The organism is Streptomyces mangrovisoli (genome assembly GCF_000974985.2).
Taxonomy (GTDB): Bacteria; Actinomycetota; Actinomycetes; order Streptomycetales; family Streptomycetaceae; genus Streptomyces; species Streptomyces mangrovisoli.
This window is the reverse complement of record NZ_LAVA02000033.1, coordinates 1-56,478: the sequence shown is the minus strand read 5'-3', so window position 1 is coordinate 56,478 and position 56,478 is coordinate 1. Positions and strand designations below refer to the sequence as shown.

At 71.8% G+C, this 56,478-nt stretch carries 52 protein-coding genes and 1 riboswitch (1 of these 53 only partly in view); of the genes, 23 read left to right on the top strand and 29 right to left on the bottom strand.

From position 1 onward, the window contains the following. The 3 genes from def to WN71_RS15095 all read left to right on the top strand — a co-directional run. Positions 1-5 carry the 3' end of a peptide deformylase gene (gene def, locus WN71_RS15105; protein WP_046586665.1) on the top strand. It extends 646 nt beyond the left edge of the window, so the window shows 5 of its 651 coding nt (coding positions 647-651); the start codon falls outside the window, past its left edge; the stop codon is at positions 3-5. Positions 6-326: 321 nt separating this feature from the next. Beyond that, complete coding sequence (gene cyc1, locus WN71_RS15100) at positions 327-1,412, top strand: epi-isozizaene synthase (RefSeq protein ID WP_206300082.1); 1,086 nt, start codon at positions 327-329, stop codon at positions 1,410-1,412. Next, positions 1,409-2,806, top strand: coding sequence for a bifunctional albaflavenone monooxygenase/terpene synthase (locus WN71_RS15095; RefSeq protein WP_046586661.1), 1,398 nt, complete (start codon positions 1,409-1,411; stop codon positions 2,804-2,806). Before cyc1 ends, WN71_RS15095 begins: the two co-directional genes overlap by 4 nt. A gap of 73 nt (positions 2,807-2,879) precedes the next feature. On the opposite strand, the gene WN71_RS15090 is transcribed toward WN71_RS15095, so the two are convergent. Then, the gene (locus tag WN71_RS15090) at positions 2,880-3,845 is read right to left on the bottom strand and encodes a GlxA family transcriptional regulator (RefSeq protein ID WP_046586659.1); all 966 of its coding nucleotides are present in this window, start codon (positions 3,843-3,845) and stop codon (positions 2,880-2,882) included. A gap of 92 nt (positions 3,846-3,937) precedes the next feature. On the opposite strand from WN71_RS15090, the gene WN71_RS39815 reads away from it, so the two are divergent. Beyond that, positions 3,938-4,153, top strand: a complete 216-nt coding sequence (locus WN71_RS39815) for a hypothetical protein (protein WP_079177874.1) — start codon at positions 3,938-3,940, stop codon at positions 4,151-4,153. Here the strand turns inward: WN71_RS39815 and WN71_RS15085 are convergent. From WN71_RS15085 to WN71_RS15060, 6 genes are all read right to left on the bottom strand, one after another. Beyond that, positions 4,066-5,022 (bottom strand): ribonucleotide-diphosphate reductase subunit beta, encoded by a 957-nt coding sequence (locus WN71_RS15085; protein WP_240529666.1) that lies wholly within the window; start codon positions 5,020-5,022, stop codon positions 4,066-4,068. The genes WN71_RS39815 and WN71_RS15085 overlap by 88 nt on opposite strands. Positions 5,023-5,078: 56 nt before the next feature. Further along, positions 5,079-7,478, bottom strand: coding sequence for a ribonucleoside-diphosphate reductase subunit alpha (locus WN71_RS15080; protein ID WP_046586653.1), 2,400 nt, complete (start codon positions 7,476-7,478; stop codon positions 5,079-5,081). Between the two features lie 123 nt (positions 7,479-7,601). Continuing rightward, positions 7,602-7,761: riboswitch (cobalamin riboswitch) on the bottom strand. Positions 7,762-7,783: 22 nt separating this feature from the next. Continuing rightward, a complete protein-coding gene (locus WN71_RS15075) occupies positions 7,784-8,290 on the bottom strand; it encodes a GNAT family N-acetyltransferase (RefSeq protein ID WP_046586652.1) in 507 nt (168 codons plus the stop codon). Between the two features lie 134 nt (positions 8,291-8,424). Continuing rightward, positions 8,425-10,035, bottom strand: a complete 1,611-nt coding sequence (gene mctP, locus WN71_RS15070) for a monocarboxylate uptake permease MctP (protein WP_046586651.1) — start codon at positions 10,033-10,035, stop codon at positions 8,425-8,427. Continuing rightward, positions 10,032-10,301: a DUF3311 domain-containing protein gene (locus tag WN71_RS15065; protein ID WP_079177873.1), complete on the bottom strand. Its 270-nt coding sequence runs from the start codon at positions 10,299-10,301 to the stop codon at positions 10,032-10,034. The genes mctP and WN71_RS15065 overlap by 4 nt, the downstream gene beginning before the upstream one ends. A gap of 113 nt (positions 10,302-10,414) precedes the next feature. After that, positions 10,415-11,179, bottom strand: a complete 765-nt coding sequence (locus tag WN71_RS15060; RefSeq protein ID WP_046586649.1) for a GntR family transcriptional regulator — start codon at positions 11,177-11,179, stop codon at positions 10,415-10,417. Between the two features lie 365 nt (positions 11,180-11,544). Between WN71_RS15060 and WN71_RS15055 the strand changes: the two genes are divergently transcribed. The 4 genes from WN71_RS15055 (at position 11,545) to WN71_RS15040 (ending at position 16,318) form a co-directional block, all read left to right on the top strand. Continuing rightward, positions 11,545-12,825: an extracellular solute-binding protein gene (locus WN71_RS15055; RefSeq protein ID WP_046586647.1), complete on the top strand. Its 1,281-nt coding sequence runs from the start codon at positions 11,545-11,547 to the stop codon at positions 12,823-12,825. A 142-nt stretch (positions 12,826-12,967) separates the two neighbouring features. Then, a complete protein-coding gene (locus WN71_RS15050) occupies positions 12,968-13,954 on the top strand; it encodes a carbohydrate ABC transporter permease (RefSeq protein ID WP_046586644.1) in 987 nt (328 codons plus the stop codon). Further along, the gene (locus tag WN71_RS15045; protein WP_046586642.1) at positions 13,951-14,793 is read left to right on the top strand and encodes a carbohydrate ABC transporter permease; all 843 of its coding nucleotides are present in this window, start codon (positions 13,951-13,953) and stop codon (positions 14,791-14,793) included. Before WN71_RS15050 ends, WN71_RS15045 begins: the two co-directional genes overlap by 4 nt. 10 nt (positions 14,794-14,803) lie before the next feature. Next, positions 14,804-16,318 (top strand): glycoside hydrolase family 3 protein, encoded by a 1,515-nt coding sequence (locus WN71_RS15040; protein ID WP_046586637.1) that lies wholly within the window; start codon positions 14,804-14,806, stop codon positions 16,316-16,318. Positions 16,319-16,425: 107 nt separating this feature from the next. Here WN71_RS15040 and nagB read toward each other — a convergent pair whose 3' ends face one another. Further along, positions 16,426-17,211 (bottom strand): glucosamine-6-phosphate deaminase, encoded by a 786-nt coding sequence (gene nagB / locus WN71_RS15035; RefSeq protein WP_046586634.1) that lies wholly within the window; start codon positions 17,209-17,211, stop codon positions 16,426-16,428. Between the two features lie 683 nt (positions 17,212-17,894). Here nagB and WN71_RS15030 point away from each other — a divergent pair. Beyond that, positions 17,895-19,361: a sensor histidine kinase gene (locus tag WN71_RS15030; RefSeq protein ID WP_046586632.1), complete on the top strand. Its 1,467-nt coding sequence runs from the start codon at positions 17,895-17,897 to the stop codon at positions 19,359-19,361. Between the two features lie 200 nt (positions 19,362-19,561). Here WN71_RS15030 and WN71_RS15025 read toward each other — a convergent pair whose 3' ends face one another. Further along, positions 19,562-19,819: a WhiB family transcriptional regulator gene (locus tag WN71_RS15025; RefSeq protein WP_016639615.1), complete on the bottom strand. Its 258-nt coding sequence runs from the start codon at positions 19,817-19,819 to the stop codon at positions 19,562-19,564. A 321-nt stretch (positions 19,820-20,140) separates the two neighbouring features. Next, positions 20,141-21,109 carry a diacylglycerol/lipid kinase family protein gene (locus WN71_RS15020; protein WP_046586628.1) on the bottom strand — a complete coding sequence of 323 codons (969 nt, stop codon included), beginning with the start codon at positions 21,107-21,109 and terminating at the stop codon, positions 20,141-20,143. Between the two features lie 149 nt (positions 21,110-21,258). On the opposite strand from WN71_RS15020, the gene WN71_RS15015 reads away from it, so the two are divergent. Then, complete coding sequence (locus WN71_RS15015; protein ID WP_046586626.1) at positions 21,259-21,759, top strand: hypothetical protein; 501 nt, start codon at positions 21,259-21,261, stop codon at positions 21,757-21,759. A 99-nt stretch (positions 21,760-21,858) separates the two neighbouring features. Here WN71_RS15015 and WN71_RS15010 read toward each other — a convergent pair whose 3' ends face one another. From WN71_RS15010 to WN71_RS15000, 3 genes are all read right to left on the bottom strand, one after another. Further along, entirely contained in the window at positions 21,859-22,992 is a 1,134-nt protein-coding gene (locus WN71_RS15010) for an RNA polymerase sigma factor SigF (protein ID WP_079177871.1), read from the bottom strand. Then, positions 22,989-23,402, bottom strand: a complete 414-nt coding sequence (locus WN71_RS15005; RefSeq protein ID WP_004925829.1) for an ATP-binding protein — start codon at positions 23,400-23,402, stop codon at positions 22,989-22,991. The genes WN71_RS15010 and WN71_RS15005 overlap by 4 nt, the downstream gene beginning before the upstream one ends. 284 nt (positions 23,403-23,686) lie before the next feature. Continuing rightward, positions 23,687-23,950 carry a UBP-type zinc finger domain-containing protein gene (locus WN71_RS15000; RefSeq protein WP_046586622.1) on the bottom strand — a complete coding sequence of 88 codons (264 nt, stop codon included), beginning with the start codon at positions 23,948-23,950 and terminating at the stop codon, positions 23,687-23,689. Between the two features lie 61 nt (positions 23,951-24,011). Here WN71_RS15000 and WN71_RS14995 point away from each other — a divergent pair, with 61 nt between their 5' ends. Continuing rightward, positions 24,012-25,607, top strand: a complete 1,596-nt coding sequence (locus WN71_RS14995; RefSeq protein WP_046586693.1) for a Na+/H+ antiporter — start codon at positions 24,012-24,014, stop codon at positions 25,605-25,607. 34 nt (positions 25,608-25,641) lie between these two features. Here WN71_RS14995 and WN71_RS14990 read toward each other — a convergent pair whose 3' ends face one another. Together WN71_RS14990 and WN71_RS14985 are read right to left on the bottom strand one after the other, a co-directional pair. Then, a complete protein-coding gene (locus tag WN71_RS14990; RefSeq protein ID WP_046586620.1) occupies positions 25,642-26,535 on the bottom strand; it encodes a 1-aminocyclopropane-1-carboxylate deaminase/D-cysteine desulfhydrase in 894 nt (297 codons plus the stop codon). A gap of 121 nt (positions 26,536-26,656) precedes the next feature. Beyond that, a complete protein-coding gene (locus WN71_RS14985) occupies positions 26,657-27,247 on the bottom strand; it encodes an N-acetylmuramoyl-L-alanine amidase (protein ID WP_046586619.1) in 591 nt (196 codons plus the stop codon). 338 nt (positions 27,248-27,585) lie between these two features. Between WN71_RS14985 and WN71_RS14980 the strand changes: the two genes are divergently transcribed. The 4 genes from WN71_RS14980 (at position 27,586) to WN71_RS14965 (ending at position 32,152) form a co-directional block, all read left to right on the top strand. Beyond that, entirely contained in the window at positions 27,586-28,992 is a 1,407-nt protein-coding gene (locus WN71_RS14980) for a family 2B encapsulin nanocompartment shell protein (RefSeq protein WP_046586617.1), read from the top strand. After that, complete coding sequence (locus tag WN71_RS14975) at positions 28,989-30,191, top strand: family 2 encapsulin nanocompartment cargo protein polyprenyl transferase (protein WP_046586615.1); 1,203 nt, start codon at positions 28,989-28,991, stop codon at positions 30,189-30,191. Before WN71_RS14980 ends, WN71_RS14975 begins: the two co-directional genes overlap by 4 nt. 298 nt (positions 30,192-30,489) lie before the next feature. Beyond that, entirely contained in the window at positions 30,490-30,903 is a 414-nt protein-coding gene (locus WN71_RS14970) for a YciI family protein (RefSeq protein WP_046586613.1), read from the top strand. Between the two features lie 16 nt (positions 30,904-30,919). Beyond that, positions 30,920-32,152, top strand: a complete 1,233-nt coding sequence (locus WN71_RS14965) for an RNA polymerase sigma factor (protein WP_046586610.1) — start codon at positions 30,920-30,922, stop codon at positions 32,150-32,152. A gap of 78 nt (positions 32,153-32,230) precedes the next feature. On the opposite strand, the gene WN71_RS14960 is transcribed toward WN71_RS14965, so the two are convergent. The 3 genes from WN71_RS14960 to sodN all read right to left on the bottom strand — a co-directional run bounded on the left by WN71_RS14960 (position 32,231) and on the right by sodN (position 33,647). Continuing rightward, entirely contained in the window at positions 32,231-32,647 is a 417-nt protein-coding gene (locus WN71_RS14960; RefSeq protein ID WP_046586608.1) for a VOC family protein, read from the bottom strand. Between the two features lie 52 nt (positions 32,648-32,699). Beyond that, a complete protein-coding gene (locus WN71_RS14955; protein ID WP_046586691.1) occupies positions 32,700-33,122 on the bottom strand; it encodes a helix-turn-helix transcriptional regulator in 423 nt (140 codons plus the stop codon). A gap of 129 nt (positions 33,123-33,251) precedes the next feature. Continuing rightward, on the bottom strand, positions 33,252-33,647 hold the full coding sequence (sodN, locus tag WN71_RS14950; protein WP_019075224.1) for a superoxide dismutase, Ni: 396 nt from the start codon (positions 33,645-33,647) through the stop codon (positions 33,252-33,254). A 144-nt stretch (positions 33,648-33,791) separates the two neighbouring features. On the opposite strand from sodN, the gene sodX reads away from it, so the two are divergent. Next, entirely contained in the window at positions 33,792-34,226 is a 435-nt protein-coding gene (gene sodX / locus WN71_RS39810; protein ID WP_079177870.1) for a nickel-type superoxide dismutase maturation protease, read from the top strand. On the opposite strand, the gene WN71_RS14945 is transcribed toward sodX, so the two are convergent. After that, entirely contained in the window at positions 34,109-34,759 is a 651-nt protein-coding gene (locus WN71_RS14945; protein WP_046586597.1) for a CGNR zinc finger domain-containing protein, read from the bottom strand. The genes sodX and WN71_RS14945 overlap by 118 nt on opposite strands. Positions 34,760-34,859: 100 nt before the next feature. Between WN71_RS14945 and WN71_RS14940 the strand changes: the two genes are divergently transcribed. After that, positions 34,860-35,630 (top strand): class I SAM-dependent methyltransferase, encoded by a 771-nt coding sequence (locus tag WN71_RS14940; protein ID WP_046586595.1) that lies wholly within the window; start codon positions 34,860-34,862, stop codon positions 35,628-35,630. A gap of 62 nt (positions 35,631-35,692) precedes the next feature. Here WN71_RS14940 and WN71_RS14935 read toward each other — a convergent pair whose 3' ends face one another. From WN71_RS14935 to WN71_RS14925, 3 genes are read right to left on the bottom strand one after another with little or no spacing between them, the layout of a single operon-like run. After that, positions 35,693-36,445, bottom strand: a complete 753-nt coding sequence (locus WN71_RS14935) for an amino acid ABC transporter ATP-binding protein (RefSeq protein ID WP_046586689.1) — start codon at positions 36,443-36,445, stop codon at positions 35,693-35,695. Between the two features lie 50 nt (positions 36,446-36,495). Then, positions 36,496-37,431 carry an amino acid ABC transporter permease gene (locus tag WN71_RS14930; RefSeq protein WP_046586594.1) on the bottom strand — a complete coding sequence of 312 codons (936 nt, stop codon included), beginning with the start codon at positions 37,429-37,431 and terminating at the stop codon, positions 36,496-36,498. Positions 37,432-37,467: 36 nt separating this feature from the next. Next, a complete protein-coding gene (locus WN71_RS14925; RefSeq protein ID WP_046586592.1) occupies positions 37,468-38,421 on the bottom strand; it encodes an ABC transporter substrate-binding protein in 954 nt (317 codons plus the stop codon). Positions 38,422-38,965: 544 nt separating this feature from the next. On the opposite strand from WN71_RS14925, the gene WN71_RS14920 reads away from it, so the two are divergent. From WN71_RS14920 to WN71_RS14905, 4 genes are all read left to right on the top strand, one after another. Continuing rightward, complete coding sequence (locus WN71_RS14920; RefSeq protein WP_046586590.1) at positions 38,966-40,189, top strand: NAD(P)-dependent malic enzyme; 1,224 nt, start codon at positions 38,966-38,968, stop codon at positions 40,187-40,189. Between the two features lie 141 nt (positions 40,190-40,330). Further along, positions 40,331-41,299, top strand: a complete 969-nt coding sequence (locus WN71_RS14915; RefSeq protein ID WP_046586589.1) for a zinc-binding dehydrogenase — start codon at positions 40,331-40,333, stop codon at positions 41,297-41,299. 110 nt (positions 41,300-41,409) lie between these two features. Further along, entirely contained in the window at positions 41,410-41,619 is a 210-nt protein-coding gene (locus tag WN71_RS14910) for an HTH domain-containing protein (RefSeq protein ID WP_046586587.1), read from the top strand. Beyond that, positions 41,619-42,209: a Clp protease N-terminal domain-containing protein gene (locus tag WN71_RS14905; protein WP_046586585.1), complete on the top strand. Its 591-nt coding sequence runs from the start codon at positions 41,619-41,621 to the stop codon at positions 42,207-42,209. The genes WN71_RS14910 and WN71_RS14905 overlap by 1 nt, the downstream gene beginning before the upstream one ends. Before the next feature lie 130 nt (positions 42,210-42,339). Here WN71_RS14905 and WN71_RS14900 read toward each other — a convergent pair whose 3' ends face one another. Next, positions 42,340-43,389: a PadR family transcriptional regulator gene (locus tag WN71_RS14900; RefSeq protein ID WP_046586583.1), complete on the bottom strand. Its 1,050-nt coding sequence runs from the start codon at positions 43,387-43,389 to the stop codon at positions 42,340-42,342. A gap of 1 nt (position 43,390) precedes the next feature. Beyond that, positions 43,391-44,569 carry a DUF4097 family beta strand repeat-containing protein gene (locus WN71_RS14895; protein WP_046586581.1) on the bottom strand — a complete coding sequence of 393 codons (1,179 nt, stop codon included), beginning with the start codon at positions 44,567-44,569 and terminating at the stop codon, positions 43,391-43,393. Positions 44,570-44,869: 300 nt separating this feature from the next. Here WN71_RS14895 and WN71_RS14890 point away from each other — a divergent pair, with 300 nt between their 5' ends. Then, complete coding sequence (locus WN71_RS14890) at positions 44,870-45,766, top strand: hypothetical protein (RefSeq protein ID WP_046586688.1); 897 nt, start codon at positions 44,870-44,872, stop codon at positions 45,764-45,766. Between the two features lie 170 nt (positions 45,767-45,936). Here WN71_RS14890 and WN71_RS14885 read toward each other — a convergent pair whose 3' ends face one another. From WN71_RS14885 to WN71_RS14865, 5 genes are all read right to left on the bottom strand, one after another. Continuing rightward, positions 45,937-46,116: a DUF6104 family protein gene (locus WN71_RS14885; protein WP_010476542.1), complete on the bottom strand. Its 180-nt coding sequence runs from the start codon at positions 46,114-46,116 to the stop codon at positions 45,937-45,939. A gap of 208 nt (positions 46,117-46,324) precedes the next feature. Next, entirely contained in the window at positions 46,325-50,128 is a 3,804-nt protein-coding gene (locus WN71_RS14880) for a multifunctional oxoglutarate decarboxylase/oxoglutarate dehydrogenase thiamine pyrophosphate-binding subunit/dihydrolipoyllysine-residue succinyltransferase subunit (RefSeq protein ID WP_071369844.1), read from the bottom strand. A 276-nt stretch (positions 50,129-50,404) separates the two neighbouring features. Beyond that, positions 50,405-51,514, bottom strand: coding sequence for a sensor histidine kinase (locus WN71_RS14875; RefSeq protein ID WP_046590570.1), 1,110 nt, complete (start codon positions 51,512-51,514; stop codon positions 50,405-50,407). After that, the gene (locus WN71_RS14870) at positions 51,511-52,251 is read right to left on the bottom strand and encodes a response regulator transcription factor (protein ID WP_046590569.1); all 741 of its coding nucleotides are present in this window, start codon (positions 52,249-52,251) and stop codon (positions 51,511-51,513) included. Before WN71_RS14870 ends, WN71_RS14875 begins: the two co-directional genes overlap by 4 nt. Positions 52,252-52,363: 112 nt before the next feature. Continuing rightward, positions 52,364-53,191: a spermidine synthase family protein gene (locus tag WN71_RS14865; protein WP_240529664.1), complete on the bottom strand. Its 828-nt coding sequence runs from the start codon at positions 53,189-53,191 to the stop codon at positions 52,364-52,366. 224 nt (positions 53,192-53,415) lie between these two features. On the opposite strand from WN71_RS14865, the gene WN71_RS14860 reads away from it, so the two are divergent. Continuing rightward, on the top strand, positions 53,416-56,478 hold a 3,063-nt coding region (locus WN71_RS14860; RefSeq protein ID WP_071369843.1), incomplete at its 3' end, for an ATP-binding protein.

Below are 56,478 nucleotides of genomic sequence, written 5' to 3'. Positions count from 1 at the left end.
ACTGACCCCGCCCGAGCCCGCCCCGCGCGGCGCCTCGCGCATCGACGGCGTCCGATCAGGCCTTCGGCCGGTCGGGCGCCGTTCGCGTGTGCCGCCCGCCTCTCAGCCCTCCCTTCCTTCGGGCATTTGATCCAGTGTTCTGGTGTGCTGATCCAAATTCGGTCAGGCAAGAGGAGATTCTCGGCACCATGCGATAGTTCATCAGGCAAATGGATTCCCAGAACGGTCAGTTGTGGTGCTGAATGGAGGGAGCGGGGATACGCAACGGCGCACGCCCGGCACGGCGGAGGGGTGTGCGCGCCCTGGCGGCTGAGAGGGGTTCGTCCGTGCCAGCTTTCCCGTACAGCACCGTGCCCGCCCGAGCGGTGACGGCCGTTCCACCGGCTCTCGCGTTACCGGTGATCGAGACGGCGTTTCCCCGGCGACTGCATCCGTATTGGCCCCGGCTCCAGGACAGGACCCGCCTGTGGCTGCTCGAAAAGCGGCTCATGCCGGCGGACAAGGTTGCCGAATATGCCGATGGACTGTGCTACACCGATCTGATGGCGGGCTACTACATCGGAGCCCCCGACGAGGTGCTCCAGGCCATAGCCGACTACAGCGCGTGGTTCTTCGTCTGGGACGACCGCCACGACCGTGACATCGTCCATGACCGGCCCGCAGCCTGGCGGCGGCTGCGCTTCCGGCTGCACACGGCGCTCGACGCGCCCCAGCAGCATCTACGGCACCAGGACCCGCTGGTCGCCGGCCTCGCGGACAGCGTGCTGCGGCTGTTCTCGTTCCTCCCGGACACCTGGAACGAGCGCTTCACCCGGCACTTCCACACGGTGATCGAGGCCTACGACCAGGAGTTCACCAATCGCACCGAGGGAATCGTCCCCGGTGTCGATGAATATCTGCGGCTGCGCCGGCTCACCTTCGCGCACTGGATATGGACGGATCTGCTGGAGCCGAGCGCGGGACTCGAACTTCCGGCGGCCGTGCGGAACAACGTGAAATACCGGCGGGCCGCCCTGCTGAGCCAGGAATTCGCCGCCTGGTACAACGACCTCTGTTCGCTTCCCAAGGAATTGGCGGGCGACGAGGTGCACAATCTCGGAATCAGTCTCGTCGTCCATCACGGGCTCACTCTGGAACAGGCGATCAGCGAATTACGTACACGCGTCCTGGAATGCATCGAGCAGTTTGTCGAAGCGGAACGGGCCGCCCTGCGGTTCGCCGACGGACTGGCCGACGGAACGGTGCGCGGAAAAGAGCTGAGCGCCGCCGTGCGGGCCTGTGTCACGAATATGCGCAACTGGTTCAGCTCGGTCTACTGGTTCCACCACGAGTCCGGCCGGTACCGCGTCGACAGCTGGGAGGACCGGTCCACGCCCCCGTACGTCAGCAACGAAGCGGCAGGTGAGAAATGACCGTCGAGACCACCCACGGGACCACGCACGGGACGACCCCGGGGACCCCGCCCCGCACCGCGGCGGAGCTGCGTGAGCCGCCCCTCGCCGGCGGCGGAGTGCCGTTCCTCGGCCACGGCCCGAAGCTGATCCGCGACCCGCTCGCCTTCATGGCACAACTGCGCGACCACGGCGAGGTCGTACGGCTGAAACTGGGTCCCAAGACGGTGTACGCCGTCACCACCCCCGAACTCACCGGGGCGCTGGCCCTCAGCGGCGACTACAAGATCGACGGGCCGCTGTGGGAGTCCCTGGAGGGGCTGCTCGGCAAGGAGGGCGTCGCCACCGCCAACGGGCCCCGCCACCGGCGTCAGCGGCGCACCATCCAGCCCGCCTTCCGGCTGGACGCCATCCCCGCCTACGGGCCCGTGATGGAGGAGGAGACGCACGGGCTGACCGAGCGCTGGCGGTCGATGGAGACGGTCGACTGCACCGCCGAGTCCTTCCGGGTCGCGGTGCGCATCGCGGCCCGCTGCCTGCTGCGCGGCGACTGCATGGACGAGCGCGCCGAACGGCTGAGTGCCGCCCTCGCGACCGTCTTCCGGGGCATGTACCGGCGCATGGTGGTGCCGCTGGGGCCGCTGTACCGGCTGCCGCTGCCCGCCAACCGGTCCTTCGGCCGGGCGCTGGCCGATCTGCATCTCCTGGTCGACGAGATCGTGGCCGAACGGCGTGCTTCCGGCCGAAAGCCGGACGATTTGCTGACCGCATTGCTGGCGGCCGAGGACGAAAAGGGTGACCCCATCGGGGAACAGGAGATCCACGACCAGGTCGTCGCGATAGTCACCCCCGGAAGCGAAACCGTCGCGTCCACGATCATGTGGCTCCTCCAGGTCCTCGCCGAACACCCGGAACACGCGGACCGGGTGCGCGCCGAGGTCGAATCCGTCACCGGCGGGCGCCCGGTGGCATTCGAGGACGTGCGCCGGCTGCGGCACACCAACAATGTCGTCGTGGAGGCGATGCGGTTGCGGCCGGCCGTTTGGATATTGACGCGGCGGGCGGTGCGCGACACGGAACTCGGTGGCTATCGCATTCCGGCCGGGGCCGACATCGTCTACAGCCCCTACGCCATCCAACGCGACGCCCGTTCCTATGCGGACAACCTCACGTTCGACCCGGACCGCTGGCTGCCGGAACGCGTGAAGTCGGTCCCGAAACACGCCATGAGCCCCTTCAGCACGGGCAACCGGAAGTGCCCCAGCGACCACTTCTCCATGGCGCAGCTGACCCTGATCACCGCCGCGGTGGCGAGCGCGTTCCGCCTGGAGCAGGTCGCCGGGTCGAACGACGCGACGCGGGTGGGCATCACGCTCCGCCCGCACCGGCTGCTGGTACGGCCGGTGCCGAGGTGACGCCCGGGGCCTGGGCGGCAGCCGGGCCGGCCGGGGTGCCGCCCCCGGCCGCACCGGTGACAGCGGCGCGCGCTCAGGCCGCCCGCGGTCCCCGGAACGTGCGCCGGTAGGCGTTCGGCGTGGTGCCCAGCGTCGCGGCGAACTGGTGCCGCAGCGCGGCCGCCGTGCCGAACCCCGACCGCCAGGCGATCGCGTCCACCGTCTCGTCCGTGCCCTCCAGCAACTGCTGTGCCAGCAGCACGCGTTGGCGCAGGATCCAGCGGTAGGGCGTGGTGCCGGTCTCCTGCTGGAAGCGGCGCGCGAAGGTGCGCGGCGACATGTGGGCGCGGGCCGCCAGCTGCTCGACGGTCACCTCCTGGTCGAGGTGCGCTTCCATCCAGGTCAGCACCTCGCCGACGGTGTCGCAGGAGCCGCGCGGCAGCGGCCGCTCGATGTACTGGGCCTGGCCGCCGTCGCGGTGCGGCGGCACCACCATGCGCCGGGCGATCCGCGCCGCGACCTCCGGGCCCTGCTCCTTGCGGACGATGTGCAGACAGGCGTCGATCCCGGCGGCGGTGCCCGCGGAGGTGATCACCGGGTCCTCGTCGACGTAGAGCACGTCCGGTTCGACGACCGCGCGCGGATACTTCCGGGCCAGCAGCTCGGCGTGGCGCCAGTGCACCGCGCAGCGGCGCCCGTCCAGCAGCCCCGCGGCGCCCAGCACGAAGACGCCGGAGCAGACGCTGAGCACCCGGGTGCCGCGGTCCACGGCCCGGCGCAGCGCGTCGAGCAGCTCCGGCGGATGCTCGCGCAGGACGTTGGCGTCGGAGGCCGGCACGGCGATCAGGTCGGCCTCCTCCAGCCGCTCCAGGCCGTAGGAGGTCGAGACGGTGAAGCCCTGGACATGGGTGCCGAGGGTGGGGCCCTCGGCCGACGCGACGGCGAAGTCGTAGGCGGGCAGGCCCTCGTCGGTGCGGTCGATGCCGAACACCTCGCACACCACGCCGAGTTCGAAGGGATGCACGCCGTCGAGCAGCACGGCCACCACGTTCTTCAGCATGGGTCCAGTGTGCCTCGGTACTGGCAGCAATTCGAGGGTCTACGGCAGTCCTGCCACTGTCAGGAGTGTCCGCCGAGGACGACAGTTACAGCATGAACGCATTCACCGGATACGCCGCCGTCCTGGTCGTCCTCGCCGTCGTCGCCGGTCCGGCGCTCGCGTGGTTGCTGCGCGAGCGCCGGATCGACCGCAGGCTGCGGCAGGCGCTGCCCGAGACGGCTCAGAAGTCCTCGTCCAGGTCGACCGTGCCCTCGACCGCCACCTGGTACGCCGACGGGCGCCGCTCGAAGAAGTTGGTCAGCTCCTGAACGCCCTGGAGCTCCATGAAGGAGAACGGGTTCTCCGAGCCGTACACCGGGGCGAAGCCGAGGCGGGCCAGCCGCTGGTCGGCGACGCACTCCAGGTACTGCCGCATGGAGTCGGTGTTCATGCCGGGCAGGCCGTCACCGCACAGGTCGCGCGCGAACTGGAGCTCGGCCTCGACGGCCTCCTCGAGCATGTCGGTGACCTGCCGGCCCAGCTCGTCGTCGAAGAGGTCGGGCTCCTCCTTGCGGACGGTGTCCACCACCTCGAAGGCGAAGCTCATGTGCATGGTCTCGTCGCGGAACACCCAGTTGGTGCCGGTGGCGAGGCCGTGCAGCAGGCCCCGGCTGCGGAACCAGTAGACGTACGCGAAGGCGCCGTAGAAGAACAGGCCCTCGATGCACGCGGCGAAGCAGATGAGGTTGAGCAGGAAGCGCCGGCGGTCCGCCTTGGTCTCCAGGCGGTCCAGCTTCTCCACCGAGTCCATCCAGCGGAAGCAGAACGCGGCCTTCTCGCGGATCGAGGGGATGCTCTCCACCGCCGCGAACGCGGCCGTGCGGTCCTCCGGGTCGGGCAGATAGGTGTCCAGCAGGGTCAGATAGAACTGGACGTGCACGGCCTCCTCGAACAGCTGGCGCGACAGGTACAGCCGCGCCTCGGGGGAGTTGATGTGCTTGTACAGCGTCAGCACCAGGTTGTTCGCGACGATCGAGTCGCCGGTCGCGAAGAACGCCACCAGCCGGCCGATCAGATGCTGCTCGCCGGCGCTGAGCTTCGCGAGGTCGGCGACGTCGGAGTGGAGGTCGACCTCCTCGACCGTCCACGTGTTCTTGATCGCGTCCCGGTAGCGCTCGTAGAAGTCCGGGTAGCGCATGGGGCGCAGGGTCAGCTCGAAGCCCGGGTCGAGCAGGTTGGTGTTACGGGGGGTGCTCACTGGCAGGCCTCGCAGGACTCGGGGTTCTCAAGGGAGCAGGCGACCGCGTCGGGGTCGGCGGCCTGCTGGACGGGGACGGTCCGCCGGACGGGGGCGGTCTGCTGCGCCTGCGCGGCGCGGGCGATGCGGGTCGCCGGGCGGGAGCGCAGGTAGTACGTCGTCTTCAGGCCCTGCTTCCAGGCGTACGCGTACATCGAGGAGAGCTTGCCGATGGTCGGCGTCTCCAGGAACAGGTTCAGCGACTGCGCCTGGTCCAGGTACGGGGTGCGGGCGGCGGCCATGTCGATCAGACCGCGCTGCGGGATCTCCCACGCGGTCCGGTACAGCCGGCGCACGTCCTCGGGGATCCACGCGAAGTCCTGCACCGAGCCGCTGGAGTCGCGCAGCGCCTCACGGGTGCGCGCGTCCCACACGCCGAGCCGCTTCAGGTCGTCCACCAGGTAGGAGTTGACCTGGAGGAACTCGCCCGACAGCGTCTCGCGCTTGAACAGGTTGGAGACCTGCGGCTCGATGCACTCGTACGCGCCGACGATGGAGGCGATGGTCGCGGTGGGCGCGATGGCCAGCAGCAGCGAGTTGCGCATCCCGGTCCGCGCGATCCGCTCCCGCAGTGCCGCCCAGCGCTCCGGCCAGGTGAACTCGACGCCGTAGTGGTCGGGGTGGAGCACACCGCGCGCGGTGCGGGTGTTCTCCCAGGCGGGAAGCGGGCCGTTCCGCTCGGCGAGGTCGGCGGAGGCCTCGTACGCGGCGAGCATGATCCGCTCGGCGATCCGCGTCGACAGGGCGCGCGCCTCGGGCGAGTCGAACGGCAGCCGCAACTTGAAGAACACGTCCTGGAGGCCCATGGCACCGAGGCCGACCGGGCGCCAGCGGGCGTTGGAGCGGCCCGCCTGCTCGGTCGGGTAGAAGTTGATGTCGACGACCCGGTCCAGGAAGGTGACCGCGGTGCGCACGGTCGCGTCGAGCCGCTCCCAGTCGATGTCGCCGGAGGCCGTGTCGACGAAGGCGCCCAGGTTGACCGAGCCGAGGTTGCAGACCGCCGTCTCCCCGTCGTCGGTGACCTCCAGGATCTCCGTGCACAGGTTGGAGGAGTGCACGACATGGCCGGGCAGCGCCGTCTGGTTGGCGGTGCGGTTGGCGGCGTCCTTGAAGGTCATCCAGCCGTTGCCGGTCTGCGCGAGGGTGCGCATCATCCGGCCGTACAGCTCGCGCGCGGGCATCGACTTCTTCGCCAGGCCCGCCGCCTCGGCCCTGCGGTAGGCGGCGTCGAACTCCTCGCCCCACAGGTCGACCAGCTCGGGCACGTCGGACGGCGAGAACAGCGACCACGGCCCGTCGGTGTCGACGCGGCGCATGAACTCGTCGGGGATCCAGTGCGCGAGGTTCAGGTTGTGCGTGCGGCGGGCGTCCTCGCCGGTGTTGTCGCGCAGTTCGAGGAACTCCTCGATGTCCGCGTGCCAGGTCTCCAGGTAGACCGCGGCGGCGCCCTTGCGCCGGCCGCCCTGGTTCACCGCGGCGACCGAGGCGTCCAGCGTCTTCAGGAACGGGACGATGCCGTTGGAGTGCCCGTTGGTGCCGCGGATCAGCGAACCCCGGGCGCGGATGCGGGAGTACGACAGACCGATGCCGCCGGCGTGCTTGGAGAGGCGGGCGACCTGGTGGTAGCGGTCGTAGATGGAGTCCAGCTCGTCCTGCGGGGAGTCGAGCAGGTAGCAGGACGACATCTGGGGGTGGCGCGTACCGGAGTTGAAGAGCGTGGGGGAGGACGGCAGGTAGTCGAGGCGGCTCATCAGCCGGTACAGCGAGGCGACTTCGTCCACCGCGCGCGCCGTGTCGTCCTCGGCCAGGCCGCTCGCGACCCGCAGCAGGAAGTGCTGGGGGGTCTCGACGACCTTGCGGGTGTGCGGGTGGCGCAGCAGGTAGCGGCTGTGCAGGGTGCGCAGCCCGAAGTAGCCGAAGCGGTCGTCGCCCGCGGGGTCGACCAGCGCGTCCAGGCGGGCCGCGTGGGTCGCCACGAAGTCGGCGGTGCGGTCGGCGACGAGGCCCTCGCGATGGCCCACGGCCACCGACCCGGTGAACGTCGTCACGCCCTGCGAGGCCGCCTCGGCGCGGATGGAGACGGCCAGCAGCCTGGCCGCGAGCCGGGAGTACGCGGGGTCCTCGGAGATCAGGCCCGCGGCCGCCTCCGTGGCCAGCTCCCGCAGCTCCGCCTCGTCCGCGCGGGCCGACCGGCCGCGCAGCGCGGCGGCGGCCACCCGGCCGGGGTCGGTGGCGGGCAGGTCGGCGGTCAGCTCGGTCAGGGTCCGCAGCAGCGCGGCACCGGGACCGTCGGTCTCCACCGGGGCCGCCTCGGTCGCCGCGGTGGCTGAAGCCGGGTCGGCTGGCGCGATGGTCACGTGGGGCACTCCCTCGCTCGGCACGGGGCCTGGCGGAGGGCAGGGGGCAGCACACGAGCGCGCACGGCGTCGCGTCCACCGGCCCACTCCACGAGGCCCGGACGTCGTCCGCCCGGACCGGTTCGGCCGGGCGTGCTGTCGGCAGGTCCTCGGACTGACGCCCCATACGTGCGCGAACACGCTGGGGTACACCGTTGCGGGACAGTTCCGGATTCGCACCGGATTCCCCTGCGACGACAGCGAGCATGAGCATACATCTTGTGCCGCCCGCGCGCGCCACCCCTAGATGTTGTGTCGCGGCCGTGTCAGAGCGTCAACTCGTAGGTGAGGAGAGTGATGTCGTCGAGCTCCGGCAGGGGGTTCCAGTCCCGCTCCGGGGTGCGGACGAAGCCCGCGCGTTCGTAGATCCGGTGGGCGGAGCGCATGGCGCGCTGGGTCGACAGCACGACGCGCACGCAGCCCTCGACGGCCCGCGCCCGCTCCACGCAGGCCCGCACCAGCGCCTCGCCCGCGCCCCGGCCGCGCGCCTCCCGGGCCACCGCCAGCATCCGTATCTCGGCCTCCCCGGCGCCCGCGATGTCGGCCATCGGGCCGCCGGCCGGCACGAAGGTCACCCCGCCGAGCACCACCCCGTCCGCGACCGCGACCAGCACGTCGGACGCGGCGGCGCGCCCCGCCACGTCCCGCAGCTCGCCGAGGTAGGAGTCGGCCGCCCCGAAGTCCAGCAGCCCGTCGCCGAGATACGCCTGCGCGGTGATCTCCCCGAGCGTCTCGTACTCGCCGGGCACCGCCCGCCTGATCACGATGTCCATGCGGTCGAGTGTGCCGCAGGGGCACGACAACGGGCCGCCCGATGCGTACGGGGAGCCGCCCGACCTTCCGTGGGCACGACAACGGGCCGCCGGTTCCTCCCGGCGGCCCGCTGCCGAACCCGTGAGCGGTGTCCCTACGGCGCGCTCTGCGCCGTGGCCGGCGGCAGCTCCACCTCCACGTCCGGGTCGCCCGCGTCCGCCGTGTAGTCGGCCGGGCGCGTCTCGTCGGTGCCGTCGGGGGCGCCCACCGCCCGCAGCACGAAGGTGGCGGCCACCGCGACCACCACGTTCAGCACGAAGGCCGTCAGACCGATGTAGCCGATCTCCCCGATGCCGGGGATCTCCTTCGACGAGCCGCCGAAGTGCGCCTGCGTGGGCGAGGCGACGCCGTACGCCGCGACCGTGCCGTAGGCCATGCCGACCGCCCAGCCCGCGATCAGCGCCCAGCGGTGGAACCACCGGGTGAACAGCCCGCCGACCAGGGCCGGGAAGGTCTGGAGGATCCAGATCCCGCCCAGCAGCTGGTAGTTGATGGCCACGGTCCTGTCCATGGTCAGCACGAAGACCAGCGCGCCCGCCTTCACCACCAGGGAGACGATCTTGGAGACCTTGGTCTCCTGCGCGGGTGTCGCGTCCGGCTTGATGAAGTCCTTGTAGATGTTGCGGGTGAACAGGTTCGCCGCCGCGATGGACATGATCGCCGCCGGGACCAGCGCGCCGATGCCGATCGCCGCGAAGGCCACGCCCGCGAACCAGTCGGGGAACATGTCCTCGAAGAGCTGCGGGATCGCCAGCTGCCCGTTGGTGACCTTCACGCCCGCCGCGATGGCCATGAACCCGAGCAGCGCCAGCAGCCCGAGCATCAGCGAGTACAGCGGCAGGATCGTGGTGTTGCGGCGGATCACGTCCCGGCTGCGGGAGGAGAGCGTCGCGGTGATCGAGTGCGGATACATGAACAGGGCCAGCGCCGAACCCAGCGCCAGGGTGGCGTACGTCCACTGGCCCGCCGGGGCCGGCACCAGGCCGCCCGCGCCCGCCGCCGTGAACTTGGCGCTCGCCTTGGCGAAGATGTCGTCGAAACCGCCGAGCTTGATCGGGATGTAGATGATCGCGACCGCTATCACGATGTAGATCAGCGCGTCCTTCACGAACGCGATCAGCGCGGGCGCGCGCAGCCCGGAGGAGTAGGTGTACGCGGCCAGCACGGCGAACGCGATCAGCAGCGGCAGGTCCTTCACGAACCCGTTGGCGTGCGCGCCGCCGCCCACGCCCATCACGTCGAGGACCGCCTGGATGCCGACGAGCTGGAGCGCGATGTACGGCATCGTCGCGAGGATGCCGGTCAGCGCCACCACCAGCGACAGGCCCTTGGAGCCGTAGCGGCCGCGGACGAAGTCCGACGTGGTGACGTAGCCGTGCCGGTGCGACACCGACCACAGCCGTGGCAGGAAGAGGAAGATCAGCGGATACACGAGGATCGTGTACGGCACGGCGAAGAAGCCCGCCGCGCCCGCCGCGTAGATCGCCGCCGGCACGGCGACGAAGGTGTACGCCGTGTAGAGGTCGCCGCCGAGCAGGAACCAGGTGACCCAGGTCCCGAACGACCGTCCGCCCAGGCCCCATTCGTCGAGGGTGTGCTCGGTCTCGGCCTTGCGCCACCGGGCGGCCCAGAAGCCCAGCACGGTGACGGCGAGGAAGAAGAAGACGAAGACGCCGAGCGCGACGCCGTTGACACCGGTCTTCACCGCGCCCCACCCCCGTCCCGGACGGTGCGCGTGCGGCGGTCGTACTGCCACAGCCGGTAGGCGAGCACGGTGAGTCCGGTCGACAGCAGCACCCAGAGCATCTGGTACCAGTAGAAGAACGGCATCCCGATGAACGTGGGGTCGGTCCGGGCGTACGAGTCGACCCACAGCAACGCCACGAACGGCGCGACCAGGCAGAGCGCGATGACCACACGGACCGGCGTCACCACCGGTTCTGGCTCTCTCACTTCAGGCGTATCGGACATGACCCGACTCCGTCCCTCGTTGATCACCTATGTCATGCGCAGGCAATGTAGGGGACGGTCTCCGTCGAGTGGAAGACCGCGTTCGCAGTCGGGACGAAAACGCTTCCTTCGGCTCAGTCCTGCGGCCGCTTCAGGCGCGCCACGAACTTGTAGCGGTCGCCCCGGTAGACCGAGCGCACCCACTCCACCGGCTGCCCGTCGCGGTCCAGCGAGTGACGGGAGAGCATCAGCATCGGCAGGCCCACGTCGGTGCCGAGCAGCCCGGCCTCGCGCGGGGTGGCCAGCGAGGTCTCGATGGTCTCCTCGGCCTCGGCGAGATGGACGTCGTAGACCTCGGCCAGGGCCGTGTAGAGGGAGGTGTACTTCACCAGCGAACGGCGCAGCGCGGGGAAGCGCTTGGCGGACAGGTGGGTGGTCTCGATCGCCATGGGCTCCGCGTTGGCCATGCGCAGCCGCTCGATCCGCAGCACCCGTCCGCCCGCCGTTATGTCGAGCAGTCCGGCGAGCCGGTCGTCGGCGGTGATGTAGCCGATGTCCAGCAGCTGGGAGGTGGGTTCGAGGCCCTGGGCGCGCATGTCCTCGGTGTAGGACGTGAGTTGGAGCGCCTGGGAGACCTTGGGCTTGGCGACGAAGGTGCCCTTGCCCTGGATCCGTTCGAGCCGGCCCTCGACGACCAGCTCCTGGAGGGCCTGGCGCACGGTCGTGCGCGAGGTGTCGAACTCGGCGGCCAGCGTGCGCTCGGGCGGGACGGGCGTGCCCGGGGACTGCGTCTCCGTCATTTCGAGCAGGTGCTTCTTCAAGCGGTAGTACTTGGGCACACGCGCGGTGCGGACGGTCGTCCCACCCTCGTTCTCCGCACTGCTGACCTCGGTGCTCATGCTCCGCCTTCCGGCTCCGGGTGCCGATGCGGCCGACAAGCCCGTCGGCCACGGCTCACATCGTGGCACGGCCCGCGGCAGGGCGGTCCCCGCACGCTCCGTGATCCCCTACGTATACCCCTGGGACGTGTGTTGGTCTAGTCCATCGGAGGCCGGGCCGGGCCGCCCGATCTGCCGCTTGCGCAATGAAAGGTCCCTGCATATCGCGGTCGCGTAACGGACGTCTTCAGCCCAACTGAACACCCTTGACAGCCCTATTGGTCTGGGCCAAGCTCCGGGTACTGGTCTACACCATTGGTCCAGGTCCCGGCCGAACGCTCACGCGGGGAGGCAGGGGGGATTGTGGCATCCCTGAGGAGGGTGGCGTGAAGCGCAAGCTGATAGCCGCGATCGGTATCGCGGGCATGATGGTCTCGGTCGCGGCGTGCGGGAACGACAGCAAGTCCGACAGCAAGGGTAGCTCGGACCCCAAGTCGCTCACCGTGTGGCTCACCGTCGACGCGCAGAACAACTGGCCGAACCTGGTCAAGGCCGCGGACACCGCCATCGAGAAGAAGCACCCGGGCATCAAGATCAAGCACGAGTACTACGGCTGGCCCGACAAGAACACCAAGCTCGACGCGGTTCTCGCCACGGACAAGGCACCCGACGTGGTCGAGATGGGCAACACCGAGATGCTCAGCTACGAGGTCAACGGCGCCTTCGCCCAGATCGACCCGTCCAAGTTCGACAACTCCTCCTCCTGGCTCGACGGCCTCAAGGAGTCGGTGACGTACGAGGGCAAGACCTACGGCGTGCCGTACTACGCGGGTGGCCGCGTGGGCAACTGGCGCAAGGACGTCCTCGCCTCCGTCGGCGTCAAGAGCACCCCGAAGACGTACGACGAGCTCCTCTCCGACCTGGACAAGGTCCAGAAGAAGGAGGGCGACAAGTTCAGCGCCTGGTACCAGCCCACCCGTGACTGGTACGCCGCGATGTCCTACGTCTACGACGCCGGCGGCGCCATCGCCAAGGAGAGCGGCGGCCAGTGGCAGTCGAGCCTGTCCTCGGCCGAGTCCGTCAAGGGGCTCACCGAGTGGAAGAACGTCATCGACAAGTACATGCACGGTGACAAGACCAAGGACGAGTCCGACCGCTACATCGTGTACGGCCAGGGCAAGTCGTCGATGATCTTCGCCGCGGCCTGGGAGGGCGCCACCGCCGCCGACCCGAAGAACGACAAGACCGGCAAGCTCAAGGACAACCTCGAGAACTTCGTGATGCCCGGCCCGTCCGGCAACAACATGCCGGTCTTCCTCGGCGGCAGCGACCTCGCGATCCCGGCCCGCTCCAAGGCGCAGGGCGTCGCCGCCGAGTGGATCAACGCGTTCACCGGCACCTCCGGCCAGAAGGGCCTGATGGCCAAGGGCAACCTGCCCAACAACAAGACGGACCTCGCGTCGCTCAAGAGCGACCCGGCGACCGCCGTCCCGGCCACCGCCGCCGAGTCGAGCTGGTTCGTCCCGATGGCGCCGGGCTGGGGCAAGGTCGAGAAGGCCCAGATCCTGCAGACCATGCTGCAGAACATCGGCACCGGCAAGAAGTCGGTCGAGGACGCCGCGAAGGAAGCGGACGCCGCGATCAACAAGGTCATCAACACCAAGTGACCTGACGCAGGGCTCTGCCGACGGCGGCAGGGCCCTGCTTCTCGCACGGCCCGCTCAGGGGACGGGCCCCACGCCCGTCCCCGTCCGGGCCGCGCGGGGTTCCGCCTTCGTACGACCCTGAGGGACCGCTGAGGAGCGCGCGATGAGTGCCGCAGACACGACCACCCCCGCCAAGGTGCCGCCGCCGCGGCAGGCGCCGCCACCGGCCGCCCCCCACGCGTCCCGCAGACCACGGACGGCGAACGGGGCCGCGGTCCCCTGGCTGCTGCTCGCGCCCTGCCTGCTGGTCCTCGTGGCCGTCATGGGCTACCCGCTGGTCCGGCTGGTCACCCTGTCGTTCCAGACCTTCGGCCAGCCGCAGCTGTGGGGCTTCAAGCCGGCCGAGTGGGCGGGCTTCGACAACTTCAAGACCGTGCTCAGCGACAGCGAGTTCTGGTCCGTGGTCGTGCGGACCATCGTCTTCGCCGTCGGCTGCGTGGTGTTCACCATGGTCGTCGGCATGGCGATCGCGCTGCTGCTCCAGAAGGTCTCCGGCTGGGTGAAGACCCTGATCAACATCGTGCTGATCGCCAGCTGGGGCATGCCCGTCATCGTGGCCACCACCGTCTTCAAGTGGCTCTTCGACTCCGACTACGGCGTCTTCAACGCCCTGCTCAGCAGGCTGCCCGGGGTCGACATGATCGGCCACAACTGGTTCGCGAGCGGGCCCGAGGGCCTCGCGGTGATCATGCTCCTGGTGGTCTGGGGCGCGGTGCCGTTCGTCGTCATCACCCTCTCCGCGGGCCTCACCCAGGTGCCCAAGGAGCTGGAGGAGGCGGCCCGCCTCGACGGCGCGGGCGCCTGGGGCGTCTTCCGTTACGTCACCCTGCCGATCCTCAAGCCGATCGTCGTGATGCTCACGACCCTCTCGGTGATCTGGGACATGGGCGTCTTCCCGCAGGTCTTCGTGATGCGCGGCGGCCACCCCGAGCCGGAGTTCCAGCTGCTCAACACCTACTCGTACGACCGCGCGTTCGTCGTCAACGACTACGCGCAGGGCTCGGCCATCGCCCTCATCACCGTGCTGCTGCTGCTCGGCGTCGTCGCCGTCTACATGCGCCAGATGCTGAAGATCGGAGAAGTCGAATGAGCGCCGTCGACACCCGGGCGCCCAGGAAGTCCAGGTTCGGCTGGAACATCCTCGGCCTCCTCGTCTTCGTCATCGCGGGCTTCCCGCTCTACTGGATGCTCGACACGGCCTTCAAGCCGGCCAAGGACGCGATCGACCCGAACCCGAGCCTGCTGCCGACCGGCATCACGCTCGACAACTTCCGGCGCGCCCTCGACATCGCCGACTTCTGGGGCCCGGTCGGGCGCAGCCTGATCGTGTCGGTGGCGGTCGTGCTGATCGGCATCGTCGTCGGCACCCTCGCCGCCCTCGCCATCTCCCGGTTCGCCTTCCGCGGCCGCAAGATCGTCATCGTGGGCATCCTGGCGGTGCAGATGGTGCCGCTCGTCGCGATGATCATCCCGGTCTTCCTGCTCCTGAACGATCTGCACCAGTACGACAAGCTGACCGGCCTGATCCTGACGTACCTGACGTTCATCCTCCCCTTCACGGTCTGGACGCTGCGCGGTTTCATCGTCAACATTCCGAAGGAGCTGGAGGAGGCCGCCATGGTCGACGGCTGCTCCCGCACCGGCGCGTTCCTGCGCGTCGTCTTCCCCCTGCTCGCCCCGGGGATGGTCGCCACCTCGGTGTACGGCTTCATCCAGGCGTGGAACGAGTACCTCTACGCCCTGATGCTGCTCAGCCAGGAGCACCAGACCGCGACCGTCTGGCTCGGCAACTTCACCACCAAGCACGGCACCGAGTACGCCCCGATGATGGCCGGCGCCACGATGATGGCCGTGCCGATCGTGGTCCTCTTCCTCCTCGTCCAGCGCAAGATGGCCGCGGGCCTGACCGCGGGCGCCGTGAAGGGATGACGTTCCCCCGATGACGACTTTCGCCCGTGGCACCGACACCCTGACGCGGGACGCGCTCACCGTCCTGCAGCCCGGCTTCACCGGCACCACCGCGCCGGACTGGCTGCTGCGCCGGCTCGGTGAGGGCCTCGCCTCCGTCGGCCTGTTCGGCCGCAACATCGCCTCCCCGGACCAACTGGCGGCACTGACCGCCCAGTTGCGTACCGAACGCGACGACGTCCTGGTCGCCGTCGACGAGGAGGGCGGCGACGTGACCCGCCTGGAGGTGCACACCGGCTCCTCCTTCCCCGGCAACCACGCCCTCGGCGCGGTGGACGACGTCGAGCTGACCCGGGAGGTCGCCTTCGAGCTGGGCCGCCGCCTCGCCGAGTGCGGGGTCAACCTCAACTGGGCCCCGTCGGCCGACGTCAACTCCAACCCGGGCAACCCGGTGATCGGCGTGCGCTCCTTCGGCGCCGACACCGAGCTGGTCGCCCGGCACACCGCGGCCTACGTCACCGGCCTCCAGGCGGCCGGCGTGGCCGCCTGCACCAAGCACTTCCCCGGCCACGGCGACACCGCCGTCGACTCCCACCACGCGCTGCCCCGCATCGACGCGGACGCCGACCTGCTGGACGCCCGCGAACTGGTGCCCTTCCGCGCGGCGATCGACGCGGGCACCCGTGCCGTGATGAGCGCGCACATCCTGGTGCCGGCGCTCGACCCGCACCGCCCCGCGACCCTCTCCCGCCCGATCCTCACCGATCTGCTGCGCGGCCGGCTCGGCTACGACGGCCTGATCGTCACCGACGGCATGGAGATGCAGGCCATCGCCGGCACCTACGGCATCGAGCGCGGCAGCGTCCTCGCGATCGCCGCGGGCGCCGACGCGATCTGCGTGGGCGGCGGCCTCGCCGACGACGAGACGGTACGGCGCCTGCGGGACGCCCTGGTGACCGCCGTGAAGGTCGGCGAACTCTCCGAGGAACGGCTCGCCGAGGCGGCCGAACGGGTGCGGCGGCTGGCCCGCTGGACCGCCGCCGCGGGCGCGGCGGGCGCACCCGCGGGCACCGGCGGCCCGGACGTGGGCCTGACCGCGGCCCGCCGCGCGCTGACGGTCACGCGGGGCGAGGGCTCCGGAGCCTTCGCCCCGCTCACCGAGGCGCCCTACGTCGCCGCGTTCACCCCGGTCGCCAACATCGCCGTCGGTGACGAGACCCCCTGGGGTCCGGCCGCCGAACTGGCCCGGCTGCTGCCCGGCACCGGCACCGGCAACTTCACCGGCCCGGAGGCGGGCCGTGACGCCCTCGCGGCGGCCGACGGCCGGCGCGTGGTCGCCGTGGTCCGCGACGAGCACCGCCACCCGTGGATGGCCGAGGCCCTCGACACCCTGCTGGCGGCCCGCCCCGACACGGTCGTGGTCGAGATGGGCATCCCCCAGGCGGCGCCCCGCGGCGCCCTGCACATCGCCACCCACGGCGCGGCCCGGGTGTGCGGGCGGGCGGCCGCCGAGGTCATCGCGGGGGAGGCCGCCGCGGGGGAGTAGCGCCCGCCCGGCACCTCCCGTCCGCCGGGCGGTACGACGAAGGCGCCGGCCACCCCTCGGGGCGGCCGGCGCCTTCGTCGTCGTACGACCGCCGGCGTGCGGTGGGCTCAGATGCCCTGCCACTCCGGCTTGTTCGCGTAGGTGTGGCGGAAGTAGTCCGCGAGCTTCAGCTTGGACGCGGCGGCCTCGTCGACCACCACCGTCGCGTGCGGGTGCAGCTGCAGCGCCGAGGCGGGGCACACCGCGGCGACGGGGCCCTCGACGCTCGCCGCGACCGCGTCCGCCTTGCCCTCGCCGGTCGCCAGCAGCACCAGGTGGCGCGCCTCCAGGATCGTCCCGATGCCCTGCGTGATCACGTGGTGCGGGACCTGCTCGATGTCGCCGTCGAAGAAGCGCGCGTTGTCGACCCGCGTCTGCTCGGTGAGCGTCTTGATGCGGGTGCGCGAGGCGAGCGAGGAGCACGGTTCGTTGAACCCGATGTGCCCGTCGGTGCCGATCCCCAGCAGCTGGAGGTCGACGCCGCCCGCCCCGGCCAGCGTCCTGTCGTACGCGGCGCACGCGGCCAGTACGTCCTCGGCCGTGCCGTCCGGGCCCATGAAGGCGTCCATGCCGATCCCGAGCGGCTCCAGGACCTCCCGGCGCAGCACCGAGCGGTACGACTCCGGATGGTCGGCCGGCAGCCCCACGTACTCGTCGAGCTGGGCGATCCGGGCGTGCGAGGTGTCCACCGCACCGGCCCGCACCTTGGCCGTCAGCGCCTGGTAGACCGGCAACGGGGTGGAGCCGGTGGCCACGCCGAGCACGGCGTCGGGCTTGCGCCGCAGCAACTGCGCCATGGCCTCGGCGATGAGCTCGCCGCCCGCCCTGGCGTCCGGAACGATGACAACTTCCACGCTGGCCTGCCGTTTCGCTTTGAGGACTCGGGACGCCCCGGAGGGCTATGTGGTTTAGACCAATCGGGGTCTCAATCTAACAGAAACGGGCCCTGTCGCGCAGATCCGCGACCCCGTGCCGAGGCCCTTGTGGCGGGGTTCCGGCCGGGCCGGCCGACGACGGCCGCCGCACCGGACAGACGGAAATTGCCCCGTCCATCCACCCCCGCTCCCGACCGGCTCGGGCTACCCTTTCCACGAGAACGCCGCGTGTCGGCACGATGCGCGTCGAAGAAATAACGGGAACCGGCACACTCCGGCAGATGGACAGGCGTAGTGGTCTAGTCCAGAATCGGGGTAAGTGCACGCTGGTTCGCACGAGAACGCACAGGCATCCGTCTTCCCCGCACAGGAGGACGGACCGAGGATCCGAGGCTCTCTGCCCTGACTGCCCCGGCTCCTCGACCTCGGCCGACTGGGACCGCACACCCCTACGGCCGATATTGCTCCGGGCTGCGGTGCCGGGAGGGTTGAGGGTCCCTCCCAGGCGCCGCGGCCCGCGGGTGTCTTCAGGAGTCGTACACGCCGGGCGGCGGGAGCCGTACACATCGGACGGCCGGGGGCGTACACGCCGTAGGGGCCGTGACGGACGATCGTTTTCGGACGTGGACAGACCGCCGGGTACGCTCACAGACGTGCCCTCCATGAACGAACTGGTCCGCCAGCACACCGCGCTCGACGACTCCGACCTCGAGTGGCTGCATCTGCTGGTCTCGGAGTGGCAGCTGCTCTCCGACCTCTCCTTCGCCGACCTGGTCCTGTGGGTCCCCACCGAGGACGGCACCCGCTACGTCTCCGTGGCCCAGATGCGCCCCAACACCGGCCCCACCTCGTACCACGACGACATGGTGGGCCATCTCGTCCCGCGCGGCCGCCGGCCCCTGCTGGACGCCGCGCTCGACGAGGGGCGGATCGTGCGCGAGGGCGACCCGGAGTGGCGCGAGGAGGTGCCCGTGCGGGTCGAGTCGATCCCGGTGCGCCGCGAGGGCCGGGTCCTCGGAGTGATCGCTCGCAACACCAATCTGCTGACCGTGCGCACCCCGAGCCGGCTGGAGCTGACCTACCTCCAGAGCGCCTCCGACCTCGCGCAGATGATCGCGGCCGGCTCCTTCCCCTTCCCCGAGCAGCAGGTCGACATGGACGCCTCGCCGCGCGTCGGTGACGGCCTGATCCGCCTCGACGCCGACGGCATCGTCCAGTACGCCTCCCCGAACGCGCTGTCCGCCTACCACCGGATGGGTCTCGCCGCCGACCTCGTCGGCCAGGACCTCGGCCGGACCACCGCCGAACTCGCCCCCACCCGGGGGCCGGTGGACGAGGCGCTGTCCAAGCTCGCCAGCGGCTGGGCGCCGCGCGAGTTCGAGATCGAGGCCAAGGACGGCGTCATCCAGTTCCGGGCCATTCCGCTCAAGCCCAAGGGAACCCGGATCGGTTCCCTGGTGATGGTCCGCGACGTCACCGAACTGCGCCGCCGCGAGCGCGAGTTGATCACCAAGGACGCGACCATCCGGGAGATCCACCACCGGGTCAAGAACAACCTCCAGACGGTCGCCGCCCTGTTGCGCCTCCAGGCCCGCCGGATCGACTCCGAGCGTGGCCGTGAGGCGCTCGAGGAGGCGGTGCGCCGGGTGGGCTCGATCGCCATCGTCCACGAGACGCTGTCTCAGAACCTGGACGAGCGGGTGGAGTTCGACGAGATCGCCGACCGGGTCCTCGCGATGGTCGCCGAGATCTCCCCGGGCAAGGTGACCGGCCGTCGCAGCGGCCGCTTCGGGATACTCGACGCCGAGGTCGCGACGCCCCTGTCGATGGTGCTGACCGAGATTCTCCAGAACGCGCTGGAGCACGGCTTCCGCGAGGGCGACACCGGCACGGTCGAGGTCTCCGCCGTCCGCGGCGGCACCAGCAAGGAGGCCCGGCTGCTCGTCACCGTCCAGGACGACGGCGTCGGCCTGCCCGCGGGCTTCGACCCGGCGACCTCCGGCAACCTCGGCCTCCAGATCGTGCGGACGCTGGTGGAGGGCGAACTCGGCGGCACCTTCGACATGGTGCCGGCGCCGGAGCGGGGCACCCGGGTGATCCTGGACGTGCCGGTGCGGGCGAACAAGTAGTCGGAAAAGCGCGCCGCGCCGGGGCGGTGGGAGCCCCGGCGCAGCAAAAAGCCCCGGACCGTCGTGTGGTCCGAGGCTGAGTGCTCGTTGCTGCTCGTTACTAAGCGCATCGGGGGTACTGCGCGCTGCGGCTCGGGGGCGGGAGATGCGTACTCGCTGTACGCGCCGCCAAGCTCAGGCTGTCAGCAGGGGTGGGTGTGTCAGGCGGATGCCTGACGGGCCCGGTTGCGGGCGGCGCGGCGCTTCATCGCACGGCGCTCGTCCTCGCTGAGACCACCCCAGACGCCGGAGTCCTGGCCGGACTCGAGCGCCCACTGCAGGCACTGCTCCATGACGGGGCAGCGACGGCAGACGGCCTTGGCTTCCTCGATCTGCAGCAGCGCAGGACCGGTGTTGCCGATGGGGAAGAAGAGCTCGGGGTCTTCCTCGCGGCAAACGGCGTTGTGACGCCAGTCCATGGCTGCTACCTCTCCTTGGTATTACGTGCGGGTTGCTTGTGAATGTGAACGCTTTCACGAATCCCTCGACGAGTGAAGGGCCTAGCGCCAGGTTTCCCGGCGGTGGGTCCTGTGTGTCGAAGAGGGGTTCTGGTGATCAGCGGAGGCCAGTGTTGCGGTCCGTCCCGATCGCCACGTAGAGACTCGCAAACCTCAGCGGCGGATACAACCCCTTCCGGAAAGTTTTTTTTGATTCCTCGGTGTCGACTAGGTCACAGCCGTACTTCCATGGGGTGGACCCTGGCCTAAACGTTCGAGTGAAAGGACTTTGGCCGCTTCCACTCACACAATCACACGCAGTGCACGGCGTACGCCTGTGAACGTCACGCTCGTGCGCAGCCCGAGGTGGTCACCGTCCATCTGAAGCGGCAGGGGCACCTTCGAATGCAAGGTGAAGCGGTCCAGGTCGTGCAGTGAGACCGCGTGCTTCCCATGGGGGCCCCGCTCGGGGGACGAAAGGAGCAACTGCCCCACATACCGGGCGACGGCGGGCGTGGACAGACGGCCGAGACCGAGTACGTCGAGCCCCGTATCGAACGAGGCCTTAGGCGACGCGTACACCGGGCGATTGCCCAGATAGGTCCACGGACGCGTGTTGCAGACTATGGATGCGACCAGATCGGTCACCGGCTCCGCGCCGGGCCGCTCCAGGGTGATCGTGCCGTGCCGGCGGTGGGCCTCGCCGAAGAACTGGCGCATGGCCTGGCGGACGTAGAGCGCGTGTGTGGACTTCCTGCCGCGCTCCCGGTGCTGCTCCACCCGTCCGACCACCCCCGCGTCGAAGCCGAGCCCCGCGTTGAAGGTGAACCAGCGCGCGGGCACCGCCTCGTCCTCGGTGCCCGGGGTGCCGGCGGCCATGCCGAGGCCGACGGTCCGCTCGCTGCTCTCGCGCAGGGCGTCCAGCAGTGCGCCGGTCGCCTCGACGGGATCGTTGGGCAGGCCCAGCGCGCGGGCGAAGACATTGGTCGAACCGCCGGGGACCACGGCGAGGCCGGGCAGTCGGTCGGGGTCGGGCCCGGCGTGCAGCAGGCCGTTGACCACCTCGTTGACGGTGCCGTCGCCGCCGAGCGCCACGACCAGGTCGACGTCCTCGCTCTCCGCGGCCTGCCGGCCGAGGTCGCGGGCGTGCCCCCGGTACTCGGTGACGACCACCTCGAGCTTCATCTCGCTCGCGAGAGCGTGGATCAGCACGTCGCGCGTACGTGCGCTGGTGGTGGTTGCCGCCGGGTTGACCACGAGAAGAGCACGCATGGATTGCAGATTACCTACTGGGCGGTACCTGGCCCATACCGAAGTGTGGATCAGGTAAGAGGTGACGGCGTGAGCCCGGACACTCGTCCGAGTGTACGGGCGCCCGGGGCGCGGGGGAGGCGTCCGGAGCGAGGGCCTACCCTTCAGGGGTGAGCAGCGAGCAGAACCCCGCCCCCCGTACCGAGGACGCCGCCCCTCGTGGCGAGGACGCCTCCCCTGGTGTCGAGGACACCGCCGGGCCCCGCCCCCGGCGGCTCACCTGGGCGGCCGCGCTGGCCGCCGTGGAGGGGCTGGCGCTGGCGGCCGGCGGGATCTGGATGCTGGTGCTCGGCCTCACCCGCGACTCCGGCGACAAGCAGGGGTCCGTCAGCGGGGGCGTCACCCTGATCGTGCTGGCGCTGCTGCCGCTGCTCGCCGCGCGCGGGCTGCTCGCCCGGCGCAGCTGGAGCCGCGGGCCCGCCGTCATCACCCAGATCATGGGTCTGTTCGTCGCCTACGACCTGCTCCAGGCGGACAGCGTGGCGATCCCGGTCGGGATCGCCCTCGCGGTCGTCTCCGTGGCCGTGCTGGTGCTGCTGGTGAACCCGGCGACGACCGAGGCCCTCGGCATCAAGGGCCCGGGGCGCGCCGGCGAGACGAAGAAGGGCTAGGCCTGCCGAAGGGGCGGGCCTGCTCCTGGGCGGGCCCACTCCTCGGTGGGATCACTCCTCGGTGGGACCACTTCTCGGTGGGACCACTTCTCGGTGGGCCTACTCCTCCACGAGGAGCTTCTCCCGCAGCTGGGCCAGGGTGCGGGCCAGCAGGCGCGAGACGTGCATCTGCGAGATGCCGACCTCCTGCGCGATCTGCGACTGGGTCATGTTCCCGAAGAACCGCAGCAGCAGGATCCGCTTCTCGCGCGGCGGCAGGTCCTCCAGGAGCGGCTTGAGCGACTCGCGGTACTCGACACCCTCCAGCGCCTCGTCCTCCGCGCCCAGGGTGTCGGCGACCGCCGGGGACTCGTCGTCGGTGTCGGGGACGTCCAGGGACAGCGTCGAGTAGGCGTTGGCCGACTCCAGGCCCTCCAGGACCTCCTCCTCCGAGATCGCCAGCTTCTCGGCCAGCTCGTGCACGGTGGGGGAGCGGCCGTGCTGCTGGGAGAGCTCGGCCGTGGCCGTGGTCAGCGCGAGCCGCAGCTCCTGGAGCCGGCGCGGGACCCGCACCGCCCAGCCCTTGTCGCGGAAGTGCCGCTTGATCTCGCCGACCACCGTCGGGGTGGCGTACGTGGAGAACTCCACGCCGCGCTCCGGGTCGAAGCGGTCGACCGACTTGATCAGGCCGATGGTCGCGACCTGTGTGAGGTCGTCCAGCGGCTCGCCGCGGTTGCGGAAGCGGCGCGCGAGGTGCTCGACGAGCGGCAGATGCATCCGGACCAGCTGGTTGCGCAGCTCCGCGTACTCCGGGCTGCCGTCCTTCAGCGTGCGCAGCTGGACGAACATCGCCCGTGCCCCGCCCCGCTCCCCGTCGTCACGGGGCCCGTGCTGCGTGGCCTGGAGACCGGGCGCGCCCTGCGCGTCCGGCTTGTCGTCGCGTTCGTGCTCGCTCATCGTCCCGCCCGTAGCCCTTCCCCGAGCCCTCGCCCCCGTCCGGACCGGGGACGCCCCGCTCCGCCCGGCCGGTGGCGCGCCCTGCACGGCACCTTCCTCATCCCGCTGCCCGCCGGCCGGGAAGCCGGCCGCCGCGGAGTCGTCCTCCGGGTGCGGCCTGGCCTGTTCGGGGATGCCGTCGATGCCGTCCGCCGTGCGCCGGGCCATGGCCGGACCGTCGGGGCCTTCGCCGCCCTCGTCCGGAAGCCCCCGTGTGCCGCGCTCCTCGTCCCGCACCGGCCCGTCCCCGTTCCTCACGCCGGCCCGGGTCCCGCGCCGCGCTGTTTGTAGAGGCTGATCGAAACGGTTTTGTCCTCGTCGACGGCCGAGGAGACCTTGCCCGCGAGGGCCGACAGGACGGTCCAGGCGAAGGTGTCCCGCGACGGGGCGTGACCGTCCGTGGTCGGAGCCGAGACGGTGACCTCCAGCGAGTCGTCGACGAGCCGGAAGACGCAGCTGAGGACCGAGCCGGGCACGGCCTGCTGGAGCAGGATCGCGCACGCCTCGTCCACCGCGATGCGCAGGTCCTCGATCTCGTCGAGGGTGAAGTCCAAGCGCGCCGCGAGGCCGGCCGTGGCCGTACGCAGCACCGACAGGTAGGCACCCGCAGCCGGCAGCCGGACTTCCACGAAGTCCTGGGTCGCGGGCTCGCCTGCGATCTGGGACACCCTCACCTCCAAGGTGGTACAAGCTCTTTCGGGGCCGGGGGTCGCCCCCCGGGGTAACGCGATGTGTGGTTCAGCGGTGACGCTATCGCGCTCGCAAGTCATCTGTCCCCGGGACCCCAACCCCTGGCGTCACTCACAGTAAACCTGTGGATACGCTCCGTGTCTAGGGGTCTGCGGCTCCAAATGGGAAGAGCGGGCGCCGGGTTGACGTACCCACGCCTTCGACCGTCGAACCGTCCCGCCCGGCGCCTTCGACCTGCGGTGGGACCGCCGGCGGCCCGCGGTCAGACCACCAGTACGTGGTCGACGAAGCACCAGCGCCAGTCCTCGCCCGGCTCGAACGTCCTCATGATGGGATGTCCCGAGTCCTTGTGGTGCTCGCTGGCGTGCTGTCCGGGGGAGGAGTCGCAACAGGCGATGTGGCCACAGGTCAGGCACTTCCGCAGCTGCACCGGGTGGGTGCCGTCGCGCAGGCACTCCGGGCAGGTCGCGTCGAGCGGCTCGGGCTCCGGGTGCGGCAGCTCGTCGGTGTGCGTGCACTGTTTCATGATTGCCAGATTACGACGGTCGCGAGGGTGACCGCGCGGAAAACGAGGGCGGGCGATGAGCATGGACGTGATGCCGCTGCTGCTGCTGGTCGCGGGCAGTGCCGTGGTGGCCGCGGCGGCGCGGCGCACGCCGGTGCCGGCGCCGCTGCTGCTGGTGACGGTGGGTCTCGTGGTGTCGTACCTGCCGGGCGTGCCCGACTACACCCTCGACCCCGACGTCGTGCTGCCGCTGGTGCTGCCGCCGCTGCTCTACAAGGAGGGGACCGAGAGCTCGTACCTCGATCTGCGGGCCCAGATGCGGCCGGTGGCCCTGCTGTCCGTCGGCTACGTGCTGTTCGCGACGTTCGTGGTCGGCTGGGCCGCCTACGAGATCGTGCCCGGCCTGCCGCTGCCCGCCGCGCTGGTCTTCGGCGCGGTGGTCGCGCCCACCGACGCGGTCGCGGCCGCCGCGATCGCCCGCCGGGTGGGGCTGCCCTCCCGGATCACCACGATCCTCCAGGGCGAGTCGCTGCTCAACGACGCCACCGCGATCACCGCCTACAACGTCGCCCTCGCCGCCGCGATCGGCGAGGGCGCGACCTGGTCCGGCGGCGTCCGCGAGTTCCTGGTCGCGGCGGTCGGCGGTGTCGTGGTCGGCCTGGTGCTGATGGCGCCGATCCACTGGCTGCGCACCCATCTCAAGGAGGCGCTGCTGCAGAACACGCTCTCCCTGCTGATCCCCTTCGTCGCCTACGCCGTCGCCGAGCAGGTGCACGCCTCCGGGGTGCTCGCGGTCGTGGTCGTCGCCGTGTACCTCGGACACCGCGCCTGGGAGGTCGACTTCGCCACCCGCCTCCAGGAGGACGCGGTGTGGCGGATGGTCGCGTTCCTGCTGGAGTCGGCCGTGTTCGCGCTGATCGGCCTGCAACTGCCGGTCGTCCTCAAGGGCCTCGGGCAGTACCGGGGCGTCGACGCGGCCTGGTACGCGGTGGCCGTCCTCCTGGTGGTCGTCGTGGCGCGCTTCGTGTGGGTCTACCCCGCCGCTTTCCTGCCCCGCGTGCTGTCGGCCCGGATCCGCGAACGCGAGGAGAGCCCGACCTGGCGTGGGCCGGTCGTCACGTCCTGGGCGGGGATGCGGGGCGTGGTCTCCCTCGCGATCGCCTTCTCCATCCCGCTCACCGTGCACGGCGGCGGCGACTTCCCGCAGCGCAACCTGCTGCTGTTCCTGACGTTCACCACGGTCATCGGCACGCTGGTGGTGCAGGGCCTGACGCTGCCCGCCGTGATCCGCCTCATGCGCTTCCCGGCGCGCGACCCGCAGGCGGCGACCCTCGCCGAGGCCAACGCGCAGGCCCAGGCGTCCCGGGTCGCCGAGCAGCGGCTCGACGACCTGCTCGCCGACGAGCGCAACGCCCTGCCACCGCCGCTCGCCGACCGCCTGCGCGACGTGCTGGAGCGCCGCCGCAACGGCGTGTGGGAGCGGCTCGGCGCGGTCAACCCCGTCAGCGGCGAGACCGCCGACGACACCTACCGCCGGCTGTCCCGGGAGATGATCAGCGCCGAGCGCTCGGTCTTCGTACGGCTGCGGGACCACCGTTACATCGACGACGAGATGCTGCGGACGCTGCTGCGCAGGCTGGACCTGGAGGAGGCGGCGGCGTACCGGGAGACGGCGTGAGCGGGGTGTGCGCGGGGAGCGGGCCCGACGCGGCTCAGGCCGTGATCACGGCCGCCACCGACGTGCCCGCCTCGAACGCCCCCTCCGCGGCGAGCGCGAAGAGTCCGTAGAGCAACTTGGCGACATAGAGACGTTCCACGGCCAGACCGTGGCGATCCTCGAAATCCTGCGCGAAGGCGTCCAGTTCGGGCGTCGTACGCGCGTACCCGCCGCAGTGGAACCGCTCGTCCAGCGACCAGTCGCCGCGCGGGCCCCCGAACGCGAGGTCCTGCAACCGCCGTATCTCGTCGCCCAGGAAGCCCCCTCTGAGCACGGGTGTGCCGAGCGCCCGCTGCCCCGGGCCCAGTCCGGCCGCGAGCCCCGCCAGGGTGCCGCCGGTGCCGCACGCGATGCCCACCACGTCCGCCCGGCCCCGCAGCTCCTCGCCGAGGGCGCGGCAGCCGCGCACCGCGGGCGCGTTGCTGCCGCCCTCGGGGACGACGTAGGCCTCCTCGGCGTCCGCCGCGCGCAGGACGGCGCGCAGCACCTCCGGCTCGGCCTTGCGGCGATACGTCGTACGGTCCACGAAACGCAGCCGCATCCCGTCCGCCGCGCACCGGGCCAGGGAGGGGTTGAGCGGGCGTCCGGCGAGCTCCTCGCCGCGGACCACGCCGATCGTCGGGACGCCGAGCAGGCGGCCCGCGGCGGCCGTGGCCCGCAGGTGGTTGGAGTACGCGCCGCCGAAGGTGACCAGCGGCCGGCCGTCCGCCGCCGCGAGGTTCGGCGCCAGCTTGCGCCACTTGTTGCCGACCAGCTCCGGGTGGATGAGGTCGTCCCGCTTGAGCAGCAGCCGGACGCCGTGGCGCGCGAACCGGCCGTCCGCGATCTCCTCCAGGGGCGAGGGCAGGCGGGGCCGCAGGGCTGCTTCGAGGGCGTCGGGGCCGGTCACGCGACCATTGTCGCCGCCGGGCCGCGCCGCGTCGCGGCCGCCCGCCTCCGGTGGACCCGGCGCCCCGCGGGCTCGGCGCCTCCGTGGGTCGGGTGTCTCCGGCGGGCCAGGCGCCCCCGGCTCACTTCAGCCGGTCGCGGATCCGTTCCCGTAGCCAGGTCATCGTGAAGCCGCGCGGGTCCACCTTCCCGGGCTGCCACTCCAGATGCCCGATGACCGACCGCTCGGTCCAGCCGTGGTGCCGGCACAGCGCCGCCGAGACCTTCTCCACCGCCTCCAGCTGCGCCACCGGCCACGGGTCCTGGCCGTCGCCGAGGTTCTCGCACTCGAAGCCGTAGAAGTGCCGGTTGCCGTCGGTGTCCGCCTCGTTGTCCTGCGGGAGGGCCTTCTCCGCGATGACCGCGCGCAGCACGTCGTCGTCGCCGAGGCCCGCGTGGTTGGCCCTGCCGTAGCCGACGAGGTGCACCGTGCCGTCCTTGGTGATCACGCCGTGGCAGAGCGGCCCCGGCAGGTCGGGGCGGCCGTCGCGGCAGAGCGCGACCGTGAGCGCGCTGCCCCTGGTCACCGTGTGATGGATCATCACGCCGTGCACCGGGCCCCACGGGCCCTTGTGGTTGCGGTTGTGGTGCCGCCAGTCGCCGACCTCGACGACGGTGACACCCTCCGCTCGCAGAGCGTCCAGAAACGTGCCCGCGGACATGGGTGACGCCATGGCCGCCTCCTTCGTGCTGTGCCGTGCCGTACGAGCGGCCGCAGGTCGCGGCCGCCTCTTTCGGCGGCTTCCGGCGAAGCCGCCTCCCGGCGTCCATGACGCCGGTGACGCAGCTTCTACCGAAAAGGTGCGTGCCCGGACACATCGTTCGTACGGTGTGCGAGCCGATCCGGACACCCGTCGCGACCGCCCGGATGTGCCGGAATGCCCAGTGCGGCCGTGATCCATTCCCCCTCTTTCGGGTAATGGCACGAGCACGCTCCGTGAGGAAGGGTTGATCGCGAGATCAGCGCACGGCGCCGCGGGGCGCCCGCGCATCACCGGGAGGGCATTTCCACATGTCGGTAGGCGAAGAGGTCCGCGCGGAGCAGGGCAAGCCGCAGCAGAGTCTTGGCACCGCGGCCGCGCGGAACCTGGCCACCACCACCAAGTCGGCACCCCAGATGCAGGAGATCAGCTCGCGCTGGCTGCTGCGCACCCTGCCGTGGGTCAATGTGCAGGGCGGCACGTACCGGGTGAACCGACGGCTCACCTACGCGGTCGGCGACGGTCGCATCACCTTCGTGAAGACCGGCGACCGCGTCGAGGTCATCCCCGCCGAGCTGGGCGAACTGCCGGCGCTCAGGGACTACGAGGACGAGGAGGTGCTCACCGAGCTCGCCGCCCGCTGCCACCAGCGGGAGTTCGCGCCGGGCGAGGTCATCGCCCCGTCCGGCGCCCCGACCGACTCGGTGTACCTGCTCGCGCACGGCCGGGTGGAGAAGGTCGGCACCGGCCCCTACGGCGGCGACGCGGTCCTCGGGGTCCTCGCCGACGGCGCCTACTTCGGCGAGGCCGCCCTGCTCGACCCCGAGGCCGTCTGGGAGCACACCGTCCGCGCGCAGACCACCGTCACCGCGCTCGTGCTGGCCCGCCAGGACGTCGAGCAGGTCGCGGAGCGGGCCGACACGCTGGGTGACCATCTGCGGCAGCTGCGCCTCATCCCCGAACAGCGCACCAACAAGTACGGCGAGAAGGAGGTCGACCTCGCGGCCGGCCACAGCGGCGAGCCGGACATCCCGCACACCTTCGTCGACTACGACGCCCGGCCCCGCGAGTACGAGCTGAGCATCGCGCAGACCGTGCTGCGCATCCACTCGCGCGTGGCCGACCTGTACAACCAGCCGATGAACCAGACCGAGCAGCAGATCAGGCTCACCGTCGAGGCGCTCAAGGAACGCCAGGAACACGAGCTGATCAACAACCGGGACTTCGGGCTGCTGCACAACTGCGAGTACGACCAGCGGCTCCAGCCGCACGACGGCGTGCCCAGCCCCGACGACATGGACGAGCTGCTCAGCAGGCGCCGGGGGACCAAGCTGTTCCTCGCCCACCCGCGGGCGATCTCCGCGTTCGGCCGCGAGCTGAACAAGCGCGGGCTGGTCCCGGAGACCATCGACATCGGGGGCAACCGCATCCCGACCTGGCGCGGCGTGCCGATCTACCCGTGCAACAAGATCCCGGTCAGCCCGGCCCGTACGTCCTCGATCATCGCGATGCGCATCGGCGAGGACGACCAGGGGGTCATCGGGCTCAGGCAGGCCGGCATCCCGGACGAGATCGAGCCCAGCCTGTCCGTGCGGTTCATGGGCATCAACGAACAGGCCGTCATCAAGTACCTGGTGACCGCCTACTTCTCGGCCGCCGTCCTGGTCCCGGACGCGCTCGGCGTGCTGGAGAACGTAGAGATCGGCCGCTGGCGATGACGCTGCCACGCCTCGCGGCGGACTCCACGGGACCGAGACCGGTGCGGCCGGCCCTCCGGCCGCAGCCGCGGGACCGGGTCCAGCCGCAGGGGCAGTCACCGGGGCGGCCGCAGGGGCAGTCGCAGCAGCAGGGGCAGCCACCGGGGCAGTCGCAGGCGGCGCCTGCCGATGGGGCGGAGGCGGAGGCGATCCTGCACCGCACGCGGGCCGCCGTTGACCCCGAACTGCTCGCCGCCCTGGACCGGTTGCCCGCCTCCATGCGCCGGGTCGCGCGCTACCACTTCGGCTGGGAGCACGTGGACGGCACGCCCGCGACGGGCGGGGCGGGCAAGGCGATCCGCCCCGCGCTCGTGCTCGCCGCGGCCGACGCGCTCGGCGGTCCGGCGGCCCGCGAGGCGGCGCTGCGGGCCGCCGCCGCGGTGGAACTCGTGCACAACTTCACGCTGTTGCACGACGACGTGATGGACGGGGACACCACCCGCCGCCACCGGCCCACCGCCTGGACGGTGTTCGGGGAGCCCGACGCGATCCTCGCCGGGGACGCGATGCAGGCGCTGGCCCTGCGGCTGCTGGCCGAGGACCCGCATCCGGCGTCGGCGGCGGCCGCGTCCCGGCTCACCGGCTGCGTGATCGAACTGTGCGCCGGGCAGCAGGCGGACACCGCCCTGGAGTCCCGTGACCCGGCCTCGGTCACGCTGGCCGAGGTCCTCGCGATGGCCGAGGCCAAGACGGGCGCGCTGCTCGGCTGCGCGTGCGCGGTCGGCGCCCTGTACGCGGGGGCGGCGCCCGCCGACGTCGCGGCGCTGGACGCGTTCGGCCGCGAGGCCGGGCTCGCCTTCCAGCTGATCGACGACATCATCGGCATATGGGGCGACCCCGGCCGCACCGGGAAACCGGTGGGCGCGGACCTCGCCGTCCGCAAGAAGTCCCTGCCCGTGGTGGCGGCGCTCACCTCCGGCACCCCGGAGGCGGCCGAACTGACGCGGCTGTACGCCCGGCCGCACGACGAGGGCGACACGGCCCACCTGGAGCGCATCGGGCTGGCCGTCGAGCGGGCGGGCGGCCGGGACTGGGCGCAGAGCCAGGCGGCCGACCGGATGGCCCGGGCGGTCCAGGAGCTGGCCTGCGCGATCCCCGACCCCGAGGAGGCGGACGGCCTGCTGGCGCTGGCGGAGTTCGTGACCCGCCGCACCAGCTGACGGACGCCGGAGCCCGGCGGCCCACGGCCCCGGGCTCCGGCCAGGCGGGCCCCGCACATCCCCACGACGTGCGGGGCCGCGCCACGTGCGCGGACGGCAGGGATCGCCCCGCCGCCTCCCGCACCGGCCCGGCATCCGTCGTACGACACCTCAGGCGCCCGGCGCGGCCCCCCGCCCCGCCCTACGCTGAGAAAAAGCGCGGGCGAACTGCGCGGCCCGTGTCGAGAGCGCCGTCGCGGCTCCGACGTCCCCTGTGAGAGCCGCCCGGACGGGCGGTGCGAGGTGAAGGAGCGGATCGATGAAGTACCTGGTCATGGTGCGGGGCACCCAGGCGGACTACGAGGGCATGCGCGGCCGGGCCTCCGAGCACGCGCCGGCGTGGAGCGCGACGGAACTCCAGGCCATGTACGCGCACATGGGCGCGATCAGCGACGACCTCGCGGAGACCGGCGAGCTGATCGACGCCCAGGGACTCGCCGAACCGGCGCAGGCCCGCACGGTCACCGTCGGCGACGACGGCAAGGCCGTGATCACCGACGGCCCCTACGGCGAGACCAAGGAGGTGATGGCGGGCTACTGGGTGCTGGAGTGCGCGAGCCTGGAGCGGGTCACCGAGATCGCCGAGCGTGCCGCCCGCTGTCCGGGCCCGAAGGGGATCACCAGCTATCCCGTCGTCATCCGGGCCGTCCTGGACGGCGCCGGGGACATCTGATCCCCGCCGACCGGTCATGAGCCGTCCGACCGAGGTCGAGGACCTGCTGCGCACCCACGCGCCGCAGGTCCTCGGCGCGCTGGTCCGGCGCTACGGCCACTTCGACGCCGCCGAGGACGCCGTACAGGAGGCGCTGCTGGCCGCGGCCCGCCAGTGGCCCGCGGACGGGGTGCCCGTCAACCCGCGCGGCTGGCTGATCAAGGTCGCCGCGCGTCGGCTGGTGGACGCGCTGCGCGCCGAGGACGCGCGGCGCCGGCGCGAGGAGCGCGCCGAGGCGCTGCTGCCGCGCGACGCCCTGACCGCGCCGCCGCCCGGCGCGGACCGGGCCCCGCGCGAGGACGACACGCTCGCCCTGCTCTTTCTGTGCTGCCACCCCCGCCTCACCCCGCAGGCGCAGATCGCGCTGACCCTGCGGGCCGTGGGAGGGCTCACCACCGCCGAGATCGCCCGCGCCCACCTGGTGCCGGAGGCGACCATGGCGCAGCGGGTCAGCAGGGCGAAGGCGAAGGTGCGCGGGGTGCGTTTCGGCCGACCGGACACCTGGGCGGAGCGCCTGCCCGCCGTCCTGCAGACGCTCTACCTGATCTTCAACGAGGGCTACACGGCGACCTCCGGCGCACACCTGCAGCGGCGCGACCTCGCCGACGAGGCGATCCGGCTGACCCGTACCGTGCACCGGCTGCTGCCCCAGGACGCCGAGGTGGCCGGGCTGCTGGCGCTGATGCTGCTCACCGACGCCCGCCGGGCGGCGCGCAGCGGCCCGCACGGCGAACTGCTCCCGCTCGACGAACAGGACCGCGACCGCTGGGACCGGGCGGCGATCGCGGAGGGCGTCGCCCTGGTCACGGAGGCGCTGCGCGCGCACACGCCCGGCCCCTACCAGCTGCGGGCCGCGATCGCCGCCGTGCACGACGAGGCGCCCGGCGCGGCCGACACCGACTGGGCGGAGATCCTCGGCCTCTACGACGTCCTGGTGCGGCTCGTGCCCGGCCCGGTGGAGCGGCTCAACCGCGTGGTGGCCGTGGCGATGGTCCGGGGGCCGGAGGCGGGGCTGCGGGAACTCGATCTGCTGCGGCCCGAGTTGACGGACCACCACCGCTGGGAGTCGGTGCGGGCGCATCTGCTGGAGCGGGCGGGCGACGCCGAAGCCGCCCGCGCCGCCTACGAGTCGGCGGCCGCCCGCACCCTCAGCCTGCCCGAGCAGCGCTATCTCCGCGCCCGTGCCGCCCGGTTGGCGCCGGGAGCCTGACCGCCGCGCGGCCGGGCAGGGCCCGGGTCCCGGCGCGGAGCCTCAGCCGTCGGCCCGCGCGGGTCCCGGCGCGGGGCCTCAGGCCCCGGCCCGCTCCATGAAGCGCAGCAGATTCCCCGCCGGGTCCCGGAACGCGCAGTCCCGCACGCCGTACGGCTGGTCCGTCGGCTCCTGGATGACGTCCGCGCCGGACTCCTCGACCCGGGAGTAGAGGGCGTCGCAGTCCGCCGTGGTGAAGATGACGCCGCGCAGCATCCCCTTGGCGAGCAGCTGGGCGATGGCCAGCCGGTCGGCGGGGGAGGCGTCGGGGCTGGCGCCCGGCGGCTCCAGCACGATCTCCACGTCGGGTTGGAGCGGCGAGCCCACCGTCACCCACCGCATCCCCTCGAACCCGACGTCGTTGCGGACCTCCAGGCCGAGGACGTCGCGGTAGAAGGCGAGCGCCTTGTCATGGTCGTCGACGGCGATGAAGCACTGCCTGAGTTTCAGATCCATGCCCTCACGCTAGAGCGGCCGTACCGCTTTCGCGCCCCGTTCGCCCAGGTCTTCAGCGGGTGTCGCCCACCGGCGGGCGGGGGCCGTGCCGGCGCGGGCGGGTGAAGGTGCGGGCCACGCAGGAGGGGATCACCGCGCTCTCCTCGTGCGGGCGGGAGCGGTAGGCGCTCGGGGTCTCGCCCACCAGCTCCGTGAAGCGGGAGCTGAAGGAGCCGAGCGAGGTGCAGCCGACGGCGAGGCACACCTCGGTCACGCTCAGATCGCCGCGCCGCAGCAACGCCTTCGCGCGCTCGATGCGCCGGGTCATGAGATAGCTGTACGGCGTCTCGCCGTAGGCCGCGCGGAAACTGCGCTGGAAGTGACCGGGCGACATCAGCGCGGTGCGCGCGAGCTCGGCCATGTCGAGCGGCTCGGCGTACTCCCGGTCCATGCGGTCACGGGTCCGCCGCAGTCGGACGAGGTCCTCCGTGCTCATGTCACCCATGCCCTCAGCATCCCACGCGCGCGCACGGGCCCGGGGGCCGCGACGGGCGGGCGTCCCCGGACACGCCGAAGGGCCCGTCCGGATCGAGATCCGGACGGGCCCTTCGGGACGGCGAAGGCGTCAGGCCTTCTTGGTCTCCCAGAAGATCTTGTCGATCTGGGCGATGTAGTCCAGGGCCTTCTGACCGGTGGCCGGGTCGGTGGACGCCTTGGCGGCCGAGAGGGCCTTCAGGGTGTCGTTGACCAGCTGGTGCAGCTCGGGGTACTTCTCGAAGTGCGGCGGCTTGAAGTAGTCGCTCCAGAGCACGGAGACGTGGTGCTTCGCGAGCTCCGCGCGCTGCTCCTTGATGACGGTGGCACGCGCCTGGAAGTGCGGGTCGTCGTTGGCGGCCATCTTGTCCTGCACGGCCTTCACCGACTCCGCCTCGATGCGGGCCTGGGCCGGGTCGTACACACCGCAGGGCAGGTCGCAGTGCGCGCTGACCTTGACCTTGGGGGCAAACAGGCGGGAAAGCATGGAGCATTCCTTCCTCGTGATCGTCTTCTCAGGTGGGACATTACTCCCTGCGAGGACGGTTTTCTCGAGTGCCCCCATGGGCTTAGGACAAAAGTCCAGGGTCAGACTGAGACTGGTGGAGGATCGGACCGGGGAGGTGCCGGGATGCCGGAGCTGTCGCAGGAGACCGAGCGCGGAAGGGCGATGGCGCCCTTCGGGGTGGCGGAGGTGACGGGGCCGTCGATGGTGCCCACGCTCCACCACGGGGACCGGCTCCTGGTGCACTACGGCGCCAGGGTGCGGCCGGGCGACGTCGTCGTGCTGCGCCACCCGTTCCAGCAGGACCTGCTCGTCGTCAAGCGCGCCGCCGAACGCCGGGAGGGCGGCTGGTGGGTGCTCGGCGACAACGCGTACGCGGGCGGTGACAGCACCGACTACGGCACCGTGCCCGAGGAGCTGATCCTCGGGCGGGTGCGCTTTCGCTACCGGCCGCCGCGGTCGGGCAGCCGCTCTCCGCTGGCGCTGCTGGGCTGGGCGCTGTCGGCGGCCAGGCCGGTGCTCGCCGACCGGTCGGCCTCCAGGCGCTTGCGGGCCCGGTAGGCGGCCACGTTCGCCCGGGTGGCGCAGCGGTCGGAGCAGTAGCGCCGGGAGCGGTTGGTCGAGGTGTCGAGGTAGGCGTTGCGGCAGGGCGCGGCCTCGCACAGGCCGAGCCGGTCGACGCCGTACTCGGTGAGATGGAACGCCAGGCCCATGGCCGCGATCGCCGCGTAGCCCGCGGTCGCGTTCGAGGGGTGGTCGGCGAGGTGCATGTGCCACAGCGGGCGGCCGTCCTCGTCCCGGTGGTCGTGCCCGGAGATCTGCGGGCTGACCGGGAACTCGAGGAGCAGCGAGTTCAGCAGGTCCACGGCGAGCGTCTCGTCGCCGGAGTCCGCCGCCGCGAAGACCGAACGCAGCCGGGCGCGCACCGAACGGAACCGCGTGACGTCGGCGTCGGTCGTGCGGCGGGCCGCGGACGCGTTCGCGCCGAAGAGTTCGCGGACGGCCTCGACCGAGGTGAGCGAGTCCTTGCCCCGGGCCGGCTCCTCGCTGTTCACGAGTCGTACGGCGTAGTCCGAGTAATAGGCCAGTTCCACTTGTAGTCCTTACGCAGGCGCTCTATGGTCGTCGATGCGGTCGGGTAACAGCCGGTCGTGCATCCAGGGTATTACGGGACCGACGGGGTGGAGGGGTTCGATGACGGACGCGGACACGGCGGCGCCGGGCGCCGACTGGGCGGCCTGGCAGGAGAGCTGGGACCGCCAGCAGGAGTGGTACATGCCGGACCGCGAGGACCGGTTCCGGATCATGCTCGACATGGTCGAGGCCTGCGTCGGCACGACACCCCGCGTACTGGACCTGGCCTGCGGCACCGGCAGCATCACCGCCCGGCTGCTGCGCAGGTTCCCCGGCGCCACCAGCACCGGCGTCGACCTCGACCCGGCCCTCCTCGCGATCGCCGAGGGCACCTTCGCGGGCGACGACCGCGTCGTGCTCGTCGCCGCCGACCTCAAGGACCCCGACTGGACCACGAGGCTGCCGTACGACTCCTACGACGCCGTCCTGACCGCCACGGCCCTGCACTGGCTGCACAGCGAACCCCTCGCGGCGCTCTACGGGCAGGTCGCGGACCTGGTCCGCGTCGGCGGTGTCTTCATGAACGCGGACCGGATGACCGACCGCACCACGCCCCGCATCAACGCGGCCGAGAGCGCCCGGCGGCACGCCCTGATGGACCACGCCCGGCGCGACGGCGCGCTGGACTGGGCCGAGTGGTGGCAGCTGGCCGCGGCCGACCCGGTCCTCGCCGGGCCCACGGCCCGCCGCTTCGAGATCTACGGCGAGCACGCGGACGGCGACACGCCCTCCGCCGACGAGCACGCGCGCGTCCTGCGGGACAGGGGCTTCGCCGAGGCCCGCCCGGTGTGGTGCTCCCCGTCGGACACCCTCCTGCTCGCGCTCAGGTAGCGGGCGGGCCGGAACTCGCCGAAGGGCGGTACGGAGGCTCCGTACCGCCCTTCGCGCGTGTCTCAGAGAACCTTCGACAGGAACGACTGGGTGCGTTCGTGCTGCGGGTTCGTCAGGACGTCACGCGGGTGACCCGACTCGACCACCACGCCCTCGTCCATGAAGACCAGGCTGTCGCCCACCTCGCGGGCGAAGCCCATCTCGTGGGTGACGACGACCATGGTCATGCCCGACTCGGCGAGGTCGCGCATGACGTCGAGGACGTCACCGACCAGCTCCGGGTCCAGGGCCGAGGTCGGCTCGTCGAACAGCATGAGCTTCGGGTCCATGGCGAGGGCCCGGGCGATCGCCACCCGCTGCTGCTGGCCGCCCGAGAGCTGGGAGGGGTAGTGCCCCGCCCGGTCGGCGAGGCCGACCCGCTCCAGCAGGGTCATCGCCCGCTCCCGCGCCTGGCTCTTGCTCTGCTTCTTGACCTGGACCGGCGCCTCCATGACGTTCTCGATCGCCGTCATGTGCGGGAACAGGTTGAAGCGCTGGAAGACCATGCCGATGTCCCGGCGCTTCATCGCGACCTCGCGGTCCCGCAGCTCGTAGAGCTTCTCGCCCTGCTGGCGGTAGCCGACCAGCTCGCCGTCGACGTACAGCCGGCCCGCGTTGATCTGCTCCAGGTGGTTGATGCAGCGCAGGAACGTCGACTTGCCGGAGCCGGAGGGGCCGATGAGGCAGAACACCTCACCCGGCTTGACCTCCAGGTCGATGCCCTTGAGCACCTCCAGGTGGCCGAAGGACTTGTGCACGCCCTCCGCCTTGACCATCGCGACGGAGTCCCGCGGAGGAGTGTCCTGCGTCTTGTTCAGTGCGTCGCTCATGCCACCGCTCCCTTGGGCCTGCGCACGGAGAACACGCCGGCCTTCACCTTCTGCCACGGCGTCGGCGGCAACTGGCGGCTGGAGCCCCGGGCGTAGTACCGCTCGACGTAGTACTGGCCCACGCTCAGGATCGAGGTCATGATCAGGTACCAGGCGGCGGCGAGGAAGTACATCTCCACCGGGGCACCGGAGTTCTGGCCGATGTCCTGGGCGTAGCGGAACAACTCGGGATACTGGACGGCCGCCACGAGCGAGGTCGTCTTCAGCATGTTGATGACTTCGTTGCCCGTGGGCGGCACGATCACGCGCATCGCCTGCGGGATGATCACCCGGCGCAGCGTCTTGCCGTGCCCCATGCCGAGCGCCTGCGCCGCCTCGGTCTGGCCCTCGTCCACCGCGAGCAGACCCGCGCGGCAGATCTCGGCCATGTACGCGGCCTCGTTCAGACCCAGGCCGAGCAGCGCCGTCAGCAGCGGCGTCATGAAGTTCGACCAGTAGTCCTTGTAGATCGGACCGAGGTTGATGTACTCGAAGACCAGGCCCAGGTTGAACCAGAGGAACAGCTGGACCAGGACCGGGGTGCCGCGGAAGAACCAGATGTAGAACCAGGAGATCGACGAGGTCACCGGGTTCTTCGACAGCCGCATCACGGCCAGCACGATGCCGCCCACGATGCCGATCACCATCGACAGGACCGTCAGCAGGAGGGTCTTGTAGACGCCGGTCAGGATCCGGTGGTCGAAGAAGTAGTCCGGGATCGCGTGCCAGTTGATCTTGCCCTGGCCGAACGCGTAGACGATCGCGACGAGGAGCCCGATGGCGATGACCGCGGATACGTATCGCCCGTAGTGGCGGACCGGGATGGCCTTGATGGCCTCGGCCCCGGCCCGGGGAGCGTCCTGCTCCCCGGCCGTGTTCTTGGTGTCAGTCACGGGTGTTGCCTCTCAGTGGCCGTCAGTTCCCGCCGGTCACTTGCCGCCGTTGATCACCGACTCCTTGACGGCGCCGTCGCCGGCGCCCCACTTGTCGAGGATCTTCTGGTACTCGCCGCTCTTGATGATCGCGTTCATCGCGGCCTGGAGGGCGTCACGCAGCTGCGTCTGGTCCTTGGCCACGGCGATGCCGTACGGCGCCGCCTCGACCTGGTCGCCGACGACCTCGAAGTCCTTGCCGCCGCCGGAGGTCTTCACCGCGTACGCGGCGACCGGGAAGTCGGAGGAGGCCGCGTCCACACCGCCGGAACGCAGGCGGGTCTGGGACTGCTGGTCGTCGTCGAAGGGCTCGATGGTGAGCTTCTTGCCGCTCGGACACTTCTTGGCCTCGGCCTTGGCGAGGTCCTCCGAGACGGTGCCGCGCTCGACGGCGATCTTCTTGCCGCACAGGTCCGACCAGCCGGTGATGCCCTTGGTGTCGCCCTTGCGGGTGTAGATCGAGACACCGGCGGTCAGGTAGTCGACGAAGTCCACGCCCTCGCCGACCTTCTTGCCGGTGTCCGGGTCGACGCCGTCCTGACGGTTCTTGTTGTCCGTCATCGCCGACATCGCGATGTCGTAGCGGCCCGAGCGCAGACCGGTGAGCAGGCCGTCGAACGTGCCGTTCTCGAACTCCAGCTTCACGCCGAGCTGCTTGCCCATGGCGGCCGCGAGGTCCGGGTCCAGGCCGACCGCCTTGCCGGAGGAGTCCTTGAACTCCACCGGGGCGTAGGCGATGTCGGAACCGACCTTGATGGTGCCCTTGTCGCGGACCGACTGCGGGAGCTTGGAGGCCAGCGGAGCGCTGCTCGACGAGCTGTTGGAGGAGTTGTTGTCCTTGGTCTGGTCGCCACAGCCGGTGAGCAGCAGGGCCCCGGCGACCGCGATCGCACCGACCGCGGCAAGCCGGGAGTGCGCAGCGGTGGTACGACGGGTGGAGCTTGCGGTCATGGTGGGTTCCTCCGGCGGATGAGTGGAACTGCCGATCGGTCGACGAGAACACACACCTTCGGGTGTCGCGACCTCGTGTGATTACGGCATCTTGCCATTCGGACTGCGGCATCCAGGGGGCCTCATATGTCAAAATCGCATAACGGGCGACCCCCGAACCAGATCAGTTCGGTACATCGAGGCCGCACCATCTGCGGTGCTCGTTTCCTCCGGCCGGAAGATCTTCGGCGCATCCGGTGATGCGCTGAAGCTGCTGGAGTACGGTCGATGTGTGCTTATGCCCCGTTTGGCCGCGGCTCTCCGCCGCCGGGGTCGCGCTTCCGTTCCTGGAATGTGACCTTGCGCCTAATGCACTCGTCGTCCGAGCCGTCCGTCCGGTAAGAAGGATCCTTACACCCCTCATCCGGGGCACAGGGCGCGTGTGCGGCGCGCCCGTCGCGTATGTACCCGTACGTAACAGTCAACTGGGTCATATGCGGTCCCGCCCACCCCTCAACCAGGAGTGGCCACCCTCAAACCATGAATATTTAAGGGGTAAACAAAAGTGGCAGCGGAGATCGTCAATCCTCGCAGCGACAGCAATACGGATCAGGACGGCGGGGCCGAGCCCCTCGATTCCTTCGATCCGGCGTTCGCGCTGCACCGTGGCGGCAAGATGGCTGTGCAGGCCACCGTGCCGATCCGCGACAAGGACGACCTGTCCCTCGCATACACCCCCGGCGTCGCTCGCGTGTGCACCGCGATCGCGGACCAGCCGGACCTCGTCCACGACTACACGTGGAAATCCTCGGTCGTGGCCGTCGTCACCGACGGCACCGCCGTGCTCGGGCTCGGTGACATCGGCCCCGAGGCCTCCCTCCCGGTGATGGAGGGCAAGGCGATCCTCTTCAAGCAGTTCGGCGGTGTCGACGCGGTTCCGATCGCGCTCGCCACCACCGACGCCGACGAGATCGTGGAGACCGTCGTCCGGCTCGCCCCGTCCTTCGGCGGCGTGAACCTGGAGGACATCTCGGCACCGCGGTGCTTCGAGATCGAGCGCAAGCTCCAGGAGCGGCTCGACATCCCGGTCTTCCACGACGACCAGCACGGCACCGCGGTCGTCACGCTCGCGGCCCTGCGCAACGCGGCGCGGCTGACCGGCCGGAGCGTCGGCGACCTGCGGGCGGTGATCTCCGGCGCCGGGGCGGCCGGCGTCGCCATCGCCAAGATGCTGGTCGAGGCCGGCATCGGGGACGTCGCGGTCGCCGACCGCAAGGGCGTGGTCTCCCGCGAGCGGGACGACCTCACGCCGGTCAAGCGGGAGCTCGCCGGCTTCACCAACAAGGCCGGGCTGACCGGGTCGCTGGAGGAGGCGCTGTCCGGCGCGGACGTCTTCATCGGCGTCTCCGGCGGTACGGTGCCCGAGGCGGCCGTCGCGTCGATGGCCAAGGGCGCGTTCGTCTTCGCCATGGCCAACCCCACGCCCGAGGTGCACCCGGAGATCGCCCACAAGTACGCGGCGGTCGTCGCGACCGGGCGGTCCGACTTCCCGAACCAGATCAACAACGTGCTGGCGTTCCCCGGGATCTTCGCGGGCGCCCTGCAGGTGCGGGCGTCGCGGATCACCGAGGGCATGAAGATCGCGGCGGCCGAGGCGCTGGCCGCGGTCGTCGGGGACGACCTCGCCGCCGACTACGTCATCCCCTCGCCGTTCGACGAGCGCGTCGCGCCCGCGGTCACCGCGGCCGTCGCGGCGGCGGCCCGCGCGGAGGGCGTGGCCCGGCGCTGACGCCCGGCCGATGATCACCGGAAATGGCCCCGTCCTCGGACGGGGCCATTTCCGTGTCCGGAAGGGGGGCGGTCGCAAGAGGGCATGTGTCACAGGCGCGCCCGGTTCCTTCCGCCGGGCGGGCGACCTATCGTCAAGGTCATGTTCGCCGTCTACGCCGCCCGAATCGACCGCGACCAGCCGCTGAACGGCCTTGAGTTGGGGGACCGCCCGGCTCCCGGGGCCCGGCCCGGCTGGAGCACCGTCGACGTCCGGGCCGCCTCCCTCAACCACCACGACCTCTGGTCCCTGCGCGGCGTGGGCCTCGCCGAGGACAAGCTGCCGATGATCCTCGGCTGTGACGCCGCCGGAGTCGACGCGGACGGCAACGAGGTCGTCCTGCACTCCGTGATCGGCCAGTCCGGGCACGGCGTCGGCCCGAAGGAGCCCCGCTCCATCCTCACCGAGCGCTACCAGGGCACCTTCGCCGAGCAGGTCGCCGTCCCCACCTGGAACATCCTGCCCAAGCCCAAGGAGCTCTCCTTCGCGGAGGCCGCCTGCCTGCCCACCGCCTGGCTGACCGCCTACCGGATGCTCTTCACCAACGCCGGGGTCCGGCCCGGCGACTCGGTGCTCGTCCAGGGTGCCGGCGGTGGTGTGGCCACGGCCGCGATCGTCCTCGGCAAGGCCGCCGGGCTGCGCGTCTTCGCCACCAGCCGCGACGAGGCCAAGCGCAAGCGGGCGGTGGAGCTGGGCGCCGTGGAGGCGGTGGAGCCGGGTGCGCGGCTGCCGCAGCGGGTGGACGCGGTCATCGAGACCGTCGGCGCGGCCACCTGGTCCCACTCGGTCAAGTCGCTGCGGCCCGGCGGCACGCTCGTCATCTCCGGCGCCACCAGCGGTGACCGCCCCTCGCACGCCGAGCTCACCCGGGTCTTCTTCCTCGAACTGAAGATCGTGGGCTCCACGATGGGCACCAAGGACGAGCTGGAGGACCTGCTCTCCTTCTGCGCCGCCACCGGTGTGCGGCCGGTCGTCGACGAGATCCTGCCGCTCGACCGGGCCCGCGAGGGCTTCGAACGGCTCCAGTCGGGCGACCAGTTCGGAAAGATCGTCCTCACCGCCGGCTCCTGACGGCTCTCTGCGCCCCTTCAGGCGGGTCCGGATCTCCGGGCCCGCCTTTCGCGTGCCGCTGGCGTCAACTCCGGTTGACATCCCTCGGCGTGTCAACGTAAGTTGACAGCATGACCGAAGCAACGGATCTCGCCGAGCGCGCGGGCGACCGTGACCCGAGGGTCGGGCTCCGCGCCGTCGCCGCGCTGCGCAAGCTGCTGGAGCAACTGGAGACGGTGCAGGTGCGCAACGCCCGCAACCAGGGCTGGTCGTGGCAGGAGATCGCCGCGGAACTCGGAGTGAGCAGGCAGGCCGTGCACAAGAAATACGGGAGGCGTTGATGTTCGAACGGTTCACCAAGGACGCGCGCGCCGTAGTGGACGGCGCGATGCAGCACGCCGAGCGCGCGGGCGCCCCGGCCCTCGACGCCGAGCACCTGCTGCTCGCCGTGCTCGACCGGGAGGGCAGCCGCGCCTCGTTCGCCCTGGCCGCCCTAGGACTCGCCGACCGCAAGGACTCCGTGGCGCGGGCCGTCACCGAGTCGAGGCGCCGCGCCGGACTGTCCCGGGCCGAGGCCGACGCCCTCGCCGGGCTCGGGATCGACGTCCTCGAGATCGTCTCCCGGATCGAGGAGGCGCACGGGGTCGGAGCGATGTCCGGCGACCACGCCGACCAGGGCGGACGGACCTTCGGGCGGCGCTCCTTCAGCCGCTCCGCCAAGCACGTGCTGGAGCGGGCGGTGCGTCAGGCGGTGGCCCGCCGGGACCGTCATGTCGGCGACGAGCATCTGCTGCTCGCCCTGACCGTCCTGCCGGGCGTCCCCGCGGAGGTCCTCGCCGACCATGGCGTCACCCACGAGTCCCTGACCCGGGTACTCGGCGCGGGCGAGAACGGGGGAGGGGGCGGGAGGGAGACCGCCAAGGCGGGGTGACCTGCGGTCGGCTCGGAAGGTGCGGGTTCGGCGTGGTTTCTCGCGCAGTCCCCCGCGCCCCTTGGGGGCTGCGGCATGGCTCGGCCAGGGGTGCGGGGTGCTGCTGAGCGGCTCTCGGCCGGAGTGCGGATCAGACCCCGCGCCCCCGCAGTATCGCCCCGATCCGCGCCGCCGACATCGACAACTGATGGCGGGCGTCGCGCAGTTGGTCGGAGGTGACGCCGTGGTCCCGGGCCGCGTCACGGATGTCGTCGCGGAAGCGGTCGAGCAGCCGGTCCAGATCGCGCGCCGGGTCGCCGGTGGAGTCCTCGTGGGCCCATGACGGCACGTACTCCGCGGGGAAGTCCTCCGGGGTCTGGGTGTAGTCGGCCGTCGGCGCCGCCTTCGCGTTGCCGGCGCCACCCGGACGCCCGAACCCGAAGTCCTTGCCGACCTCCTTGCCGAAGTCCTTCCCGAACTCGCCGAATTCCTTGGCCAGTTCGGTCAGCCCCTCGCGCACCCCCGTGGGCCAGTCGCCCCGCGAGAAGTGGTCCTGCACATGGTCCTGGACCCGGCGCGCTATCCGCTGCATCTCCTCCTGCGCCTGCGCACGGGCACGGGACTGCGCCTCCTGGGCCTGGTGGCGCGCCCGCTGGGCCTCCTCGCGGGCCCGCCGGGACTCGTCCTTGGCGCGCCGGGCCTGCTCCTTCCACTCCTGCTTGACGCGGCGCATCTCCTCCTTGGCGGCGCGCCACGCCTCCTTGTCCCCGAACTCGCCGTAGTCGAACGGCCCGCGCTCCCGGGTGCCGCCGCGCCGGGCCTCGCTGGCCGCCGCCCGCATCTCGCGCCGCAGGTCGCCCGCCGCGCCGCGCACATCGGCGCGGATCTCGGCGGCCAGCTCGGCGACCGACTCGCGGATCTCCAGCTCCAGATCGGCCAGTTCGTCGCTGCGGTCGGCCAGTTCGGCGCGGCCGGCGTCCGTGATGGCGTACACCTTGCGGCCGCCCTCGGTGGTGAGGGTGACCAGGCCCTCGGCCTCCAGCTTGGCCAGCCGGGGGTAGACGGTGCCCGCCGACGGCGCGTACAGCCCCTGGAAGCGCTCCTCCAGAAGGCGGATCACCTCGTAGCCGTGGCGCGGGGCCTCGTCGAGCAGCTTGAGCAGGTAGAGGCGCAGACGGCCGTGGGCGAAGACGGGAGGCATGTCAGAGCACCTTCTTGTCAGTCGTGCCGTCGGTGGTGCCGTCGGACGGGGCTTCGGTCGCACGGTCGGCCGCGCGGTCGTCGGGGCCGGAACCGGAATTGTCCCCCGAACCGCCGCGCGCCCCGTCCACCGGGTCGCCGGGCTCACCGTCCTGCCGCTCGTCGTACCGCGGCGCGTCCTCGTGCCGCTCGTCATGCCGCTCGTCGCGCCGCTCGTCGCGCCGCTCGTCCTGCTGTGCGTCCTGTTCCGGCGCGTCCTTGCGGAGCTTGTCGCGGCGCCGCTCGGCCTCCCGTGCCTCGGCCTCCCGCGCCTCGTCCTGCCGCGCCTTGTCCTCGGGCGCCTCCCACGGCTCGTCGTCCCAGGGCTCGTCCTCCCCGGGCGGGCGGCGCAGCAGGGCGATCGAGCCCGAGACCGTCGTCGCCTTCAGCAGGCCGTTGCCCGCGCCGAGCCGGCCCGTGATGCGCTTGGCGCCCCACCGGCCGCTGACCCGCAGGTCCTCGAAGGCGTTGGAGACGGAGCCGCTCGCGGTGTTGGCCTCCACCTGGGCGTCGGCCGGGTGCGGCAGCCGGATGGCGATCTCCCCGGAGACGCTGGTGAGGCTGATGTCGGTGGGGCGGCCCGCCGGATCGAGGTCGACGATCATCGACCCGCTCACCGAGTCCGCCTTCACGGAGGAGCCCGTGCCCTCGACCACGGTCAGGTCGCCGGAGACCGAGTTGAACCGCAGATCCCCGCTGAGGGCCTGCGCCTCCACGTTCCCCGACACCGTCTCCGCGCGGACCGGGCCCGTGAGGCCCACCAGGGTCGTGTCGCCGGTGACGCCCTTGACCTCGGCGCGTCCGTCGATCCCGGAGACCACCGCCGCCGCGCCGACCACGCCGACCTCCACCCGGGTCTGCGCCGGGACCGCCAGGGAGACCACGGCGCTGCGCCGCCATCCCTTGCGGTCGAGCCACTTGAGGAAGCCCTTCCAGGGCAGGTCGTCGTAGGCCACGGTGAGGGTGCCACCGCGCTGCGTCACACGCAGGGGCGGGCCCTCCAGGGCGGAGACCTCGAGGCGGGCGGAACCCTCGTCCGTGCCCACCACGTTCACCGTTCCGCTGACGATGCGTACGTGGAGCTCGCTCACGGGGTCGTCGAAGGTGAGCTTCCTGGGCTCCGCGACGGACCACTCGGACATGGTGCAGACCTCCTCGGCCGGACAAGGCGAGCGGACGCGTCACGCCATATCGCGTCCTACGAGAAACACGATATATCGCGGTGGGTGAAAGTCAAGCCACTCGTTCGGGGGAGCCGGGGTCGCTGCCGCGGGTTCGGCGGCCTGGTCCGGTCTGGTCCGGTGCGGGTGCGTCGTGGCTGGTCGCGCAGTTCCCCGCGCCCCTGGGGGGTGTGGCCCTGGCCCGGTCTCCTGGAGTGCGACCAGCTCCCGCCGGGCTCGGGTATGGGGTCATAAGGGCGCAAAGTGCCCTAGCGTATGACCATGTCGACGGAACCCCGTAAGGGCGGAGCCCCCGGCGCCCTGCTGCTCTGCCGCGCGGACCCCGACTCCGTCGCCGCCGCGGCCCAGCTCCTGCGCGAGCCCCTGATGCTCACCGGCGCGGGCCCCGAATGGAGTCTGCTCGTCCCCGAGGGCACGCCCTGGCTGCACGGCGACGAGCAGGTCGACCGCGTCGCCACCGGCTGGGCCGCCGCGCTCGCCGTCAGCGCGCCCTGGCCCGTGCTCGCCCTCTGGTGGGACGCCGACCGCGCCGGATACAGCCTGGCCGCCGGCTTCCGCCGCCCCGTCGGCTACATCTGGCTCGCCGACGGCACCCCGGTCGGCGAGGACGAGGCGATGCTCACCTTCGCCACCCGGCTCGGCCTCGATCCGGTCCTCGACGCGCAGGCCCTCCAGCAGCTCACCAAGCCCGCCGCGGCCCCCGGCCCCGCGGCCGTCGCTGTCCCGCTCCCCGGGGCCGCCCCCGGCGCCGACGGCGGGGCCCGGCTGCGCGCCCTGCTCGCCGTCCTCGGCCGTACCGGCCTCGACCTGCCCGCCGGACTCGCCCCGGGCGAGGGCGCCGACCGCCTCTACGCGCGGGCGAGCGCTCTCCCGGGCGCCCGCCCCGTCCGCTGGCCGGGCCTGCGCGAGGCGATCCGCGCCGAGCTCACCGCCCCCGAACCCGCGCCCCGGACCCCGCTCGGCCGTCTCGCGACCTGGCTGCCCCCGGCCGGCACCCCGCAGGCCCGCGCGCTCGCCCTCGCGCAGCTGGTGGCCGGCCTCCCGATCGCCGTCCGTGGCCTGCGGCGCCGCAGCGTCGGCTGGACCGTGGCGGGCGCGCTCCTGCTGGCCCACGGCGCGCTCGGGCTGACGTACGACCTGGTACGCCCGCTCGACTGAGGGAAGAAGCCCGGCCACCCACGAGGAGAGCCCGGCCACCCACGAGGAGGGCCCGGCCACCCACGAGGAGGGCCCGGCCACCCACGAGGAGAGCCCGGCCACCCACGAGGAGAGCCCCGCCACCCACGAGAAAGGGCGCCCACCAGGGGCGCCCTTCGTCCGATCCGTGGCTACTCGTCGTCCTCGTCGTCCAGCCGCGCCAGCCACGTCGCGAGGCGCTCGACCGGTACCTCGAAGTCCGGGTTCAGGTCGACGAACGTCCGCAGCTGCTCGGCGAGCCACTCGAAGGTGACCTCCTCCTGGCCGCGCCGCTTCTCGAGTTCTTCGATGCCTCGGTCGGTGAAGTACACGGGTGCTCTCTCCTGGGGGTGGGCCGGTGGGGCCTCGGGCCGTACCCCTCCAGGTTAGGCGGCCCGGGACACGGCCGGACCCGCCCCCGGTCGTACGGCCGGCACGACTCCCCGTCGTACGGCCCGGAACGCCGCCGGGCCCGGCCCCGAGTCGCAGACTCGGCACCGGGCCCGGCAGAGCGTCCGCCGAGGGCGGGCGCTCAGTGGCTCACGCCTCGAACACCTCGCGCACCAGCTGCTCCTGCTCGGCCTGGTGACGCTTGGCCGAACCCACCGCCGGGGAGGACGAGTGCGGGCGGGAGATGCGGCGCAGGCGCTCGCCGTGCGGCACGTCCGCGCCGACCGCGAGGTCCAGGTGGTCGATCAGGTTGAGCGCGATGAACGGCCAGGCACCCTGGTTCGCCGGCTCCTCCTGCGCCCACAGGTACTTCTCGGCGTTCGGGTACTTCTTGATCTCCGCCTGGAGCTCGGCACCCGGCAGCGGGTACAGGCGCTCGACGCGGATGATCGCCGTGTCCGTGATGCCGCGCTTCTGCCGCTCGGCGTCGAGGTCGTAGTAGACCTTGCCGGAGCAGAAGACGACCTTGCGGACCGCGGCCGCGGCGACCGAGTCGTCGCCGATGACCGGGCGGAACTCCCCGCTCGTGAACTCCTCCGTCTTCGAGGCGGCCGCCTTGAGGCGCAGCATCGACTTCGGGGTGAAGACCACCAGCGGCTTGTGGTGCGGGTTGTGCGACTGCCACCGCAGGAGGTGGAAGTAGTTCGACGGCAGGGTCGGCATCGCGACCGTCATGTTGTTCTGCGCGCACAGCTGCAGGAAGCGCTCGATGCGGGCCGAGGAGTGGTCCGGGCCCTGGCCCTCGTAGCCGTGCGGCAGCAGCAGCGTGACGCCGGAGGTCTGGCCCCACTTCTGCTCGGCCGCCGAGATGTACTCGTCGATGACCGACTGGGCGCCGTTGGTGAAGTCGCCGAACTGCGCCTCCCACATCACGAGCGCGTCCGGGCGGGCCAGCGAGTAGCCGTACTCGAAGCCCATCACCGCGTACTCGGACAGCAGCGAGTTGTAGACGTTGTAGCGCGCCTGGTCCTCGGACAGGTACAGCAGCGGCGTGTAGTCCAGGCCCGTCTCGCGGTCGATCAGCACCGCGTGGCGCTGGCCGAAGGTGCCGCGCTGGGAGTCCTGGCCGGACAGCCGGACCGGGACGCCCTCGAGGAGCAGCGAGCCGATGGCGAGGGTCTCGCCCATGCCCCAGTCGATGGTGCCGTCCTCGACCATGGCCGCCCGGCGCTGGAGCTGCGGCAGCAGCCTCGGGTGGACGGTGAAGTGGTCGGGGATGTTGACCTGGGACTCGGCGATGCGCTTGACGACCTCCGCGGAGATCGCGGTGTTCACCGCCACCGGGAACCCGGCCTGCGGGTCCGGGGACTGCGGCGCGGCCGGCTGCGCGGTGGCCTCGCGGACCTCGGTGAAGACCTTCTCCAGCTGCCCCTGGTAGTCCTGGAGCGCCTGCTCGGCCTCTTCCAGCGTGATGTCGCCGCGACCGATGAGGGACTCGGTGTACAGCTTGCGCACCGAGCGCTTCTTGTCGATCAGGTCGTACATCAGCGGCTGGGTGAAGGCCGGGTTGTCGGACTCGTTGTGACCGCGGCGGCGGTAGCAGATGAGGTCGATCACCACGTCCTTGTTGAACGCCTGGCGGAACTCGAAGGCGAGCCGCGCGACGCGCACGACGGCCTCCGGGTCGTCGCCGTTCACGTGGAAGATCGGGGCCTCGATCATGCGCGCCACGTCCGTCGCGTACATGGAGGAGCGCGAGGACTCGGGGGCCGCGGTGAAGCCGACCTGGTTGTTGATGACGATGTGGACCGTGCCGCCGGTGCGGTAGCCGCGCAGCTGCGACATGTTCAGGGTCTCGGCCACCACGCCCTGGCCCGCGAAGGCCGCGTCACCGTGCAGGGCGACGGGCAGGACGGTGAAGTCCGTGCCGCCCTTGTTGATGATGTCCTGCTTGGCGCGGGCGATGCCCTCGATGACCGGGTCGACCGTCTCCAGGTGGGACGGGTTCGCGGCCAGCGACACCGTGATCTGCTCGCCGTCCAGGCCCGTGAAGGTGCCCTGGGCGCCCAGGTGGTACTTCACGTCGCCGGAGCCGTGCATCGACTTCGGGTCGAGGTTGCCCTCGAACTCGCGGAAGATCTGCGCGTACGACTTGCCGACGATGTTCGCGAGGACGTTGAGGCGGCCGCGGTGGGCCATGCCGATGACGACCTCGTCCAGGCGCGACTCGGCGGCCGAGTCGAGGACCGCGTCGAGCAGGGGGATGACGGACTCGCCGCCCTCCAGGGAGAAGCGCTTCTGGCCGACGTACTTCGTCTGCAGGAAGGTCTCGAAGGCCTCCGCCGCGTTCAGGCGGCGCAGGATGCGCAGCTGCTCCTCGCGCTCCGGCTTGCTGTGCGGGCGCTCGATGCGGTCCTGGATCCACTTGCGCTGCTTGGGGTCCTGGATGTGCATGAACTCGATGCCGGTGGTGCGGCAGTACGAGTCGCGCAGCACGCCCAGGATGTCGCGCAGCTTCATCAGGGACTTGCCGGAGAAGCCGCCGACGGCGAACTCGCGCTCCAGGTCCCACAGGGTGAGGCCGTGCTCGGTGATGTCCAGGTCGGGGTGCTTGCGCTGGCGGTACTCCAGCGGGTCGGTGTCGGCCATGACGTGGCCGCGGACCCGGTAGGAGTGGATCAGCTCGAAGACGCGGGCGGCCTTGGTGACGTCGTCGTCGTGGCTGGCGTCGATGTCCCGCAGCCAGCGGACCGGCTCGTAAGGGATGCGCAGCGACTCGAAGATGTCGTCGTAGAAGCCGTTCTCGCCGAGGAGCAGGTTGGCGACGGCGCGCAGGAACTCGCCGGAGGCGGCGCCCTGGATGACCCGGTGGTCGTAGGTCGACGTGAGCGTCATGACCTTCGAGATGCCGAGCTTGTTCAGGGTGTCCTGGGAGGTGCCCTGGAACTCCGCCGGGTAGTCCATGGAGCCGACGCCCATGATGACCGCCTGGCCGGGCATCAGGCGCGGCACGGAGTGGACGGTGCCGAGGCCGCCGGGGTTGGTCAGGGAGACCGTGACACCGGTGAAGTCGTCCATCGTCAGCTTGTTGTCGCGGGCGCGACGGACGATGTCCTCGTAGGCCTGCCAGAACTCGAAGAAGTTCAGCGTCTCGGCCTTCTTGATGGCGGCCACGACGAGCTGGCGGTCGCCGTTGGGCTTCACCAGGTCGATGGCCAGGCCGAGGTTGACGTGCGCCGGCTTGACGAGGGTCGGCTTGCCGTCCTTCTCGCCGAAGGCGTAGTTCATCGACGGCATGGCCTTGATGGCCTGCACCATCGCGAAGCCGATCAGGTGCGTGAAGGAGATCTTCCCGCCCCGGGCCCGCTTGAGGTGGTTGTTGATGACGATGCGGTTGTCGAACAGCAGCTTCACCGGGACCGCGCGGACCGAGGTGGCCGTCGGCAGTTCCAGGGAGGCGTTCATGTTCTTGGCGACCGCGGCGGCCGGGCCGCGCAGCGTCACGAACTCCGGGCCGTCCGCGGCGGGCGCGGGCGCGGCCTTCGGCTGGGCCTGCGCGGGCTTCGCGGCGGCCTTGGGGGCCGGGGCGGGAGCCGGGGCCGCGGGTGCGGCGGGCGCGGGCGCCGGGGCTGCGGCCGCGGGCTGGGCGGCGGCGGGCGCGGGAGCCGGTACGGCGGGCTGCGCGGGCGCAGGAGCGGCCGGGGCCGGGGTGGTGGTCCCTGCGGCCCCCGCGGCCGCAGTACCCGCCGGAGCCGAGCCGGCAGCGGCCCCTGGCTTGTAGTCGGCGAAGAAGTCCCACCAGGCACGGTCTACCGAATTCGGGTCCTGGAGGTACTGCTGATAGATCTCGTCGACGAGCCACTCGTTCGGACCGAACGCGGCAGCGGGATTCTTACCCGCTTGGTCGGCGTCGGTCGAGATGCTCGAGGCGTTACTGGGGGACTGTGGCGACACGGCGAGAACCGCCCTCTTCCGCTTCACAAGGTGATGGACAGCGGGAATAAAGGCTACGCCTCCAAGACCGCGAAGGTCAGGTCGGGCCGGTTCATCGTCGCGTAAGTCACATCGAAAACCGTGTTTCGCCGCTGTATATGGCGGGAAACAAGCGTGGTTCCGCTGTCAAACGCCTACGGCGGTGCGGACCCGGCACGCTAAGCGTGCGGGCCTGTGGCTGATCACACGTGTCCACCGGCGCCGACGGCCGGGGATCTCGGGTCAGCCATTCGAACTTTACGTCAACTTTGTGCCGGACGAGTCTCCCGGAAGGGTGACGAGGATCCGGCACCCCCGCTCGGATTCGGCCACCCGGATACGGCCGCCGTGCAGATCGACCGCCCACCGCGCGATGGCGAGCCCCAGCCCGGTGCCGCCGTCGCTGCCCGGCCCGTGCGGCCGGCTGACCGAACCCCGGTTGAACCGTTCGAAGACCCGGTGCCACTCCGACTTCGGGATGCCCGGACCCTCGTCCAGGACCTCCAGCTCCAGCGTCTCCTGCGGGCCGCGGCGCGCCTTGACCGTCACCCGGCCGTGCGGCGGGCTGTGCTTGACCGCGTTGTCGATCAGGTTGGCGACGACCTGGTGGATGCGCTCGGGGTCCGCGTGGGCGGTCAGCTCCGGCGGCGACACGTCCAGGTGCAGATGCACGTCCGTCCGCGTGTGGGTGCCGGACCCGGTCGCGAGCCCCCGGCGCGCCGAGACGACCATGTTGGCCTCCTTCAGCACGCCCGAGAGGTACGGCCACACCTCGAAGCGCCGCCTGCGCAGCGGGACGACCCCGCTGTCCAGCCGGGACAGGTCCAGCAGCGTCTCGACCAGCCGGCCGAGCCGCTCCGTCTGCTTCAGCGCGGTGCGCATGGTCTCGGTGTCGGGCTCGGCGACGCCGTCGACGACGTTCTCCAGCACGGCGCGCAGGCCCGCGATCGGGGTGCGCAGCTCGTGCGAGACGTTGGCGACCAGCTCCTTGCGCTGCTGGTCCTGCGCCTCCAGCTCGTCGGCCATGACGTTGATCGTCTGCGCCAGGTCGCCCAGCTCGTCACGGCGGTTCTCCCGCACCCGGCGGGTGTAGTCGCCGTGCGAGATGGACCGGGCCACCGTGTTCATCTCGTCCAGCGGCGCGGTGAGCGAGTGCGCCACGAACTGCGTGATGAGCAGGGTGGCGATCATCGAGAAGACCGTGATGAAGCGGATCTCCGTCTGGGTGTGCACCGCGATCATCGAGAGACCGGTGGTGATCAGCACCGATATCACGACCAGCGCGCCCAGCTTGGTCTTGATCGAGAACGGCCGTACGCCGCCCCAGGGCTCCCTGGGGCTTCTCGGTGCGTCCCGGCCGCCGCTCATGGCGTCGGGGTCTCCAGCGCGTAGCCCACGCCGTGCACCGTGCGGATCCGCTCGGCGCCGATCTTCCGCCGCAGCGCCTTGATGTGGCTGTCGACCGTGCGGGTGCCGGAGGCGTCCGCCCAGTCCCACACCTCGGCCAGCAGCTGCTCGCGCGAGAGCACCGCGCGCGGCGTGTTCGCCAGGCAGACCAGCAGGTCGAACTCGGTGGGCGTCAGGTGGACGTCCTCGCTGCGCACCCGCACCCGGCGCTGCGCGTGGTCGATCTCCAGCTCGCCGAGGCGCAGGATGCCCGAGCGCGGCGTGGTCGCGGCGACCGTCGCGCGCTCCACGCGGCGCAGCAGCACGTGCACCCGCGCCGCCAGCTCCCGCATCGAGAACGGCTTGGTCATGTAGTCGTCGGCGCCGACGCCGAGGCCGACCAGCATGTCGGTCTCGTCGTCCCGCGCGGTCAGCATCAGCACCGGGACCGGCCGCTGCGCCTGTACCCGGCGGCAGACCTCGAGCCCGTCGAAGCCGGGCAGCATGATGTCGAGGATCAGCAGGTCGGGCTGCCAGGCCTCGGCGGTGTCGACGGCCGACGGGCCGTCGACCGCGGTCTGCACGACGAATCCCTCGGCACGCAGACGGACCGCGATGGCGTCGACGATCGTCGCGTCGTCCTCGACGACCAGCACTCTGCGCTGTGCGCCTTGAGTGGCCGTCGCCGTGCCGTTGTGGGTGGTGTGTGTCTGCTCCATCGCCCGCCCCTGAAGTTGCTTTCCGGAACCAGTGGGGTGATCCCATGACTGCGATTGACGCTTGAATGATCCGCGTCAGGGTTGCAGGGTACGGGGAGTTACCGCCGGTTTGCTATCCGGGTCGTACGGCGAGGTGGACGACGTCGGGAACGCCCCGGGCAACGGGGATCTCTTCGGTACGCACCCGTTGGAACCCGGCATTCCACAAGGTTCCCTCGAATTCCGGAGAGGGCCGCGCGGACCACACCGCCAGCACTCCGCCGGGCCTCAACACCCTTGCGCAGCTTGCGAGTCCGGCCGGAGTGTACAGGCTGTCGTTGCCCTCGGTGACGGTCCAGTCGGGGCCGTTGTCGATGTCGAGGCACAACGCGTCGAACGTGTCCGATGTCTCATTGACGAACGCCACGAGATCGCTTTCCACGATCTCGGTGCGGGGATCGGCGAGCGCCTCGGCGGTGAGCGGGGCCAGCGGTCCGTCGTGGTGCCAGCCGATGATCGCACGTTCCCGCTCGACAACGGTGATACGGCCCCAGCGCGCATCCGCCGCCGCGTGCGCGAGCGAGAAGCCGACACCGAGGCCGCCGATGAGGACGGCGGGCCGGGCGCGTGGGCGCGGGACCGCGGACGCCTCGGGCCTCTCGCGGAGGTCCAGCGCCTCCCTGGCCGCGTCGACCAGGCGCCGCTCGGAGCGGCCGTCGGAGGTGTCCATGAGGAAGCACCCGTTGGCGATGATCTGGAGCGTGTCCCCGTACTGCCGCAGCACGACCTCGCCGTGGGGGCCGTCGTGGCGGTCCAGGACGACGGGGGCGGCGGCGCCGCGGGGGGCCGGGGCCGAGGGTGCCCCGTCGCCGGACGCGGTGGCGGTGACGTCGTACGAAGGGCGCGGAACGTCGTGCGAAGGGCGCGGAACGTCGTGCGAGAGGTCGTACGGAGAGGTCATGGCACCCCATCCTGCCCCAACGGCTCGTAGCGGCCACGGGAATTGAAGGTGACCGCGGGGCGCGTTGCGGCGGCGCGCGGGGCGCCGCGCCGGCCGCGGGGGCGTACGCCCGCGGCGCCCGCGCCGGGTCCGGGCGCGGCGGGGCGGCGCCGCGGGACACCCGTGCCTAGGCTCGGAAGGAGGCGCCGGAGGCGCACGGGTGAGGTCGGACGCGGGAAGGTGCCATGGCGGTGGCGGGGTACCCGTTCGTGGGACGCGAGGACGTGCTGGGCGAGCTCCGGGCCGCGCTGGAGCAGGCGGCGGCGGGCCGCGGCGGGCTGGTCACGCTCACCGGCCCGGCCGGCGCGGGCAAGACCCGGACCGCCGAGGAGGCCGCCGCCCACGCGGGTGCCTTCCGTGCCCTGTGGACCTGGTGCCCGCCGGAGACCGCCGGGCGGGCCTTCAGGCCCTGGTCGCGGCTGCTGCGGGAACTCGGCGCCGACGATGTGCGGTGCGGGCGGCTGGTCGCCGCGTCACCGCCGCTGCGCGCCCTCATGGCCGGCGCGATGGACGGCGCCGCCGTGGGATCCCGTCCGGGCGGCGTGGACGGCTCGCCCGCCGACCCCGAGGCCGCGCGGCTGCGGCTCACCGGTGACGTCGCCGAACTGCTGGCCACGGCGGCGCAGCGGCGGCCGCTGCTGCTCGTCCTGGACGACGTGCACGCCGCGGACGCGTCCTCGCTGCGGCTGCTCCTGGAGAGCGCCGACACCGCGCGGGGCGCGCCCGTGCTGTTCCTGGCCACGGCCCGCGACGACGACACCGCCTGGCAGGGCCGCGAGTGGGCCCGCGCCCAGCTGCTGCGCCGGGGCCGCTGCCTGCCGCTGGGCCCGCTGGCCGAACCGGACGTCGCCGAGCTGGTCGAGGCCGCGACGGGCACCGCGCCGGGCGGCGACGAGGTGCGGGCGCTGCTGCGGCGCACCGGGGGCGACGCGTTCTTCCTGACGGAGCTGCTGCGGGTGCGGGGGCCGGGCGCGGTGCTCGACCGGGAGGCGTCGTCGGCGGCCGTGCGCACGGCGGTCCGGGCCCGGCTCGCGGAGCTCTCCGCGCGCACGGCCCGGGTGCTGGGCGTCGCGTCCGTCCTCGGGACCCGGTTCCGCCTCGACGTGCTGGCGGAGACCGCCGCGGTCCCGATGGCGCAGGTGCGGGACGTGCTCGGGGAGGCGGCCGGGGCGCAGCTGCTCGCCGAGGACGCCGCCGACCGGGGCGCCTTCCGGCACGATCTGCTGCGGGAGGCGGTGTACGGGGCGCTGCCGCCCGGCGAGCGGGCGGAGCTGCACGCGGCGGCGGCGGGCGTGCTCGCCGGCTACGCCCGCCGGGGCCGCGACACCGCCCCCGCGGAGGTGGCCCACCATCTGCTGCTGGCCGGCCCCGACCACGCCCCCGAGGCCGCCCGCTTCGCCCGCGAGGCGGCGGCCCGCGCGGAGGCCCTGTACGCCTTCGAGGACGCGGCCCGGTGGTACGAGCGGGCGGTGGACGCCTGCGGCGGGGGCGCCCGGGGTGGGCCGGACAGGGCGGAGGTGCTGCTCGGGCTCGGCTCCGCACGGCTCGGCACCGGGGAGCGGGACGCCGCCCGCGCCGCGTTCCTCAGCGCCGCGGCACTCGCCCGCGCGACCGGCCGCCCGGACCTGCTGGCGCGGGCCGCGCTCGGACTGGGCACCGGTCCGGTCGGCTTCGAGGTCGACCTGGAGGACCACGAACAGATCACCCTCCTCACGGAGGCCCGCGCAGCTCTCGCCCCGCCCGACCGGACACCGGCCCAGACTTCCGACGGACTGTCGGCCCCGGCTGGCGACGGGCGACCTGCCAGGCTGCCGGAAGCCCTTCCCGCCCCGGCTTCCCCCGGGCATCCGGCCGGCCTGTCGGCCCCGGCGTCCGCCCCGGCCTCCGCTCCGGCTTCGGACGGGCCGTCTGCCGGGCTGTCGGCTTCGGCTTTCGACGGCCCGCCTGCCGGGCGGTCGGTTCCGGCCTTCGATGGGTCGCCTGCCGGGCCGGCGGCCCCCGCTCCAGCCTTCGCCGGTCCGCCTGCCGGGCTGTCGGCCGCAGCCGCCGCCGGCCCGCCTCCCGCGCAGTCGGCCTCCGCCCCCGGCAGCCCGCCCGCCGGGCCCGATCCGCGGACGTACCCAGCTCTTCGGGCCGCCGTGACCGCGCGGCTCTCGTTGGCGGTCGCGTGGGTCGAGGGGGAGGAGGTGCGGGTCGGGCTCGCGGAGGAGGCGGTGGCCACCGCGCGTGCGGTGGGTGATCCGGCGACGCTCGGGCCCGCGCTCGCCGCCCTGTGCGACGCGCGCTCCGGGCCCGACCGGTGCGGCGACCGGCTGGACTGGTCGACCGAGATCGTCGCCATCGCTCGCGCCGTGCCCGACCCGGCCCTCGAACTGCTGGGCCGCCGGCTGCGGCTGGTCGCGCTCATGGAGAGGGGCGACTTCGCGGCGGCGGACGCCGAGACCCAGGCCTACGCGACCGCCGTACGTCCGCTGCGCCGCCCCCTGTACGCCTGGTACGTCCCCCTGTGGAAGGGCACCCGCGCCCTGATGGAGGGCCGCTTCGACGACTGCGCCGCCGCTCTCGACGAGGTCGAGGAGCTCGGCCGCACCGCGGGCAGCGGCAACGCGGCGCTGCTGGCCGGCACCCAGCGGTGGTGCCTGTACGCCGAGACCGGCGACCTCGCCGCGATGGACCGGCTGATGGCCGCGATGCCCCCGCTCGACGTGCTCCCCGGCCTGTGGCCCCGCGTCTCGCTCGCCCTGGTCGCCGCTCAGCACGGCCGTCTCGACGACGCCGCGCGCCGCCTGTCGGCGGTGGCGCCGCGCCTGGGCCGCGAACCCCGGGACAGCGAGTGGCTGCCCATGGTCGCGCAGGCGGCGGAGACCGTGGGCGCCCTGGGCACCCACCCGGCCGCGCCGCTCGTCCACGACCTCCTCGCGCCGTACGCCGGCCTGTTCGCGGTCGAGGGCATCGGTGCGGCGGTCCGCGGCCCGGTCCACCGGCATCTGGCCCTGCTCGCGGCGGCCATGGGGGAGACCGGGCGGGCCCGCGCGCATCGCGAGAAGGCGCTGCGCGCGGCCGCGGCGGCGGGCGCCGTGGCGCTCGTCGACCGCATCGAGAGCGAGACCCCGCGCGCGGCCTCCCCCTCGCCGGCCGCACCCGGCACCCCGTCACCCGCCCCCGCCCCCGCGCGCGCCTCCGCCCCTTCGGCCCCCGCCGCGCCCACCACCCCTCCGGCCCCCGCCCCCCCAGCCCCCGCCCCCGCC

Coding starts and splice junctions, on each gene's coding strand:
- WN71_RS15095 (WP_046586661.1), top strand. CDS start 1,409: ATGACCGTCGAGACCACCCACGGGACCACGCACGGGACGACCCCGGGG.
- WN71_RS15090 (WP_046586659.1), bottom strand. CDS start 3,845: ATGCTGAAGAACGTGGTGGCCGTGCTGCTCGACGGCGTGCATCCCTTC.
- WN71_RS39815 (WP_079177874.1), top strand. CDS start 3,938: ATGAACGCATTCACCGGATACGCCGCCGTCCTGGTCGTCCTCGCCGTC.
- WN71_RS15085 (WP_240529666.1), bottom strand. CDS start 5,022: ATGCGCTACCCGGACTTCTACGAGCGCTACCGGGACGCGATCAAGAAC.
- WN71_RS15075 (WP_046586652.1), bottom strand. CDS start 8,290: ATGGACATCGTGATCAGGCGGGCGGTGCCCGGCGAGTACGAGACGCTC.
- WN71_RS15065 (WP_079177873.1), bottom strand. CDS start 10,301: ATGTCCGATACGCCTGAAGTGAGAGAGCCAGAACCGGTGGTGACGCCG.
- WN71_RS15060 (WP_046586649.1), bottom strand. CDS start 11,179: ATGAGCACCGAGGTCAGCAGTGCGGAGAACGAGGGTGGGACGACCGTC.
- WN71_RS15050 (WP_046586644.1), top strand. CDS start 12,968: ATGAGTGCCGCAGACACGACCACCCCCGCCAAGGTGCCGCCGCCGCGG.
- WN71_RS15045 (WP_046586642.1), top strand. CDS start 13,951: ATGAGCGCCGTCGACACCCGGGCGCCCAGGAAGTCCAGGTTCGGCTGG.
- WN71_RS15040 (WP_046586637.1), top strand. CDS start 14,804: ATGACGACTTTCGCCCGTGGCACCGACACCCTGACGCGGGACGCGCTC.
- WN71_RS15030 (WP_046586632.1), top strand. CDS start 17,895: ATGAACGAACTGGTCCGCCAGCACACCGCGCTCGACGACTCCGACCTC.
- WN71_RS15025 (WP_016639615.1), bottom strand. CDS start 19,819: ATGGACTGGCGTCACAACGCCGTTTGCCGCGAGGAAGACCCCGAGCTC.
- WN71_RS15020 (WP_046586628.1), bottom strand. CDS start 21,109: ATGCGTGCTCTTCTCGTGGTCAACCCGGCGGCAACCACCACCAGCGCA.
- WN71_RS15000 (WP_046586622.1), bottom strand. CDS start 23,950: ATGAAACAGTGCACGCACACCGACGAGCTGCCGCACCCGGAGCCCGAG.
- WN71_RS14995 (WP_046586693.1), top strand. CDS start 24,012: ATGGACGTGATGCCGCTGCTGCTGCTGGTCGCGGGCAGTGCCGTGGTG.
- WN71_RS14985 (WP_046586619.1), bottom strand. CDS start 27,247: ATGGCGTCACCCATGTCCGCGGGCACGTTTCTGGACGCTCTGCGAGCG.
- WN71_RS14980 (WP_046586617.1), top strand. CDS start 27,586: ATGTCGGTAGGCGAAGAGGTCCGCGCGGAGCAGGGCAAGCCGCAGCAG.
- WN71_RS14975 (WP_046586615.1), top strand. CDS start 28,989: ATGACGCTGCCACGCCTCGCGGCGGACTCCACGGGACCGAGACCGGTG.
- WN71_RS14970 (WP_046586613.1), top strand. CDS start 30,490: ATGAAGTACCTGGTCATGGTGCGGGGCACCCAGGCGGACTACGAGGGC.
- WN71_RS14965 (WP_046586610.1), top strand. CDS start 30,920: ATGAGCCGTCCGACCGAGGTCGAGGACCTGCTGCGCACCCACGCGCCG.
- WN71_RS14960 (WP_046586608.1), bottom strand. CDS start 32,647: ATGGATCTGAAACTCAGGCAGTGCTTCATCGCCGTCGACGACCATGAC.
- WN71_RS14955 (WP_046586691.1), bottom strand. CDS start 33,122: ATGAGCACGGAGGACCTCGTCCGACTGCGGCGGACCCGTGACCGCATG.
- sodN (WP_019075224.1), bottom strand. CDS start 33,647: ATGCTTTCCCGCCTGTTTGCCCCCAAGGTCAAGGTCAGCGCGCACTGC.
- sodX (WP_079177870.1), top strand. CDS start 33,792: ATGCCGGAGCTGTCGCAGGAGACCGAGCGCGGAAGGGCGATGGCGCCC.
- WN71_RS14940 (WP_046586595.1), top strand. CDS start 34,860: ATGACGGACGCGGACACGGCGGCGCCGGGCGCCGACTGGGCGGCCTGG.
- WN71_RS14935 (WP_046586689.1), bottom strand. CDS start 36,445: ATGGTCAAGGCGGAGGGCGTGCACAAGTCCTTCGGCCACCTGGAGGTG.
- WN71_RS14925 (WP_046586592.1), bottom strand. CDS start 38,421: ATGACCGCAAGCTCCACCCGTCGTACCACCGCTGCGCACTCCCGGCTT.
- WN71_RS14915 (WP_046586589.1), top strand. CDS start 40,331: ATGTTCGCCGTCTACGCCGCCCGAATCGACCGCGACCAGCCGCTGAAC.
- WN71_RS14910 (WP_046586587.1), top strand. CDS start 41,410: ATGACCGAAGCAACGGATCTCGCCGAGCGCGCGGGCGACCGTGACCCG.
- WN71_RS14905 (WP_046586585.1), top strand. CDS start 41,619: ATGTTCGAACGGTTCACCAAGGACGCGCGCGCCGTAGTGGACGGCGCG.
- WN71_RS14900 (WP_046586583.1), bottom strand. CDS start 43,389: ATGCCTCCCGTCTTCGCCCACGGCCGTCTGCGCCTCTACCTGCTCAAG.
- WN71_RS14895 (WP_046586581.1), bottom strand. CDS start 44,569: ATGTCCGAGTGGTCCGTCGCGGAGCCCAGGAAGCTCACCTTCGACGAC.
- WN71_RS14890 (WP_046586688.1), top strand. CDS start 44,870: ATGTCGACGGAACCCCGTAAGGGCGGAGCCCCCGGCGCCCTGCTGCTC.
- WN71_RS14875 (WP_046590570.1), bottom strand. CDS start 51,514: ATGAGCGGCGGCCGGGACGCACCGAGAAGCCCCAGGGAGCCCTGGGGC.
- WN71_RS14870 (WP_046590569.1), bottom strand. CDS start 52,251: ATGGAGCAGACACACACCACCCACAACGGCACGGCGACGGCCACTCAA.
- WN71_RS14865 (WP_240529664.1), bottom strand. CDS start 53,191: ATGACCTCTCCGTACGACCTCTCGCACGACGTTCCGCGCCCTTCGCAC.